46 protein-coding genes, 1 tRNA gene and 2 pseudogenes (1 of these 49 running past the window's edge) are annotated in these 57671 nt (G+C 73.9%); 25 read left to right on the top strand and 24 right to left on the bottom strand.

What is annotated here, in order from left to right; translation table 11 throughout:
• The 4 genes from ACIQG9_RS20890 to ACIQG9_RS20875 form a co-directional block, all read left to right on the top strand.
• Window positions 1-791: the 3' portion of a DUF3105 domain-containing protein gene (locus ACIQG9_RS20890; protein ID WP_400404764.1), read on the top strand. It extends 25 nt beyond the left edge of the window; the window shows 791 of its 816 coding nt (coding positions 26-816); its start codon lies beyond the left edge, outside the window; the stop codon is at window positions 789-791.
• Between the two features lie 10 nt (window positions 792-801).
• Window positions 802-1470 carry a DUF305 domain-containing protein gene (locus tag ACIQG9_RS20885; RefSeq protein ID WP_400404762.1) on the top strand — a complete coding sequence of 223 codons (669 nt, stop codon included), beginning with the start codon at window positions 802-804 and terminating at the stop codon, window positions 1468-1470.
• A gap of 221 nt (window positions 1471-1691) precedes the next feature.
• Window positions 1692-2387, top strand: a complete 696-nt coding sequence (locus ACIQG9_RS20880; protein WP_400404759.1) for a winged helix-turn-helix domain-containing protein — start codon at window positions 1692-1694, stop codon at window positions 2385-2387.
• Between the two features lie 163 nt (window positions 2388-2550).
• Window positions 2551-2622: transfer RNA gene (locus ACIQG9_RS20875), tRNA-Arg, on the top strand.
• Between the two features lie 309 nt (window positions 2623-2931).
• On the opposite strand, the gene ACIQG9_RS20870 is transcribed toward ACIQG9_RS20875, so the two are convergent.
• Window positions 2932-3948, bottom strand: a complete 1017-nt coding sequence (locus tag ACIQG9_RS20870) for an alpha/beta hydrolase family esterase (protein WP_400404756.1) — start codon at window positions 3946-3948, stop codon at window positions 2932-2934.
• A gap of 133 nt (window positions 3949-4081) precedes the next feature.
• Between ACIQG9_RS20870 and ACIQG9_RS20865 the strand changes: the two genes are divergently transcribed.
• From ACIQG9_RS20865 to ACIQG9_RS20840, 6 genes are all read left to right on the top strand, one after another.
• On the top strand, window positions 4082-4735 hold the full coding sequence (locus ACIQG9_RS20865; RefSeq protein WP_400404753.1) for a TetR/AcrR family transcriptional regulator: 654 nt from the start codon (window positions 4082-4084) through the stop codon (window positions 4733-4735).
• A gap of 3 nt (window positions 4736-4738) precedes the next feature.
• The gene (locus tag ACIQG9_RS20860) at window positions 4739-5620 is read left to right on the top strand and encodes an alpha/beta hydrolase (protein WP_400404751.1); all 882 of its coding nucleotides are present in this window, start codon (window positions 4739-4741) and stop codon (window positions 5618-5620) included.
• Window positions 5621-5904: 284 nt separating this feature from the next.
• Window positions 5905-7452 carry a multiple monosaccharide ABC transporter ATP-binding protein gene (gene mmsA, locus ACIQG9_RS20855; RefSeq protein WP_400404749.1) on the top strand — a complete coding sequence of 516 codons (1548 nt, stop codon included), beginning with the start codon at window positions 5905-5907 and terminating at the stop codon, window positions 7450-7452.
• On the top strand, window positions 7449-8747 hold the full coding sequence (mmsB, locus tag ACIQG9_RS20850; protein ID WP_400404747.1) for a multiple monosaccharide ABC transporter permease: 1299 nt from the start codon (window positions 7449-7451) through the stop codon (window positions 8745-8747). Before mmsA ends, mmsB begins: the two co-directional genes overlap by 4 nt.
• Before the next feature lie 52 nt (window positions 8748-8799).
• Complete coding sequence (locus ACIQG9_RS20845) at window positions 8800-9903, top strand: substrate-binding domain-containing protein (protein ID WP_400404744.1); 1104 nt, start codon at window positions 8800-8802, stop codon at window positions 9901-9903.
• Between the two features lie 110 nt (window positions 9904-10013).
• A complete protein-coding gene (locus tag ACIQG9_RS20840) occupies window positions 10014-11282 on the top strand; it encodes an ROK family protein (RefSeq protein ID WP_400404742.1) in 1269 nt (422 codons plus the stop codon).
• 11 nt (window positions 11283-11293) lie between these two features.
• Here the strand turns inward: ACIQG9_RS20840 and ligD are convergent, their stop codons facing one another.
• Entirely contained in the window at window positions 11294-12253 is a 960-nt protein-coding gene (gene ligD / locus ACIQG9_RS20835; protein WP_400404739.1) for a non-homologous end-joining DNA ligase, read from the bottom strand.
• A 180-nt stretch (window positions 12254-12433) separates the two neighbouring features.
• Between ligD and ACIQG9_RS20830 the strand changes: the two genes are divergently transcribed.
• On the top strand, window positions 12434-13021 hold the full coding sequence (locus tag ACIQG9_RS20830) for a TetR/AcrR family transcriptional regulator (protein WP_400404736.1): 588 nt from the start codon (window positions 12434-12436) through the stop codon (window positions 13019-13021).
• Between the two features lie 13 nt (window positions 13022-13034).
• Entirely contained in the window at window positions 13035-15200 is a 2166-nt protein-coding gene (locus ACIQG9_RS20825; protein ID WP_400404733.1) for an MMPL family transporter, read from the top strand.
• Between the two features lie 94 nt (window positions 15201-15294).
• Here ACIQG9_RS20825 and ACIQG9_RS20820 read toward each other — a convergent pair whose 3' ends face one another.
• Complete coding sequence (locus ACIQG9_RS20820) at window positions 15295-16551, bottom strand: erythromycin esterase family protein (RefSeq protein ID WP_400404731.1); 1257 nt, start codon at window positions 16549-16551, stop codon at window positions 15295-15297.
• A gap of 104 nt (window positions 16552-16655) precedes the next feature.
• Here ACIQG9_RS20820 and ACIQG9_RS20815 point away from each other — a divergent pair, with 104 nt between their 5' ends.
• Window positions 16656-16847 carry a DUF2795 domain-containing protein gene (locus ACIQG9_RS20815; RefSeq protein WP_400404729.1) on the top strand — a complete coding sequence of 64 codons (192 nt, stop codon included), beginning with the start codon at window positions 16656-16658 and terminating at the stop codon, window positions 16845-16847.
• A 297-nt stretch (window positions 16848-17144) separates the two neighbouring features.
• Here the strand turns inward: ACIQG9_RS20815 and erm are convergent.
• Both erm and ACIQG9_RS20805 read right to left on the bottom strand, forming a co-directional pair.
• Window positions 17145-17936: pseudogene (gene erm / locus ACIQG9_RS20810) on the bottom strand (ErmE/ErmH/ErmO/ErmR family 23S rRNA (adenine(2058)-N(6))-methyltransferase); the annotation flags it as partial.
• Window positions 17937-18864: 928 nt separating this feature from the next.
• Window positions 18865-19764, bottom strand: coding sequence for a Gfo/Idh/MocA family protein (locus tag ACIQG9_RS20805; protein WP_400404727.1), 900 nt, complete (start codon window positions 19762-19764; stop codon window positions 18865-18867).
• Window positions 19765-19977: 213 nt separating this feature from the next.
• Between ACIQG9_RS20805 and ACIQG9_RS20800 the strand changes: the two genes are divergently transcribed.
• Complete coding sequence (locus ACIQG9_RS20800) at window positions 19978-20373, top strand: hypothetical protein (RefSeq protein WP_400404724.1); 396 nt, start codon at window positions 19978-19980, stop codon at window positions 20371-20373.
• Window positions 20366-20851 (top strand): annotated as a pseudogene (locus ACIQG9_RS20795) (hypothetical protein). Before ACIQG9_RS20800 ends, ACIQG9_RS20795 begins: the two are co-directional and overlap by 8 nt.
• On the opposite strand, the gene fabG reads toward ACIQG9_RS20795, so the two are convergent.
• Together fabG and ACIQG9_RS20785 are read right to left on the bottom strand one after the other, a co-directional pair.
• A complete protein-coding gene (fabG, locus tag ACIQG9_RS20790) occupies window positions 20824-21582 on the bottom strand; it encodes a 3-oxoacyl-ACP reductase FabG (protein WP_400404721.1) in 759 nt (252 codons plus the stop codon). The pseudogene ACIQG9_RS20795 and the gene fabG sit on opposite strands and share 28 nt — an antisense overlap.
• Window positions 21583-21677: 95 nt before the next feature.
• Complete coding sequence (locus tag ACIQG9_RS20785; protein WP_400404718.1) at window positions 21678-23330, bottom strand: alpha-amylase family protein; 1653 nt, start codon at window positions 23328-23330, stop codon at window positions 21678-21680.
• Window positions 23331-23453: 123 nt separating this feature from the next.
• Here ACIQG9_RS20785 and ACIQG9_RS20780 point away from each other — a divergent pair, with 123 nt between their 5' ends.
• Entirely contained in the window at window positions 23454-24068 is a 615-nt protein-coding gene (locus ACIQG9_RS20780; RefSeq protein WP_400404715.1) for a DUF1349 domain-containing protein, read from the top strand.
• A gap of 86 nt (window positions 24069-24154) precedes the next feature.
• Complete coding sequence (locus tag ACIQG9_RS20775) at window positions 24155-24826, top strand: DedA family protein (RefSeq protein ID WP_400404713.1); 672 nt, start codon at window positions 24155-24157, stop codon at window positions 24824-24826.
• Window positions 24827-24839: 13 nt separating this feature from the next.
• Here ACIQG9_RS20775 and ACIQG9_RS20770 read toward each other — a convergent pair whose 3' ends face one another.
• From ACIQG9_RS20770 to lysX, 8 genes are all read right to left on the bottom strand, one after another.
• Entirely contained in the window at window positions 24840-26399 is a 1560-nt protein-coding gene (locus ACIQG9_RS20770; protein ID WP_400404711.1) for a cellulose binding domain-containing protein, read from the bottom strand.
• A 167-nt stretch (window positions 26400-26566) separates the two neighbouring features.
• Window positions 26567-27976: a chitinase gene (locus ACIQG9_RS20765; RefSeq protein WP_400404708.1), complete on the bottom strand. Its 1410-nt coding sequence runs from the start codon at window positions 27974-27976 to the stop codon at window positions 26567-26569.
• 152 nt (window positions 27977-28128) lie between these two features.
• Window positions 28129-29547: a carbohydrate-binding protein gene (locus ACIQG9_RS20760; protein ID WP_400404705.1), complete on the bottom strand. Its 1419-nt coding sequence runs from the start codon at window positions 29545-29547 to the stop codon at window positions 28129-28131.
• A 78-nt stretch (window positions 29548-29625) separates the two neighbouring features.
• Window positions 29626-30360 (bottom strand): YidC/Oxa1 family membrane protein insertase, encoded by a 735-nt coding sequence (locus ACIQG9_RS20755; protein WP_400404703.1) that lies wholly within the window; start codon window positions 30358-30360, stop codon window positions 29626-29628.
• Between the two features lie 82 nt (window positions 30361-30442).
• Window positions 30443-30757, bottom strand: a complete 315-nt coding sequence (locus ACIQG9_RS20750; RefSeq protein WP_400404701.1) for a DUF6412 domain-containing protein — start codon at window positions 30755-30757, stop codon at window positions 30443-30445.
• 10 nt (window positions 30758-30767) lie between these two features.
• Window positions 30768-31628, bottom strand: a complete 861-nt coding sequence (locus ACIQG9_RS20745; protein ID WP_400404699.1) for an alpha/beta fold hydrolase — start codon at window positions 31626-31628, stop codon at window positions 30768-30770.
• Entirely contained in the window at window positions 31625-32287 is a 663-nt protein-coding gene (locus ACIQG9_RS20740; RefSeq protein ID WP_400404697.1) for a DUF998 domain-containing protein, read from the bottom strand. The genes ACIQG9_RS20745 and ACIQG9_RS20740 overlap by 4 nt, the downstream gene beginning before the upstream one ends.
• Window positions 32284-35649, bottom strand: a complete 3366-nt coding sequence (lysX, locus tag ACIQG9_RS20735; protein ID WP_400404694.1) for a bifunctional lysylphosphatidylglycerol synthetase/lysine--tRNA ligase LysX — start codon at window positions 35647-35649, stop codon at window positions 32284-32286. Before lysX ends, ACIQG9_RS20740 begins: the two co-directional genes overlap by 4 nt.
• Before the next feature lie 213 nt (window positions 35650-35862).
• Here lysX and ACIQG9_RS20730 point away from each other — a divergent pair, with 213 nt between their 5' ends.
• From ACIQG9_RS20730 to ACIQG9_RS20715, 4 genes are all read left to right on the top strand, one after another.
• Entirely contained in the window at window positions 35863-37002 is a 1140-nt protein-coding gene (locus tag ACIQG9_RS20730; RefSeq protein WP_400405180.1) for a glutamate--cysteine ligase, read from the top strand.
• Window positions 37003-37074: 72 nt separating this feature from the next.
• The gene (locus tag ACIQG9_RS20725) at window positions 37075-38445 is read left to right on the top strand and encodes an FAD-dependent oxidoreductase (protein WP_400404692.1); all 1371 of its coding nucleotides are present in this window, start codon (window positions 37075-37077) and stop codon (window positions 38443-38445) included.
• A 145-nt stretch (window positions 38446-38590) separates the two neighbouring features.
• A complete protein-coding gene (locus ACIQG9_RS20720) occupies window positions 38591-39544 on the top strand; it encodes a hypothetical protein (protein ID WP_400404690.1) in 954 nt (317 codons plus the stop codon).
• Window positions 39545-40134: 590 nt separating this feature from the next.
• Window positions 40135-41001 carry an aminoglycoside phosphotransferase family protein gene (locus ACIQG9_RS20715; protein ID WP_400404688.1) on the top strand — a complete coding sequence of 289 codons (867 nt, stop codon included), beginning with the start codon at window positions 40135-40137 and terminating at the stop codon, window positions 40999-41001.
• A gap of 192 nt (window positions 41002-41193) precedes the next feature.
• On the opposite strand, the gene ACIQG9_RS20710 is transcribed toward ACIQG9_RS20715, so the two are convergent.
• Window positions 41194-42003 (bottom strand): Fpg/Nei family DNA glycosylase, encoded by an 810-nt coding sequence (locus ACIQG9_RS20710; protein ID WP_400404686.1) that lies wholly within the window; start codon window positions 42001-42003, stop codon window positions 41194-41196.
• A 308-nt stretch (window positions 42004-42311) separates the two neighbouring features.
• On the opposite strand from ACIQG9_RS20710, the gene ACIQG9_RS20705 reads away from it, so the two are divergent.
• From ACIQG9_RS20705 to rocD, 3 genes are all read left to right on the top strand, one after another.
• Window positions 42312-43244 (top strand): thrombospondin, encoded by a 933-nt coding sequence (locus tag ACIQG9_RS20705; RefSeq protein ID WP_400404684.1) that lies wholly within the window; start codon window positions 42312-42314, stop codon window positions 43242-43244.
• A gap of 411 nt (window positions 43245-43655) precedes the next feature.
• A complete protein-coding gene (gene ddaH / locus ACIQG9_RS20700) occupies window positions 43656-44471 on the top strand; it encodes a dimethylargininase (RefSeq protein ID WP_400405177.1) in 816 nt (271 codons plus the stop codon).
• On the top strand, window positions 44468-45682 hold the full coding sequence (rocD, locus tag ACIQG9_RS20695; RefSeq protein ID WP_400404682.1) for an ornithine--oxo-acid transaminase: 1215 nt from the start codon (window positions 44468-44470) through the stop codon (window positions 45680-45682). Before ddaH ends, rocD begins: the two co-directional genes overlap by 4 nt.
• Window positions 45683-45746: 64 nt before the next feature.
• Here rocD and ACIQG9_RS20690 read toward each other — a convergent pair whose 3' ends face one another.
• The 6 genes from ACIQG9_RS20690 to ACIQG9_RS20665 all read right to left on the bottom strand — a co-directional run bounded on the left by ACIQG9_RS20690 (window position 45747) and on the right by ACIQG9_RS20665 (window position 53414).
• Window positions 45747-46898, bottom strand: a complete 1152-nt coding sequence (locus ACIQG9_RS20690) for an FHA domain-containing protein (RefSeq protein WP_400404679.1) — start codon at window positions 46896-46898, stop codon at window positions 45747-45749.
• The gene (locus ACIQG9_RS20685; RefSeq protein ID WP_400404677.1) at window positions 46895-47188 is read right to left on the bottom strand and encodes a 4a-hydroxytetrahydrobiopterin dehydratase; all 294 of its coding nucleotides are present in this window, start codon (window positions 47186-47188) and stop codon (window positions 46895-46897) included. Before ACIQG9_RS20685 ends, ACIQG9_RS20690 begins: the two co-directional genes overlap by 4 nt.
• 42 nt (window positions 47189-47230) lie before the next feature.
• Window positions 47231-50896, bottom strand: coding sequence for an SCO7613 C-terminal domain-containing membrane protein (locus ACIQG9_RS20680; RefSeq protein ID WP_400404675.1), 3666 nt, complete (start codon window positions 50894-50896; stop codon window positions 47231-47233).
• A 291-nt stretch (window positions 50897-51187) separates the two neighbouring features.
• Window positions 51188-51508, bottom strand: coding sequence for a divalent-cation tolerance protein CutA (gene cutA / locus ACIQG9_RS20675; RefSeq protein ID WP_400404673.1), 321 nt, complete (start codon window positions 51506-51508; stop codon window positions 51188-51190).
• A gap of 53 nt (window positions 51509-51561) precedes the next feature.
• Window positions 51562-52584, bottom strand: coding sequence for a 1-acyl-sn-glycerol-3-phosphate acyltransferase (locus ACIQG9_RS20670; RefSeq protein WP_400404671.1), 1023 nt, complete (start codon window positions 52582-52584; stop codon window positions 51562-51564).
• Window positions 52584-53414: a patatin-like phospholipase family protein gene (locus ACIQG9_RS20665; RefSeq protein WP_400404668.1), complete on the bottom strand. Its 831-nt coding sequence runs from the start codon at window positions 53412-53414 to the stop codon at window positions 52584-52586. The genes ACIQG9_RS20670 and ACIQG9_RS20665 overlap by 1 nt, the downstream gene beginning before the upstream one ends.
• A 193-nt stretch (window positions 53415-53607) precedes the next feature.
• On the opposite strand from ACIQG9_RS20665, the gene ACIQG9_RS20660 reads away from it, so the two are divergent.
• Window positions 53608-55353 carry a serine/threonine-protein kinase gene (locus ACIQG9_RS20660; protein WP_400404666.1) on the top strand — a complete coding sequence of 582 codons (1746 nt, stop codon included), beginning with the start codon at window positions 53608-53610 and terminating at the stop codon, window positions 55351-55353.
• Window positions 55354-55463: 110 nt separating this feature from the next.
• Here ACIQG9_RS20660 and ACIQG9_RS20655 read toward each other — a convergent pair whose 3' ends face one another.
• Together ACIQG9_RS20655 and ACIQG9_RS20650 are read right to left on the bottom strand one after the other, a co-directional pair.
• Entirely contained in the window at window positions 55464-56519 is a 1056-nt protein-coding gene (locus ACIQG9_RS20655) for a glycosyltransferase family 4 protein (protein WP_400405175.1), read from the bottom strand.
• 129 nt (window positions 56520-56648) lie between these two features.
• Complete coding sequence (locus ACIQG9_RS20650) at window positions 56649-57317, bottom strand: BON domain-containing protein (protein ID WP_400404663.1); 669 nt, start codon at window positions 57315-57317, stop codon at window positions 56649-56651.
• Window positions 57318-57671 lie beyond the last annotated feature (354 nt).

Here is a 57671-nt window from a genome sequence, read left to right as displayed (position 1 = left end):
CTGAGCGCCGTCCGACCGTGGTCAGCACCGGCAAGAAGCCGGCGGCGGGCCGGCCCGCGTCCGGCGCCAAGGCCGGGGCCGACAAGTCGGCGGGCAGCACGCCCCGCCAGACCTCGGGCGGCAAGGGCCCCCGCAAGCCGATCACGCCGGTGAAGGTGGGCCAGGGCCGGCCCTGGGGGCCGATCGCCCTCTTCGTCGCCGTGGGCGTGCTCGCCGCGTCGATCATCGGCTACGGCGCGTACGCGGCCTTCCAGGGCTCCAAGTCGTGGGAGAAGCGGGCCGCCGACATCGACGGCATCGTCAACTTCCGCGAGAAGGACAAGAAGCTCGTCCAGGGCGGCCAGCACCAGCAGGGCGCGATCAAGTACGACGTCCTCCCGCCGGTGGGTGGCCCGCACAACCCGGCCTGGCAGAACTGCATGGGCGACGTCTACGACGCCCCGATCGCCAACGAGCACGCGGTGCACAGCCTGGAGCACGGCACGGTCTGGGTCACCTACCGCACCGACCTGCCGGCCGACCAGGTCGCGAAGCTCAAGAGCAAGGTGCAGGGCGTGGAGAAGACCATGCTCAGCCCGTTCGACGGGCTGGACAAGGCGATCTCGCTCCAGGCCTGGGGCTACCAGCTCAAGGTCGACAACGCCGACGACAGCCGGATCGACGAGTTCATCAAGACGCTGCGGGTGAACGCCTCGGTCGAGGGCCCGACCGCCAACTGCGGCGAGGGCATCACGGCCACCGGCACCGCCCCGCGCGACAACGTCCCGCAGCAGCAGCAGCCGACCCAGTGAGGACGTGGCGATGACCGCCCCCGTGACCACCGACCTGCCGCCCGCCGAGCCGCCGGCCACCACCTCGGCTGACCGCCGGCCGGCGGGGCGGTACGGCGTGCTCGTGCTGGCCGCGGCCGTCGTGGTCGGGCTCCTCCTCGGGTACGCCGGCGGTCTGCTGACCCCGACGTTCACCCGTCCGGGGGACGGCTCGGCGGAGGCGGGCTTCGCCCGGGACATGACCACCCACCACGCCCAGGCGGTGGAGATGGGGCTGATCGCCTTCCGCCAGGGCACCGACCCCGAGGTGCGGCAGGTCGGCGGCGACATCGCCACCGGCCAGCAGGGCGAGATCGGCACCATGCAGACCTGGCTGCGGCTGTGGGGGCTGGACCCGACCGGCTCGCAGCCCCGGATGGCGTGGATGCCCGACGGCGCCGGCAAGGTCCAGGACGGCCTGATGCCGGGCATGGCGACGCCGGCGGAGATGGCGAAGCTGCGCACCGCCCAGGGCCGTGAGCTGGACGTGCTCTTCCTCCAGATGATGATCAAGCACCACCTGGGCGGGATCCACATGATCCAGGGGATCCTCGACGCCGGGCAGGACGACGACGTCCGCACGGTGGCGCAGACCATGAAGAACACCCAGCAGACGGACCTGACCAACCTCCAGAACGCCCTGAAGCGGCTGGGTGGCTGAGCGTCCCGTCGCCGCCCGAGAGGCCCGCGTCCCGCTCCGGCGGGCGCGGGCCTCCGTGGTTCGGCAGCCTCCGTGGATGCGCAGCATCGGCGGTCCGGCAGCACTCGCCGAGAATCGGCGCAGTTCACCGACTATGGGCCGTTCTGTCGGTTTCCGGGCGATGAGGACTTTTTCTACCCACATATCGTGACCAGTTGTGATTCGGGCTCGTTGCGCAGGACGTGGGGGTTGCACTCAGAGACGCGCGGCGGTCGGTCACTAGCTGGTGCCGGCGCCACACCATCGGCGGTGACGGAGCGGTGGCAGCCGCCCGTCGCGGACACCGGCAGGGCGAGTCGGGAGCGCTCAGCCGGGAACAGGAACTCGAACTCATCGACACGCTCCGTGGGGTCCACCCCGACGAGTTCGGGCTGGACGAGGAGCTCTGGACGCGGCAGAGCCTCACCGCGCTGATCGAGCGCCAGTTCGACCTGGCGATGGAGACCGGCACGGTCGGGGCGTACCTGCGGGCCTGGGGGCTGGGGCCACGGGAGCCGCGCGAGCGGGCCTGCGGGCTCTGCGTCGGCGCGGTCGAGCGCTGGGTACGCGGCGACTACCCGGCCATCACCCGGGCCGCCCAGGAACACGACGCGGAGGTCTACTGGATCGGCCGGGTGCGCCTGCGGGGCACCATGCCGGCCGCGGACGTGATCTCGGCGGTGTCGTCCCGGGGCCGGGTCCGGTTCATGGTGACCACACCGAGCGTGGACCCGCCGCTGCCCCGTGACTTCGTGCTGCGGCTCAGCGGGGCCGACGAACGCCCGGTGCACCTGATCGTGGACGGCTCCTGGCCCAAGAACGAGTGGCCCCGCCGGCTGCCCCGGCGCATCGTCCTGCACCCCCTCCCGAGCTGCGGTCGCACCCTGGTCGCCGCCTGACCCGTGCGGGCCACGGCGAGTTCGTGGTGGCCGGCGGCGGCCCCGCTCGCCGCCGACGCGTGCCGGGCGCGGGTGGGACGGGCGGGGCCGGCGACACGGACGGGTCGGCCGATGCCGATTCGGCGATCGCGGAAGGGGTTTGCTACTCTTCTCAGGTCGCTGAGCCCCCGTAGCTCAGGGGATAGAGCACCGCCCTCCGGAGGCGGGGGCGCAGGTTCGAATCCTGCCGGGGGCACACAGAGTCACAAGAGCGCGATTCCATCGTGAGTCACTGATCGTGGCAACAGTGTTCGCGCTCCATCCGAACTGACGAGAATCCCCCCGGGCATCCTGCCCGGGGGGATTCTCGCGTCTGCGCTGCGCCCTGGCGATCCGCCGCAGGCAGCACGGCGACCGCCACGACGGCCCACGCTCACCGGCCCTGCTGGACCGTGCCGGCCGCCGATCCCGGCGGGTGCGCCCACCCGGCCGCCGCCGAAGTCCTGCGTGGACGCCGGGTCGGCACCCGCCAGGACAGCATGATGCCCACGCTGGCCGCCACGAGTCAGGGTCTCGGGTGGGCCAGGAAGAAGTCCCAGCTCAAGCCACTCGCGTCCGGGCCGGAGGGGTCGCCGTAGAGGCTGCACGAGCAACCGCCGGGGTAGACGTGACCCGCGCCGTCGATCAGGTACTGCTCGATCAGGGCGGCGCCGCCCGTCGACGTGTACGTCGAGTGGGTGAAGGTCCGTCCGCCGGGCACCTGGCCACGCACGACGGTGTCCGGTACGGCGTCGACGTCGTTGTCGTCGAGGCCGTCGATGGCGAGGTCGTCGGTCTGCGCCCACTGGCCGACGATCCGGTCGGCGGTCGAGGGGCGTACCACCAGGTCGGCGGTGCCCTGGAAGACGATCACCGGTACCGGCCGCGCCCGGCCGCCCATCTCCCGGTACGCGTCGAGCCCGGCCCGGTCGGGCGAGCGTAGTTGCAGGACGTCGCACTCGTACTCGCAGCCGGCCACGCTGCCCACGGCGGCGTAGATGTCCGGGTAGGTCACCCCCATGATCACGGACAGCACCCCGCCCGCGGAGACACCGGTGGCGTAGATCCGGCGGGCGTCGACGGTGTAGCGCGAGCGGATCTGGGTGGTGATCCCCGCGATGATCGAGGGCTCGCCGTACCCGCGACGCTGGTTGGTCGTCAGTGGCCAGTTCCAGCACTGCGCCGGGTTGGCGAGGACGGACTGGTCGGGGAAGACGACGATGAATCCGCGTCGCTCGGCCAGCGCGCTCAGCCCGGTGAGGAGGTCGAACCCGACGTCGTTCTCGGTGCAGCCGTGCAGGGCGACCAGCAGCGGTATCGGCGTGCCGGCGCGGTACGACGACGGCAGGTAGCCGTGGTAGTCACGAATGCCGGCGAGGTTGGTGTAGGTGCCGGAGAAGTAGGTGCCGCCGGCCGCGTGCGCCGGTGCGGCACCGACCACGCCGGCGACCAGCAGGGCGACGGCGGCGATCACGGCGGTGACACCGCGCCGGAACCGGGACAGCCGGGTCGGAGCGGGACGGTCCGGGGACGGATCGGACATGCCCACCCTCCTCCTTTCATCGTGGCAGGACTGCCAATCGATTGATTGGCATCGAGTGATGCTGGTCACTATCCGCCCGATGCCCTAGGGTGTCAACCAATCGATCGCTTGGCTCCTTCGAGGAGGCGGACCCGTGACGCGCCTGAACTGGGAACCGCGCCGGCTCACCGCGGTCAGCGCCGACCTCCCGGACGGGGTCACGCCGGCCGGCACCCGGGGACGCGTCCTCCGGGCCGCGTTGAAGCTCTTCGCCGAGTACGGCTTCTTCGGCGCCTCGATCCGCGACATCGCCCGCGAGGTCGGGATCAACTCGGCGACCCTCTACGCGCACTACCCGTCCAAGGAGCACATGCTCGCCGAGTTGATCAAAATCGGCCACGAGGAGTTGCACCGCCGGATGCGGCAGGCGCTCGCCCACGCGGCTTCCGAACCGGCCGTGCAGCTCACCGCACTGGTCCGGGCACAGGTGATCGTCCACACCGACTACCCGTTGCTGGCGCTGGTCGCCAACCACGAACTGCACGCGCTCACCCCGGAGCGTGCCGCGCCCGCGCTGGCCCTGCGCGAGGAGTGCCGCGAGATGCTGCTGGGGGTGCTCGGCAGCGGGGTGGCGCAGGGGGTGTTCCACAGCGCCGACGTGACGCTCACCGGCATCGCGATCGGCAGCATGGGCATGCGCGTGGCGAACTGGTTCGGCCCGGACCAGCCGTACACCCGTGAACAGGTCACCGACGCCTTCGCGGGGTTCGCGCTGCGGCTCGTCGGCGTACCGGCCGAGGAAGGATGAGCGATGGACGTCGAGCCTGTCGGGCAGGTACGGATCGCGGTGCCGGGCGGCACGCTGGCGGCGCTGCGGTTCGGCACCGGCCCACGGATCGCCCTGGCCGCGCACGGCATCACCGCCTCCGGCATGTCGTTCCGCGCGGTCGCGGCGCAGTTGCCCACCGACTGGAGCCTCGTCGCGCTCGACCTGCGCGGCCGGGGCGGCAGCAACCAGCTACCCGGCCCGTACGGGATGGACCGGCACGCGGCCGACATCTGCGCCGCCGCCGAACAGGCCGGCGGCGGGCGACCGGTCGTCCTGATCGGACAGTCGATGGGCGCGTACGCGGCGCTGCGCGCGACGGCCACCCGACCGGAACTCTTCAGCCGCCTGGTCCTGGTCGACGGCGGGCTGCCCCTGCCGGTGCCGCCGGACGCCGATCCGGACCAGCTCCTGGCCACCACCCTCGGCCCGGCGATCGCGCGGTTGAGCGACACGTTCGCCTCCGAGCAGGCGTACCTCGACTTCTTCCGGGCGCATCCGGCCCTGGCCGGCGACTGGAACGAGCACATGGCGGCGTACGTCCGGTACGACGCGACCGGGCCGCAGGGCGCGGTGCGGTCCCGGACCGACGCCGTCGCCGTCGCCGAGGACGGGCGCGACCTGCTGGTCAACGCCGCGTCCTTCGGGCCCGACCTGATCGGGCTCACCGTGCCGTCGGTGCTGCTCTACGCGCCACGCGGCATGTTCGGTCAGGAGCCCGGCATGCTCCCCGAGCCGCTCGTCCAGCACTGGCGGGCCCAGGCGCCGGCACTGCGTACCGAGCTGGTCGGCGGCACGAACCACTACACGATCCTGCTCACCGACGGTCCGGCGGCGGCGATCGCGAAGTGGATCACCGCCGGCTGAGGCGGCACCGGTCGACCCTTGGACCCCGCACGCTCCCTCGACGGCGCGGCGGGGTCGCTCCCATCGGGCGGCTCGCCCTTCCCGCCTGACCCGGGACGTCGCGGCGGGTCGGGGGGCAGCTCAGGCCCCGACCGTCGCCTTTATTGCCGGATTGTTACATCTTGCGTCCGCCGCTGGCCTTGCAGGTCGCCGTTTCGCGGAATAGGTTGCCGACGACAACAAAAACAGGTGAAGGTCGGATCCCTTCCGGAGGCATCGATGACAGCGACGAGGTGGTGCGAACCATGAGCGACGTGCCCATCCTCTTGGAGATGCGCTCCATCACCAAGGAGTTCCCCGGAGTCAAGGCCCTCTCCGACGTCAACCTGGTGGTGCGCGCCGGCGAGATCCACGCGATCTGCGGCGAGAACGGCGCCGGCAAGTCCACGCTGATGAAGGTCCTCAGCGGGGTCTACCCGCACGGCAGCTACACCGGCCAGATCCGCTACCAGGGCGCGGAGACCCGCTTCTCCGACATCCGGGCCAGCGAGCACGCGGGCATCGTGATCATCCACCAGGAGCTCGCGCTCATCCCCGACATGTCGATCACCGAGAACATCTTCCTCGGCAACGAGCCCCGCCGGCGGGGCGCGATCGACTGGAAGGCCGCGAACCGGATGGCGCTGGACCTGATGGCCCGGGTCGGCCTGACCGAGGACCCGGACACCCTGATCAAGGACATCGGGGTGGGCAAGCAGCAGCTCGTGGAGATCGCCAAGGCGTTCGCCAAGGACGTGAAGCTGCTCATCCTGGACGAGCCGACCGCGGCGCTGAACGAGGCCGACTCCCGGCACCTGCTGGACCTGCTGCGCGGCTTCCGCTCGCGCGGCATCACCTCGATCATGATCTCGCACAAGCTCAACGAGATCGAGGCCATCGCCGACCAGATCACCATCCTGCGCGACGGCCGGACGGTCGAGACCCTGAACGTCCGGGCCGATGGCGTCGACGAGGATCGGATCGTGCGCGGCATGGTCGGGCGCGAGCTGAGCAGCCGGTTCCCGGACCACACCCCGAAGATCGGCGAGGTCTTCTTCGAGGTCCGCGACTGGAACGTCCGGCACCCGATCTCCGCCGAGCGCCAGGTCTGCAAGAACGAGAGCTTCGTCGTACGGCGCGGCGAAATCGTCGGCTTCGCCGGACTGATGGGTGCCGGCCGCACCGAGCTGGCGATGAGCGTCTTCGGCCGCTCCTACGGGGTGTACGAGTCGGGCACGATCGTCAAGGACGGCAAGCCGATCGTGCTGAGGTCGGTGGCCGACGCGATCGCCCACGGGCTCGCGTACGTCAGCGAGGACCGCAAGGCGATCGGCCTCAACCTGCTCGACGACATCAAGGCGTCGACGGTGTCCGCCAAGCTGTCCAAGATCTCGCACCACGGCGTGCTCAGCGAGGTCGAGGAGTACCAGGCCGCCGAGTCGTACCGCCGGGAGCTGCGGACCAAGGCTCCCACGGTCGACGAGAGCGTCTCCAAGCTCTCCGGCGGCAACCAGCAGAAGGTCGTCCTGGCGAAGTGGATGTTCACCGACCCGGACCTGCTGATCCTCGACGAGCCGACCCGGGGCATCGACGTGGGCGCCAAGTACGAGATCTACGGCATCATCCAGCGGCTCGCCGACCAGGGGAAGGGCATCGTCGTCATCTCCTCGGAGCTGCCCGAGCTGATCGGGCTCTGCGACCGCATCTACACGGTGTTCGAAGGCGCCATCACGGGCGAGATCGCCCGGGCCGACGCGGACCCGGAGACCCTCATGAAGCAGATGACCTCGACGAAGAAGATGCAGACACGATGAGCCGTATCAAGGACCTGCAGAAGAACCTCTTCGGAGGTACCACCTCCAACGCCCGTCAGTTCGGGATGATCTTCACGCTGGTAGCGATCGTCGTCCTGTTCCAGATCCTGACCGACGGCCTGACCCTGCGATCGGACAACCTGATCGCGCTGTTCCAGCAGAACTCGTACATCCTGATCCTGGCCATCGGCATGCTGATGGTGATCGTCGCCGGGCACATCGACCTGTCGGTCGGCTCGGTCGCCGCGATCGCCGGCATCCTGGTGGCCAAGGCGATGGCCGACTGGTCGCTGCCCTGGCCCGCCGCCATCGTGTTCGGCCTGGCGATCGGCGCGCTGATCGGCGCCTGGCAGGGCTTCTGGGTCGCCTACATCGGGGTGCCCGCGTTCATCGTCACCCTGGCGGGCATGCTGCTCTTCCGGGGCGGCAACCAGTTCATCGGCAACGCGAACACCATCTCGGTGCCCGAGGGCTTCCGGGTGATCGGCGCCGGGTTCCTGCCCGAGGTCGGGCCGAACACCGGCTACAACAACCTGACCCTGCTGCTCGGCCTGGCGGCGTGCGTGGCCGTGGTGTGGCGGGAACTCTCCGCGCGCCGGACCCGCCGCGAGATGGACGCCGACGCCGCCCCGCTGTGGATCTCGATCCTGCGGATGGCGGTCATGGTCGGCGTGATCGTCTTCGCCTCGCTGCGCTTCGCCAGCGGTCGCGTCGGCACCAGCTTCCCGGTGTCCGGCATCATCCTGGTGGTGCTGGTGCTGGTGTACTCGTTCTACACCCGCAACACCGCCGGCGGCCGGCACATCTACGCGGTGGGCGGCAACTCCCGGGCCGCCGAGCTGTCCGGCGTGAAGCTCAAGCGGATCAACTTCTTCGTCATGATGAACATGTCCGTCCTGGCCGCCCTGGCCGGCATGATCTTCGTGGCCCGGTCGGCGGCCTCCGGGCCGCAGGACGGTAACGGCTGGGAACTGGACGCGATCGCCGCGGTCTTCATCGGTGGCGCGGCCGTCTCCGGCGGCATCGGGACCATCAGCGGATCGATCGTCGGTGGTCTGGTCATGGCCGTGCTCAACAACGGCCTGCAACTGCTGGGCGTCGGCACCGACCGCGTCCAGATCATCAAGGGCCTGGTCCTGCTGCTGGCCGTCGCGCTCGACGTCTACAACAAGAGCCAGGGCCGGTTCTCCGTCATCGGCAGCCTCACCAGATCGTTCCGCCGTGACGGATCCGGCACGCCCACCGCATCACCCGAGACGGACCGGGAGCCCGCCCGCACCAAGGTGCCCGGCTGACGCCCATCGTCCGCTCGTCCCGTATCACCTCCCCAGAAGGGCAACACACCCCATGCGCAACATCCTCGGCAAGTCGGTGGCCATCAGCGCCATCGCAGCGCTGGCTCTCACCGGGTGCGGCTCCGGCCGCGACGAGGGCACCAGCGGCGGCTCGGACGGCAACGCCAAGGGCTTCGCGGCGAACTCCCTGATCGGCGTGGCCCTGCCGGCCAAGACCTCGGAGAACTGGGTGCTCGCCGGTGACCTGTTCACCAACGGCCTGAAGGAGGCCGGCTTCCAGAGCGACGTGCAGTACGCGGGCGCGTCGACCACGGTCGCCGACCAGCAGGCGCAGATCACCGCCATGGTCACCAAGGGCGCCAAGGTCATCGTCATCGGCGCGACCGACGCCGCGCAGCTCTCGACCCAGGTCGCCGCCGCGCACGCCGCCGGTGTGAAGGTCATCGCGTACGACCGGCTCATCACCAACACCCCGGACCTCGACTACTACGTCGCGTTCGACAACTTCAAGGTCGGCCAGCTCCAGGGCCAGGCCCTGCTGGACGGCATGAAGGCCAAGAAGCCGAACGGCCCGTACACCATCGAGCTGTTCTCCGGCTCGCCGGACGACAACAACGCCGGTGTCTTCTTCAACGGCGCGATGGACGTCCTCAAGCCGGAGATCGACAAGGGCAACGTCGTGGTCGGCTCGAAGCAGACCGACGTCAAGCAGACCGCCATCCAGGGCTGGAAGGCCGAGGGTGCGCAGGCCCGGATGGACCAGCTCCTGACCTCGACCTACGGCAACAAGGAGCTGGACGGCGTCCTCTCCCCGAACGACACGCTCGGCCGCGCGATCATCACCTCGATCAAGAGCGCCAACAAGCCGATCCCGGTCGTCACCGGCCAGGACTCCGAGGTCGAGTCGGTCAAGTCGATCATGGCCGGCGAGCAGTACATGACCATCAACAAGGACACCCGGAACCTGGTCAAGCAGACCATCGCCATGGTCAAGTCCCTGCAGGCCGGTGGGACCCCCGAGGTGAACGACACCAAGTCCTACAACAACGGCAGCAAGGTCGTGGAGACCTACCTGCTCCCGCCGGTGGCCGTCACCAAGGCCAACGCGGCCGAGGCGTACGCGAACGACCCGAAGCTCGCGCCGCTCACCAAGTAAGCAGCAGCGGACAGTCGTCGACAACCGAAGGGTCCCGGAATGAGCATTCCGGGACCCTTCGTCGTCGCGGTGACCGACTGCCGTGGCACCGGACCGGAAGGAGGCCCGGCGTGGCGACACCTGCCTGGTCCGGCCTCGCCCGGTCCCGGAACCCGGAATTCCCCGGGCCGACGGCGGCCGTGGCGGGCCCGGAGGAGATCCGCCGGCAGAACCTCGGTGCCGTGCTGCGCTACGTCCACGTGCACGGTCCGACCTCCCGGGCCGAACTGACCAGCCGGCTCGGCCTGAACCGCAGCACCATCGGCGCGCTCGCGGCGGACCTCGCCGCCGGCGGCCTGGTCACCGAGGAGGCACCCGTCGGCGTCCGCCGGGCCGGACGCCCCTCGCCCGTGGTCACCCCCCGCTCGGACCGGGTCTACGCGCTCGCGCTGACCGTCGAGGCGGACCGGCTGCGGGCCGCCCGGATCGGTCTCGGTGGACGCATCCTCGACGTGCGCGAGGCGAGCCGGCCGGCCGGCATGTCCGCCCTCGACGCCGTCGGCCCGCTGGCCGGCCTGGTCCGCGACATGGCACGCCGCGAGGTCGCCGACGGGCTCTTCGTGGGCGGTGCCGTGGCGGCGACCGACACCACCCGTGACCGCGACGGCCGGATCCGCATCGGCGGCGCCGACGCGACGATCGGCACCGTCCTCGGGGCCGAGGTGGCGGCCGGAGCGGGCTTCGTCACCGGGGACCTGGCCGACTTCACCGGCCTCGCCGAACACGTACGGGGCGCCGCCACGGGCGTGGACGACCTCATCTACCTGCACGGGGACCTCGGCGTCAGCGCCGGCATCATCATCGGCGGACGACTCGTCGTCGGCCACCGGGGGCACAGCGGCAAGGTCGGCCACATGGTGGTCAACCCCGGCGGGCTGCCCTGCGGCTGCGGCTCCCGGGGCTGCTGGGAGACCGAGGTCGGCGAGGCCGCGTTGCTGCGGCACGCCGGCCGCGAACCCGGCGGACGCGGCCTCGTCCTCGACGTCCTGCGGGCGGCGGCCGACGGCGAGCCGACGGCCCGGAATGCCGTCCGGCAGGTCGCCGACTGGCTGGGGTTCGGGGTGGCGAACCTGGTCAACGTGGTCAACCCCGGCACCGTCGTGTTCGGCGGCTCGCTGCGGGAGATCTACGCCGCCGAGCCGGACCCGGTCCGCCGCCGGCTGGACAGCATCGCGCTGCCGGCGTCCCGGGAGCACGTGCGGTTGCGGGCGGCGACCCTCGGCTGCGACGGCCCCCTGATCGGGGCCGCCGAACTCGCCTTCGACACGCTGTTGGCGGATCCGTTGCACGTCCCGGCCACCGGCCAGCCGGAACCCGGACCGGCCGGCACCGCCACCTGACCGGGGGCGGCTCAGCCGGCCTCCCGGCGGGCCCTCGCCCGGCGTTTCCCCTCGTGCATGGCCTGCACCCGGGCCACCGGGATGGTCCGCCCCTCGGCCACCAGGTCGGCGGGCAGCGGTTGCGGCCCGGGCATCGCCCCGGCCCACGGGTCCCGGTCGGCGACCAGCGCCGGGACGGTCCGCACGGTGAAGTCGGCGGGGGTGACCGCGTCGAGGTCGTCCCAGGCCACCGGGAAGGAGACGGGCAGCCCGGGGCGGAGCCGGGGGCTGTACGCGGCGACCACCGTCGCGCCGCCGGCCCGGGTCGGGTCGACGAAGACCCGCCCGCCCCGGTCCTCGCGGATGAACGCGGTGGTGGCCAGCTCCGGGTCGAGGCGCTCGGCGTGTACGGCGAGTGCCCGGGTGGCCGCGGCCACCTCCTCGGCGGTGGTCTCCGGGTGCACCGGGACGAAGATGTGCAGCCCCTTCGCGCCACTGGTCTTCACCGCGCCGGCCAGCCCGACGTCGGCCAGCGCCCGGCGGACCAGCCCGGCGGTCCGGACCACCGGCCCGAAGGCGTCCCCCTCGGGCGGGTCGAGGTCGAGCACGAGGTGGGTGGGGTGCGCCGGGCGGGTCGCCGTGACCAGCGTGGGGTGGTACTCGACCGCCCGCTGGTTGGCGAACCAGAGCAGGGTGCGCCGGTCGTCGCAGAGCGCGTACGACACCTCGCGGTGGGACGCCTCCGCCCAGATCGCGGTGCGGCGTACCCAGTCCGGGGTGTACTTCGGCAGGTTCTTCTGCATGAACGGGTCCTGCCCCCGGAGCAGCCGGACCACCGACAGCGGCCGGTCGCGCAGGCCGGGCAGGATCCGGTCTCCGACGGCGTCCAGGTAGTCGACCAGGTCGCGCTTGGTGACGTCACCGCCGGCGAGCAGCGGTTGGTCCAGGTTGGTCAGTCCGACCCCGGCCCGGGTCTCCTCCGCCCCGCTCATCCGCCCACCTTCCCGGCCAGGACGGCCGGACGCAACCCGACGCGGCGGTCAACCGTGATCGGTTTTCCGCCGGGGCCTGGACGCGGCCACCCGCCTCCGCCGACCGGTGTGGCGAACGCCACCAGAGTGGTCTGACCGATCGGTCAGAGTCTGACCGATCGGTCAGGCATGCTGGAACGCATGACCCGCCCGACCCCCCGTACGCACGGCGAGATCCTCGCCGCGGCGGCCCGGCGGTTCGCGGTGACCGGCTACAAGGGCACCTCGTTGCAGGACATCGCCCGCGAGGTGGGCTGCTCGAAGGCGGCGGTGCTCTACCACTTCGCCGGCAAGGAGGCGCTGCTCGCCGAGCTGATGGCGGGGCCGATCGCCGTGCTGCGCGAGTTGGACGGGCGGATCTCGGCGCTGACCGGGGCCGAGGCGCAGCGCGTCGCGGCGGAGGGCTTCGTCGACCTCGCGGTGCGGTTCCGCGAGGAGATCGCCCTGCTCCGCGGCGAGTTCCCGGAGCTGCTGGCCCAGCCGGCGTTCGCCCACGTGCAGCGCATCTCGGAACGGCTGATCGAGGCGCTGACCGGCCCCGACGGTCGGCAGGACGCCCGGGTCGCCGCGCTGGTGCTGCTCGCCGGGATCGCGGAGGGTTGCGGCGCGTTCGCCGACATCCCCGACGACGAACTACGACCCGCCCTGCTGTCGGTCGCCCGGCGTGCGCTCGTACCCGCCACATCGCCGCCACCACGGCCGCCCCTCGACCCACCCCACCACGATTGAGGACAAGGATCTGATGGCGACCCTGCTGTACCGGCTCGGCCGGGCATCGTTGCGCCGCCGGCGACTCGTCGTCGCCGTCTGGCTCGTCGTACTCGTCGGCCTCGGCTTCGCCGCGGCCACCCTGAGAGGCCCGACCGCCAGCAACTTCACCATGCCCGGCACCGAATCGCAGCAGGCGCTGGACCTGCTCGCCGAGCGGTTCCCGGCGGCCAGCGGCGCCACCGGCACCATCGCGGTGAAGGCGCCCGCGGACGGCCAACTCATGACGCCCGAGGGCCAGGCGGTGGTCAAGGGGGTCGTCCAGGAGGCCGCGACGCTGCCCGGAGTGGTCGGCGCGGTCGACCCGTACCAGTCCCAGGCGATCACCCCCAACGGCCGGTACGCCCTGGTCCAGGTGCAGTTCGCCACCGGCGCGGACGGGGTCACCGACGCCCAGCGCGAGGCGTACGAGAAGGTCGGCGCGCAGGCCGAGGCGCAGGGCTGGCAGGTCGCGTCGGGCGGTGAGGTGCTCAACTCCGAACCCGAGGTCGGCTCCACCGAGGCGCTGGGCGTCCTGGTCGCCGCGATCGTCCTGATCGTCACCTTCGGCTCGCTGGTGGCGGCCGGGATGACCATGCTGAACGCGCTGATCGGCGTCGGGGTCGGCATGGCCGGCCTGTTCGCGCTCAGCGGCGCGGTCGAGCTGACCAGTACCGCCCCGATCCTGGCCCTGATGCTCGGCCTGGCGGTCGGCATCGACTACTCGCTGTTCATCACCTCCCGACACCGGCAGAACCTGCTCGACGGGCTCTCCCCCGAGGAGGCGGTCGGCCGCGCCGTCGGCACCGCCGGCTCCGCCGTGCTCTTCGCCGGCGCGACCGTGGTCATCGCGCTGGCCGGGCTCGCCGTCGTCGGCATCCCGTTCCTCACCGTGATGGGTCTGGCCGCCGCCGGCACGGTCACCGTGGCGGTGCTGGTCGCGATCACCCTCGCCCCGGCGCTGCTCGGCTTCGCCGGCCGCAGGGCCCTCCCCCGCAAGCTGCGCAGCACCGAGGCCGCGCCGGCCGCCGAGGACCGCTCCGGTTTCGGCTTCCGGTGGGCGCACTGGGTGACGAAGCTGCGGATCCCGGTGATCCTGGTCGGCCTGCTCGGCCTCGGGCTGCTCGCGCTGCCCGCCCAGGACATGCGACTGGCCCTGCCGGACGCCGGCACCGCCCCGGCGGGCACCCCGGCCCGGGCCAGCGCCGACCTGATCCGGGAGGGCTTCGGCCCCGGCTTCACCGGCCGGCTCGCCGTGGTGGTCACCTCCGACTCCCCGCAGCACACCTCTGCCGCCGTACCGCAGGTCACCGCGCTGATCCAGCGCACCGACAACGTGCTGGCCGTGGCCCCGCCGCAACTCGACCCGTCCGGGCGGACGGCGCTGCTCGGGGTGATCCCGAAGACCGGCCCGACCGACGCCGCCACCGAGACGCTGGTCCACGACATCCGCGACCAGGTGGGCTCGATCGGCAACGCCGAGGTGCTGCTGACCGGGGCGACCGCGATCGGCATCGACGTGTCCGAGAAGCTCTCCGACGCGATGCCGGTCTACCTGCTGCTCGTCGTCGGACTGTCGATCCTGCTGCTGATGCTGGTGTTCCGGTCGATCCTGGTGCCGGTGAAGGCGGCGCTGGGCTTCCTGCTCACGGTGGCCGCCACCTTCGGCATCACCGTGGCGGTGTTCCAGCAGGGCCACCTCGCCGACCTGGTCGGCCTGGACACCCCGGCGCCACTGATCAGCTTCCTGCCGATCCTGCTGATCGGCATCCTGTTCGGCCTGGCCATGGACTACGAGGTGTTCCTGGTCTCCCGGATGCGGGAGGACTTCGTGCACGGCGACACGGCCCAGCAGGCCACCATCAACGGGATGGGGCACGGCGCCCGGGTGGTCACCGCCGCCGCGCTGATCATGATCTCGGTGTTCGGCGGCTTCGTCTTCCTCGACGACCCGGTGATCAAGTCGATGGGCTTCGCGCTCGCGGTCGGCGTCGCCATCGACGCCTTCGTCGTCCGGATGACCATCGTGCCGGCGGTGATGTCCCTGCTCAACACCAGGGCCTGGTGGCTACCCCGCTGGCTCGACCGGGCCCTGCCCAATGTCGACATCGAGGGCGAGGGGCTGCGCGCCCACCTCGACAAGCAGCCGGTCAACGCCTGACCCCTGGCGATCCTGTCGTTGTGGTGCCTGCGAAGGCTGCGAGAGCGGCCCGACCGGGCACCACAACTACATGATCCACAACGGACCGGCCCGGTCACACCCCGGCGGGGTAGGTCTCCAGTTCACCGAAGGTGGTCAGGGCGGGCAGCGGGTGCAGGGCGGTGGTGTCGTCGCACCAGATGAAGGCGTCGTAGCGGTCGGCCAGTCGGGTCGGCACGTAGTTGCCCCAACTCTCGTAGGTGGGGTCGTAGACCACGCCGATGGCCCGGTGGTCGGTGGTGTCGGTGACCCACTCCGGCTGGTCCGGGCCACCGAAGACGAGCACCGCCCGCTCCGGCATCAGCTCGTGCATCCGCTGCTCCACCGAGCCCTCCCGGGCCGGCGGCACCACCATCGCCTCGGCCGGCGAACCCCAGCGGGGCGCGGCGATCACCGTCCCCCGGTAGCCACCCAGGCCGACCAGCGCCACCGCGTCCCGGCCCAGCCGTTCCCGGGCCAACTGGCCGATGTTGACCATCCCGTCGACGGCCATGTCGGTGGCCCGGGCGTCCCCGACGTGCGTGTTGTGCGCCCAGACGATCCCCCGCGATCCTGGGCCGTACCGGTCCAGCAGCCGGTCCAGGGTGTCCGCCATGTGGATGTCACGGACGTTCCACGAGTCCGGGCCGCCGTGCACCATCGCCCGGTAGTAGCGCTCCGCGCCGGCCACCACCTCCGCGTTCTGCCAGGCCGCGAAGGCGTCCGGGCCGTCCGTCGACACGTGTGCCCGGGTACGCGCCAGCAGGCGCACCACCTCCTCCTCGCAGCGCGCGGAGACGAACCGGCTGGCCGCGCCGTACTCCTCGACCCGCTTGCCGTACGGCTCGAAGCACCGGTACGCGTCCTGCGCCGCCTCCAGCGAGTTCGGGTCCTCCTCGCCGAGGTAGTCGAAGATGGCCTGCATGGACTCCCACAGGCTATAGACGTCCAGCCCGTGGAAGCCGGCCCGGTCCCCCTCCGGACGGTCCAGGTTCCACGCCCGCAGCCACCGGCAGAACCGGTCCACCTCGGCGTTCGCCCACATCCAGGTGGGCCACCGTTCGAAACGTCCCAAAGCGGTACGCGGGTCAACCGCGCCGCCGGGTGCGCCGACGACCGAGCGGTGCACCCGGTCGCAGTCGGGCCAGTCCCCCTCCACCGCCACGAAGTCGAAGCCCTGTTCGGCGATGAGCCGCCGGGTGAGCTGCTCCCGCAGCCGGTAGTAGTCGTAGCTGCCGTGCGTCGCCTCGCCGATCATGACCACCCGGGCGTCCCGGACGCGCTCCAGCAGCGGGTCGAAGTCGCTCGGCGCGCCGAGCCGCTGAACCAGCATGCGCGGGGCTACCCGGCGGGTCGGCGGGCCAAACCGGCACACCGCCGCCAGGGACGGAGCGCGGACGGCGGTGTGGCGACGGGCGGAACGGGTAGCCGCACGGCATGAGCGTCACCGGGATGCAGTTGCAGGAGTACCTGGCCGGGCTCGACTACCCGGTCTCCCGCGAGGACCTGGTCCGCTGGGGGCAGGAGAACGGTGCGAGCACCGACCTGCTGCAGATGCTGCGGGCCCTGCCGGCCGAACAGTTCGACGACCCGGCCGAGCTGAACGAGGCCCTGGCCACCCTCGCCTGACCGGGGACCCCGACAGCTGGCGGGCACCCGCAGGCGGTGCCCGCCCGGACCCGTAGGTGGCCGGGCAGGCGGTGCCCGCCCGGGTCGGACGCGTCGAAGGTGGACCCCTCCCGCTGGACCAGCCACTCTCGGGGTGGCCCGCCACCGGCCGGCGAGGTGGTGTCACCGGCGATGTCGCCGTGGGTCGTCCGGTCTCGCCTTCCGTCCGCTCCACCGGGTCGTCCGGTAGCCGTTCGGTGCCGCGCCCGCCCCGGGCCGGTGCCGGTCCGCACCCGGGTCCCGGCCCGTCGGCACGGTGGCGTGCAGCAGCCGGAAGAGCACCAGCCACTGCTCCGGCCAGACCAGCCCGACCGGGGTGGCCGGGTCGAGCCGGGCCGCCCGCAGCGCGCCGTCGACCCGCCGGCCGGGATGCGCCGCGCGCAGCGACGCCGCGAGCGACCCGCCGGCCCCGCCGAAGCCCAGCTCCACCATCCTCCGGTACGCGGGTAGCGCCGCCGGGGCCACCAGCGGCTCCGGCCGACGCTCGATCCGCAGGATGCCCCCGTCGACGGCGGGCACCGGACGGAAGGCGGTCCGGGCCACCCGGCCGGCGAGCCGCCAGTGATGCTCCGGCCAGGTCAGCACGGTCAGCCGACTCCAGCGGCCGTGGCCGCCGGTCCGCTTGCGGGCGTACTCCCACTGGGTGAGCAGGGTCGCCGTGTGCAGCGCCGGGGCGGCGAGGCACCAGCGGACCACCGCTGCGGTCAGCGACCAGGGAATGTTGCCGACCACCGCGAACGGCTCGGCCGGCGGCGGCGCGGTCAGGAAGTCGGCCTGCCGGAGGGTGACGTGCGGCAGCGGCGCGCAGACCGCCGCCAACTCCGGGACGACAGCGGGGTCGACCTCGTACGCGACCAGTCGCCCGCACCGGCCGGCGAGCGGTCGGGTCAGCTGGCCGCGCCCGGCGCCCACCTCCAGCAACAGGTCGTCGGGGCCGGGTCGGGCCGCCCGGATCAGCCGCGCGACGGCGGCCGGGTCGGCGAGGAAGTTCTGGGACAGTACGCGACGGGACCGGTCGCGTGCGGTGGTGCGGTCTCGGCGGGGCGCCACGAAGATCGTCCTGTCTGTCGCCGACCGGCGACGGTACGGACAGGCAGCGCACAGCGGGGCCTGTCCGAGCGAATCGGGACTCGGACGACCCTGGAAAATCGGCGTGGGACGCAGCGCGACAACACCGCAGGTACGGCGATCAGCCGGACCGGTGCCAGCCGGACGACGGTCAGGCTGGGTTCGGTGAACAGTCGGGTCCGGTCAACAGCCAGGCACGACCGTCAGGCCGGTCAGGCCAGACACGGCGGTCAGACCGGTCAGGCCGGACACGGACAGTCAGGCCAGACGCGGCGAGTGGACCGAATGCGGCGATCAGACCGAGCGGCCATCGGACCGATAGCGGCGGTCAGGTCAGGCGCGGTGGGCGTCCCGGCCGGCCAGGGCCGGACGCCGGACTCGCGGACGGGCAACCAGGAGGAGGCCCCGCGCGGCCGGCGTGACGGCCACATTGATCAGGGCGTGCGTGAACATGCCGGCCAGGCTAACGCACACCTGGCATTCCGCGACCGCATTTTCGGCTCCGGGCCCGCCCGCGCACGCCCGGCGGACCGACCCCAGACCCCGACTCCGACCCAGCCCAGCCCGGACCCGGCCCGACCCAGCCCCGGACCCAGCCCCGGACCCAGCCCGGGCCGAACCCGGGCCGAACCCGGACCCAGCCCGGGCCGAACCCGGACCGAACCCGGACCCAGCCCGGCCCCGCACTCCAATTCGGCCTCCAGCCCGGCCTCCAGCCCCGGCCTTCGACCCTCGACCCTCGACCCAGCGCCCGCCGGCTCGGCCGCTCACTCCCCGTAGCCCCGCGCGGCCGGCGATGGTGTGACTCCACACAGGTCGGATGGCGAGACCCGCATGGTCCGAGGGGCACAGGGCAGTCGGGCCTGGACGCCAGGCGGAGACTGGACGCCAGGCAGAGACTGGCGCGCTGTCAGAGGTCGACGGTGCGGGCCTCGGTACGGGCGGTGTCGGCGGCGGTCAGGACGGCGACGACCTCGCGACCGAAGCGGACGTCGCACCGGTGGTCCCGGGTGCCCGCGTTGACCTCCGCCAGCAACTGGTCGATGGCGGTGCCGTAGGCGGTGAGCGCGCTGCCGTCGCCCGGCGGAACGGCCTCGGTGCCGTTCTCGCCGAAGAAGACGAAGTCCCGGGTGACCGCCGTCGGTGGGGCGTCCAGGGTGAGCGAGAGCCCGCTGGTCGCGCCCCCGTCGTGGGTGAGCAGCAGGTGGACCAGGCCACCGGGGCCGTCCATCGCGGCGACCCGGGTGACCCGGCCGAGCACCGGCAGGACGATCGAGAGCGCGTGGGGGCCGATGTCCCACAGCGCGCCCTGTTCCCGCCGCCAGCGCGAGTCGCCGTACGGGTTGCCGGGCTGGTAGATCGAGGCGAACTGGGTGGCCCGCGCGTGCTGCCAGCCCCCGGCTGCGGCGGTGGCGGCGAGGAAGCCGTTGACGTTGGGCTGGAACCGCTGGGTGAAGAAGACCACCGAGGCCACGCCGGCGGCCTGCGCGGCGGCGACCACCCGGTCGGCCTCGGCGAGGCTGAGCGCCAGCGGCTTGTCCAGCAGCAGGTGCCGGCCGGCGGTGGCGGCCCGGACGGCGATGTCGGCCTGCACGTCCGGCGGGAGGGCCACGGCGACCGCGTCGCAGGCGTCGAGCAGCGCGTCGACGTCGTCGAACGCCGGTACGCCGTGCCGGGCGGCCAGCGCGCCGGCCTTCTCCCGGTTACGCCCCCAGACGCCGACCAACTCGGCGCGTGGGTGCGCGTCGAGCCCGGCGCCATGCGTCTCCGCCGCCCAGTGACCGGTGCCGAACAGGCCGAACCGCAGCACGAGTACCCCCGGTGTCGTCGTCGGCCACGGGATCCGTGACCGTGATCCACGGTAGTCGCCCGTCCCGGCCGACGCAGGCGACGCGACCGAGACCGGCACGGCCGACACCGACGAGGCGGCCGACACCGGCCGACCCGGCCCCCGGGACGACCGCGAGTACTACGCCGGTTAGTAGGCTGTGCCGGTGACCGAGACACCGACCGGATGCCCGCGATGACCAGCGCCGCCTCGGCCGGCTCGCCGGTGGACGGGATCCTCGCGACGGCAACGATCGTGCTGTCGCTCGTACTCGCGCTCTGGAGCCTGGTGGCGGCGCTGCGGCACCGGCCGCCGGACCGGCTCCAGTTCGTCGGCCTGGCCGTGCTGGAACTGGCGCTGCTCGCGCTGGCCGTGGCGGCGCTGGTCGCCCTCGGCGGCGGCGAACGGCCCGGCGAGGCCGGCGCGTTCTTCGGCTACCTGGTGACGCTGGTCTGCCTGCCCCCGCTGGCCTGGGTGCTGGCGAGGATGGAACCGACCCGCTGGGGGTCCGCGATCGTCTGTGCGATCTGCCTGGTCACCCCGGTGGTCGTGGTCCGACTCCAGCAGACCTGGGAGGTCGTCGGTGGCTGACACCCGGGCGCCCCAGCGGGCCACCAACGCCGGGCCGGGGCGGCTGCTGATCGCCGTCTACATCCTGTTCGCCGTCGCCGCGACCTCCCGGGCCGGGCTCCAGATCGCCACGAGATTCGACGAGGCGCCGGTGGCGTACCTGCTCTCCGCGCTCGCCGCGCTGATCTACATCGTGGCGGCGGTCGGGCTGGCCCGGGCCGGCCACGCCGGCCGGCGGATCGCGCTGGCCTGCTGTTCGGTGGAGCTGGTCGGGGTGGTCGGCGTCGGGGTGCTCAGCCTGGTCGACGCCGAACTGTTCCCCGACGCGACGGTCTGGTCCGGCTTCGGCAGCGGGTACGGCTACATCCCGCTGGTGCTGCCGGTGCTCGGCCTGATCTGGCTCTGGCGCACCCGCGCCGACACCCCCGCCTGACGCGTCCCGCCCGGTGGACCGGGCGGGACGCGGGGCGATCAGTCCTTCGGCCCGCCGGCAACGTAGATGACCTGGCCGGAGACGAAGGACGCCCCCTCGCTGACCAGGAACGAGATGGTGTGCGCGACGTCCTCCGGCCGGCCCGGGCGGCGAACCGGAATCTCGGCCGCGGCGTGCTTCTGGAGGTCGTCGAAGTCGACCTTCATCCGGGCGGCGGTGGCGGCCGTCATGTCGGTGACGATGAAGCCGGGGGCGACCGCGTTGACCGTCACGCCGAACGGGCCCAGTTCGATGGCGAGGGTCTTGGTGAAGCCCTGGAGACCGGCCTTGGCCGCCGCGTAGTTGGCCTGGCCCCGGTTGCCCAGCGCGGAGGTACTGGAGAGGTTGACGATCCGGCCGTACTTCCGCTCCACCATGTGCTTCTGGGCGGCCTGGCTGAACAGGAACGCGCCGCGCAGGTGCACGCCCATCACCGTGTCCCAGTCGGCGTCGGACATCTTGAACAGCAGGTTGTCCCGGAGCACACCGGCGTTGTTGACCAGCACGGTCGGCCCGCCCAACTCGGCGGCGACCCGCTCGACCGCCGCCTCCACCCGGGTCCGGTCGGCGACGTCCGCGCCCACTCCGAGGGCCCGGCCGCCGGCGGCGACGATCGCGTCCACCGTCCCCTTGGTCGCCGACTCCTCGATGTCGACCACGGCGACGGCCATGCCGTCGGCGGCCAGCCGGCGGGCGGTGGCCGCGCCGATGCCGCGCGCGGCTCCGGTCACGATGGCGACGCGGGGCTCCTCCGACATGATTACCTCCCGGTAACTTGTGGCTCGATCGGAGGAGCTTAACCCAACGGTACGCCCACCCACCGGGCCTCGACCGGCCCGAACCCCGCCGTCCGTCAGCCGGCGACGCCCCGGCGAAGCCGGATCCAGCGGTAGCCGTGGCCGGCCAGCTTCAGACTGTCCAGCTTGCCGACCTCGCCGTAGCCCCGGTCGGTCAGGACGTCTATCGGCAGTTCCGCCTCGGGGGCCAGGGTGCCCAGGTCGACCTCGACGTCGTCGGTGCCGAGGTGGTGCAGGAAGACCATGGTGCCGGTGGGGCCGTCGGCGCGGTGCGCGAGCACCCCGGCCGGCACCGGGACGTCGATGTGGCTGGTCGTGCCGGAGCCGATCTCCGGTGCCTCGCGCAGCGTCCGGATCATCCGCTCGAACCAGGCCAGCAGCGACCTCGGGTCGCTGCGCTGGTCGGTCACGTTGACCTGCTGGTAGCCGAAGTCACCCTTGTCGATCACCGGGCGGACCAGCTTCTCCGGGTCGGCGGTGGAGAAGCCCGCGTTCTCCTGGTACGACCACTGCATCGGGGTACGGATCGCGCTCCGCCCCGGCAGCGCCAGGTCCTCGCCCATGCCGATCTCCTCGCCGTAGCGCAGCACCGGCGTGCCGCGCAGCGAGAACTGCAGGGAGTACGCCAGCTCGATGTGTCGGCGGTCGTTGCCGAGCATGGGGGCGAGTCGACGCCGGATGCCCCGGCCGTAGAGCTGCATGTCCTCGTCCGGACCGAACCTGGCGAGGACGTCGTTGCGCTGGTCGGCGGTGAGCCGGGACAGGTCGATCTCGTCGTGGTTACGCAGGAAGGTCGCCCACTGGCCGCCGGTGGGCAGCTTCGGGGTGTCGCGCAGCGCGTCGATGATCGCCTCCGGGTCCTCCCGGGTGAGGGCGAGCATCAACCGACCGTTGAGCATGAAGTCGAAGAGCATGTGGATCCGGTTGCCCGAGCCGCTGCCGTCACCGAAGTAGACCGGCAACTGGTCCGGCTCGACGTTCGCCTCGGCCAGCAGGACCGCGTCGCCGCGCCGCCACTGCACGTGCTGACGCAGGTCGGTGAGGAACTCGAAGTCCTTCGGCGAGTCGGGGTTGCCCGGCTCGGTCCGCTCGATGATGAACGGCACCGCGTCCATCCGGAAGCCGGCGACACCGAGCTGGAGCCAGAACGAGGTGATCTTCTTGATCTCCTCGCGGACCTTCGGGTTGTCGATGTTCAGGTCCGGCTGGAACCGGTAGAACCGGTGGTAGTACCAGGCCCTGGCGGTCCGGTCGTAGCTCCACGTCTCGTGCTGCTCGCCCGGGAAGACCATGCCCTGGTGCCGGTCGTCCGGCTCGTGCTCGGACCAGACGTACCAGTCCCGGTACGGCGAGTCGGGCGAGGACCGGGCGGACTGGAACCACGGGTGCTGGTCGGAGGTGTGGTTGACCACCAGGTCGATGATCACCCGGATGCCCCGGTTCTGCGCCTGGTGCAGCAGCTCGGCGAAGTCGCCGAGGGTGCCGAGCCGGGGGTCGACGTTGTAGAAGTCGGTGGCGTCGTACCCGTCGTCCTGGTTGGGCGACGGATGGATCGGGTTGAGCCAGAGGCAGGTCACCCCCAGCCGGGCCAGGTAGTCGAGCCGGCCGATGAGGCCCTGGAAGTCACCGACCCCGTCGCCGTCGGAGTCCGCGTACGTGTCGACGTCGAGGCAGTAGACCACGGCCTCCGAGTACCACCTGTCACCCATGCCGGCCTTATGTCTCCGATCGGCCGTCCCGGCAAACGCGGACGGCCGTCCCGGCGAACGCGGACGGCCGTCCGCCCACCGCGCCGCCGGCCCGGCGGGCCGGTGACCGGGTACGGTGCCGGGATGGCTGATCATGCGACGGACGGGTCCCGCGCGGTGGGCTGGGACGAGGGCAAGTGGCTGCACCCACCGGTACGGGCGGAGCTGGCCGACGACGGCGGCCTGCTGGTGGAGCCGGGCGCGGAGAGCGACCTCTGGCGGCACACCGGCTACGGCTTCGTGCACGACGACGGGTCGGCGCTGCTCGCGCCGCTGCCCGGCGGCAGCGCGGTCGAGGTCAGTTTCGTGCTGGACTACACGGCCCAGTTCGACCAGGCCGGGGTGCTGGTCCGGGTGGACGAACGGAACTGGGTCAAGACCGGGGTGGAGATCAGCGACGGGCTGCCGCAGGTCGGCGCGGTGGTGACCCGGGAGGTCTCCGACTGGTCGGTGGCGCCGGTGCCGGAGTGGAGCGGCCGGGAGGTGACCGTGCGGATCAGCCGGGACGGCGACGCGCTCACCGTCCGGGCCCGGGCCGACGGCGGGCCGTGGCGGCTGGTCCGCCTCGCCCCGCTCGCCCCGGACGCGGCGGCGCTGGCCGGGCCGTTCTGCTGCTCACCGACCCGGGGCGGGTTGACCGTCCGGTTCACCGGCTGGCGGCAGGGGCCGGCCGACCGGGAGCTGCACCCGGCGGACTGAGGCTGGTGGGCCGGCTCACCGTCAGGTGTGGGCCCCGGTCGGGTGGGTACCACTGTCCGATCCCGCCGGCCCCTGGAAGGACGCCCATGGCTCTCGCCCAGAACGTCGACCCGAACCAGTTCAGCGGGCTGACCGGGTGGGTGGCCGACGTCATCGACTCCCTCGGTGCGGTCGGCGTCGCCTTCCTGGTGGCGCTGGAGAGCATCATCCCGCCGATCCCCAGCGAGATCGTGCTGGCGATGGCGGGCTACCTCGCCGCCACGGGCCGGTTCAACCTGGTGCTGATCGTCCTCGCCGCGACGGTCGGCTCGCTGGTCGGCGCGCTGGTGCTCTACTGGCTCGGCACGGCACTCGGTGAGGACCGGCTCAAGCGCTGGCTGGACCACCTCCCCCTGGTCGACCGGGACGACCTGGAGAAGGCCGACCGCTGGTTCGAGCGGCACGGCCGGTGGGCGGTGCTGATCGGCCGGCTGGTGCCGGTGGTCCGCAGCCTGGTCTCCGTGCCGGCCGGGGCGAACCGGCTGCCGATGGGCGAGTTCGTCCTGCTCACCACGCTGGGCAGCGGGGTGTGGAACGCGCTGATCGTCGGCCTCGGCTACACGCTGGGTTCCCGCTGGCAGGACGTGGAGCGGTACAGCGACTGGTTCAACTACGCGATCTTCGCGATCTTCGCCGTCATGGTCGTGGTCTGGGCGACGAAGAAGGTCCGCCGGCGGCGGGCGCGGCGCGACCGGCAGTCGGTGACTGCCGGCCGCTGACCGCGTACGCCGCTCAGTACTGCGCGGTGATCGAGGTGAACTCCCAGGTGTTCTGGGCGATGCCGGAGCAGTTGGCGACCACTCCCCCGCCCGCACACGGACGGTCCCGGTTGACCGACCAGAAGGTGAACCGGGACAGGCCACGGCTCTTCGCCCAGTCCCGGATCTGGGTCCAGGTGGCCGGTGAGGTCAGCTCCTGCTGGTCGGAGAGGCCGTTCATGCCGCTGATGCCCATGTGCGCGTACGCGGTGGCGTCGGACCAGCCGAAGGCGTTCTTCAGGGTGGTCTTCAGCCCCTCGGAGGCGTTGACCGTGTTCTGGTACATGTTCGCCCCGCCGCCGAAGTCGAACGGCATGATCGTGAAGGTGTCGATGTTCGCGCCGAGCGCGGCGGCCTGGTTGACCAGCCGGGTGCCGTAGTACGACGGCCCGGTGGTCGAGGTGCCGAACGTGACGATCGTCTTGATCCCCGGGTTGTTCTGCTTGACGATCTTCAGCGCGCCGAGGATGCGGTCCTGCACCGCCTCGTTCTCGAACTCGTCGCTGTTCTCGATGTCGATGTCGATCGCCTTCAGCCCGTACGCGTTGATGACCTGCTGGTACGCCCCGGCCAGGGCGGTGGCCGAGGAGCAGTTAGGGCCGAGCTTGTTGCCGCTCCACCCGCCGAAGGACGGGATGACGTCACCGCCGGCCGCCCGGATCGCGGCGATGGTGCTGGCGTGCGCGCCGCCGGTGAGCGGGCCGCTGCCGTCCCACGCCGGGGTGCAGCCGCCGCCGGAGAGGACGAACGCGATGGTGAACCACCTGACCCCGGTCGCCCCCATCACCGTCGACGGCGCGGGCGGGTCGCCCCAGCCCGGGTAGAGGTACGGCGCGGCGGCCATCGCGGTGTTGCCGCCGGTGCACCCGGTGGTGGTGGCGGAGACCGGCGCCGACTTCGCCGACTCCCCCGTCGAGTTGTACGCCGTCACGGTGTAGCTGTGCCCGGAGCAGGCGGCCAGCCCGGAGACGGTGGCCGAGGTGCCAGTGACGGTGGCCTTCACGGCCGTGCCCTCGTACACCCGGTAGCCGGAGACGGTGCCGGAGACGGCGTTCCAGGCAAGCGCGACCGAGGTGGCGGTGGTGCCGGTGACCCGCAGCCCGCCCGGGGTGGCCGGGCCGGACGGGTTGCCACCCCCGCCGGTGCAGCCGCCGCCGTTGACCGTGCAGTTGGTCGGGTCGCCGGTGCCGCTGACGACGAAGCCGAACGAGGTGCTGGCCCCCGGGGCGAGGGTGCCGTTCCAGGACTGGTTGAGGGCGGTGACGTGCTGGCCGGAACTGGTCAGCCGGGCGTCCCAGAAGGAGCCGACGGAGTTGCCGGCGGGCAGGTCGAACTGGACGTTCCACGAGCTGATGCTGGTCGAGGTGTCGTTGGTGACGGTGAACTTCGCCTCGTACCCGCTGCTCCAGCTTGAGGTGCGGACGAAGGCGGCGGTGGCGGCGGACGCGGCCGGTACGGCCACGACGGTGCCCGCGACGAGGGCGGCGGCGAGCGCGACGGCGAACGTCGCCGCGCGTGGGGAGCGGAGTTTCACGGCTGGCCTCCAGGGACCGGTGGTGGGGGTGCGCCCGGGTGGGCGGGGTGGAGCGGCCCAGGTGGGTGGGCCCGGTGGTGGCGGGTGGGGCCCGGGGTGCGGGCCGTCGCGGGTTGCCGGCGGGGTGAGCCGGCGGCCGGCGGGGCGGCGGTGGGCCGCCCGGCGCGTCAGGGCAGGGTGGCCAGGTGCGGCTTGACGGTGCGGGCGAAGCCGTTGCCGTTGCTGACATCCCAGTTGACCGACCAGGTCATCGCGCCCCGGATGGCCGGGTAGCTGCGCGGTGGCCGGAAGCTGCCGCAGTTGGTGCCGGTGGCCAGGCAGTCCAGCGCGGCGTTGACCACGCTCGGGGCGACGATGCCGCCGCCGGCCGCGCCGGGGCCGGCAGGCAGGCCGAGACCGACCTGGTCGGGGCGGAGCCCGTTCTCCAGTTGGATGCAGGCCAGCGCCACGATGAAGTTCACCGTGCCCTGGCTGTACGCGGCGTTCTGGTCGCAGCCGAGCATCGCCCCGGAGTTGTAGAACTGGGTGTTGACGACGGTGAGGATGTCCCGGATGTCGAGGGCGAGCTTGAAGTAGCCGGAGCCGGGCGACTGCATGTCGATGGTCTGCGGAGCCATCGTGATGATCAGGCCGGCGCCGACCTTCGCCCGCAGGGCGCGTAGCGCCTGGGCCATGTACGTCGGGTTGAGCCCGTTCTCCAGGTCGATGTCGACGCCGTCGAAGCCGTACCGCTGGATCAGGGCGTACGTGCTGTCGGCGAAGGCGGTGGCCGAGGCGGCGTCGTTGACGGCCACCCGGCCGGTCTCGCCGCCGACGGAGAGGATCACCCGCTGGCCCCGGCCGCGCAGGGTCCGCACGTCGGCGGTGAACTCGGCGTCGGGGTAGCCGCCGAGGGAGGCGGCCAGGCCGGGGTCGACCCCGAAGGTGACCGCGCCGGGGGTGCTGGTGGCCTCGGCGAAGGCGACCGCGACCAGGTCGTACTGGGTCGGCACGTCGCGCAGCCGCAGTTCGACGGCCGGGTTGTCGAAGTTGTGCCAGTAGCCGGTGAGCAGGTGCTTCGGCAGGTTGCCGGTGGGCGGGCCGGTGGTCGGCGGGGGCGTGGTGGGTGGGCGTGTCGTCGGCGGGGGTGTCGTCGGCGGGGCGGTGGTCGGTCGGGGCGTGGTGGGGGTCGGGGTGGCGCCGCCGCCGCAGGGCGCACCGTTGAGCAGGCAGTTGGTCGGTACGCCGGGGCCGCCGGCCAGGAAGCCGAAGCTGACCGAGCCGCCCGGCGCGACGGTGCCGTTCCAGGTCCGGTTGGTGAACGTGTACCGCTGGCCGGAGCTGGTGAGCAGCGCGTCCCAGTAGGTGCCGACGGTGGTTCCGGCGGGCAGGTCGAAGGCGAGACTCCAGCCGGCGAGGGTGGTCGGCCCGCCGTTGGTGATCGTGTACTTCCCCTCCCACCCGGTGCCCCAGTCGGACGTCTTCACGAAGCTGGCGCTGACCCCGGCGGCGTACGCGGGCAGCGTCACCCCGACCGCGCCGAGGGCCACCGCGAGGCCGGTGACCAGCGAGAGGAGCAGTGTTCGGGAACGCGTCATGCGGCCCTCCAGGCGGAATCAATCCATGGGCGTCTACGTCAGGGCCTATTATTAAGAGTGTTAACTGTTTCTGTCCAGAGCCCGCCGCGAAGTCGACCGACGCAGGGCGAGGGGTCCACGCCGGGCGGCGCGGACCCCTCGGACGACCCGGCTCAGCGCCGGAAGGTGAACCAGTTGACGTTGACGAAGTCGGCACCCTGGCCGCTGCTGAAGGTGAGGTACACGGCGTGCCGTCCGGTCACCGCCGTGACGTTGCCGGGCACCGAGCGCCAGCTCTGCCACCCGCCCGTGTTGCCGACGGCGAAGCTGCCGATCGGGGTGCCGGTCGGGCTGTCCAGCCGCACCTCGACCAGGCCGCTCACCCCGCCCGCCGCCCCGGAGGCCACCCGGGCCACGAAGTCGCGCGGCGCGGCGGCACCGAAGTCCACGTTGTCGTACCGGGCCCAGTCGCCGTTGCGCAGCGCGGCGATGTTCTGCCCGCCCTCGGCGCACGCCTCGACGAGCACGCCGTTCTGCGCCGAGAACGCCTCGGCCTGGATCGTCCCGTACGCGTCGATGCCACCGGACGGCGGCGGCGTGGTGGTCGGCGGCGGGGTGGACGAACCCCCCTTGCGGTAGACCGCCACGTAGTCGACCAGCATCGGCCGGCCGGACACGGTCGAGGCGGTCGGCGTGGTGTAGCCGGCCACCCCGTTCGGGAACGAGCCGCCCATCGCCACGTTGAGCAGCAGGAAGTAGCCGCCGTGGCCGGTCATCTGGGTCCAGTACGGCTCACCGACCTGGGCCTGGCTGACGGTGTGGAACAGTTGCCCGTCGACGTACCAGCGCAGTTGTTGCGGGCTGACCGAGGTGTCCCACTCGGTGCGGTAGGTGTGGAACGTGGACTGGCAGCTCCCGCCGGGGCAGGCGCGGGTGTTGCTCAGCCCGTTGAACTCGTTGCACGGGCCGCCCGGCGCGACGCCGCAGTGCAGGGTGCCCCAGACCTGGTTGAGGCCGTTGACGTTCTCCATCACGTCGATCTCGCCGACGCCCGGCCAGTTCTGGTAGTTGCCCCGGTAGGGCGCGCCGAGCGACCAGAACGCCGGCCAGTACCCGGCCGCCTCGGCCCCGGTGACGTTGGGCATCTGGATCCGCCCCTCGATCGCCAGCACCCCTCCGGCCGAGGGCTTGAAGTCGGTGCGGACGGTCTCGATCCGGGCCGAGGTCCACCGGCCGGCGGAGTCCCGCAGCGGGGTGATCCGCAGGTTGCCGGCACCGTCCTGGGCCAGGTTCGCGGTGCTGTTGGTGTACGTCTGGATCTCCCCGGTGCCCCAGTTGGCCGGGCCGCCGGGGTAGCTGGTGCCGGTGTCGACGATCCAGTTGGCCGAGGAGGGCAGGGTGCCGGCCGCACCGGTGAAGTCGTCGCTCCACGCCAGGCTCCAACCGGTGGCCGGGGGCGGGACGGCGGCCTGGGCGGTGACCGAGACGCCGGCCAGCGCGGCGGTGACGGCCAGGACGGTGGCCAGGGCGAGCCGACGGCGTGAGCGGCGCGCGGTGGCGGGGACGGCCGGAGCCGCCGGAACAGGATTCATCGGGATGCCTCTCTGCGCGGGGACGGGAGCAAGAGAGCGCTCTCTGAGCGGTTTTCTACGCTCCCGCCCCGACACTTGTCAACGTCCGTCGATGGCTTGCGCCGGTGCGAGCTGCGGTCGACGCAGCACCGCCTGCTCCCCGGCCGTCCACGCGGTGGTGGTCACCAGGTACAACACCGCCGCCAACGGCACGATCAGCGCCACCAGCACCGTCCCGTACGGCAGCAGCGGCACCAGCCGGGCCAGCACCGCCGGGCCCTCCCCCGGGCTGCCCGCCAGCGCCGCCGCCCGCTTCGCCCGCCGGGACAGCAGCCGGGCCAGCCCGAGCAGCACCAGCAGCAGCACCCCGAAGACCAGCAGCACCGACGGCGACACCCCGTCCCCCAGGTGCCAGCCCAGCGGCACCCCGGCCAGCTTCTCGTCGAGCAGCCCGGCAGCACCGTCACCGGTGGCGAAGAGGCGGTACATGACCAGGAAGAACGGGGCCTGGAGCAGGGTCGGCAGGCAGCCCGCCACCGGCGACGCCCCGGCCTGGCGGTAGAGCGCGAACAGCTCCGCCTGGAGCTTCGCCGGGTCGCCGGCGTACCGCTGCTGGAGCTGGCGGACCTCCGGGGCGAGCGCCGCGCGACGCCGCTCCCCGCGGACCTGGGCGACGGTGAGCGGCGAGATCAGCAGCCGGACGGCGACGGTGAACAGGACGATCGCGGCGGCGGTGGCGACCCCGCCGGTCAACGGGGTGAGCAGGTCGGCGAGCCAGCCGACGGCGGCTCCCGCGACGGTGGCGGCGTCGTGCACGGGTGAGAAGGCGAGCATGGGTGAACCCCTCGGTCCGATTCCGGATGTCCCCCGACGGGGACGGATGACGACGGAATCGGCCGGGCGGCGGCGCGCGGGATCAGCCCGCGACCGGACGCCACCCGACCGGGAGGGGACGCCCCGGCGCGCGGGGGCGGGGCCGGCCCGCCGCGTCCGGATCGACCTGGCGGGGCACCCGGCGACGCCGGGCCCGCTCCCGCAACCCGACCGCGCGGCGCCCGCCGTGCGGCGGGCCGGCCGCCGCGCGGGGACGGGCCGCCAGCAGGGCGGCGAGCAGCAGCGCGGCCAGCACCGCCGCGCCGGCCAGCAACTCGGCCGGCCGGTCCGCGAACAGCGTCAACTCGGTGAGCGCGTACGCCCACAGACCCGTCACCGCCACCAGCAGACCCGGCACGGGCACCAGCCTAGAGCCCGCTGTCACGGTCCAGCACCGCGACCGTGGCGGCCACCACCTCCGGATGGTCCCGGTGCAGCAGGTGCCGGGCGTCCCGGAACACCTCCTGCCGGCCCGCCGGGAAGCCCTCGGCCAGCCGGGCGTGCCCGCGCCGCCACGCCGCCCGGGCGACGGGCCGGTCCACGTCGCCGAGCGCGGTCAGCACCCGCACCGGCAGCACCGGCGGGGCCGTGGCCGCCCGCACCGCCACCAGCTCCGCCGCCATCGCCGGATACGTCGACCACTCCACCAGCACCCGGGCCAGCACCGCCCCGGAGCCGTACCACGCCGCCAGGGCCGGATCCGGCGGGCGGACGCTCATCCGGCGCACCGCCCGCGTCCAGGCCCACGGGCCGAGCCGACCGGCCAGCCCGGACCGGTCGAGGAACCCGGCCAGCACCGGCCCGGCGGACACCACCGGTCGGCCCGCCCACCTCGACAGCCGGCCCCACGCCACCGACTCCACCACGCTCGGGTCCACCAGCACCAGGCCGGCGAGCCGCCCCGGACGCAGCCGGGCGTACGCCTCGGCGGGCAGCGCCGCCGCCGAGTGCGCCACCAGCACCGGCCGACCCAGCACCGCCACCGACGCGCCGATCCGGGCCACCTCCCCGGCCAGCGTGGGCACCCGCCCGACGTCCGGCCGCCCTTCCCGCCCCAGCCGGGCCACCCGGAACCCGGCGGCGGCCAGCAACGGGGCCAGCGGGTCCCAGGTCGCCGCCCGGTCGCCCATCCCGGCGCAGAGCAGCACCGACGGCCCCCCGCCGGGCGGGCCCAGCGGCCCGGAGCCGGGTGACCCGGCCGCCACCGGCCGGCGATCCGGGCCGGTCACCGGGCCGCCGCCCCGGGCCGAGGGCCCCAGTGGGCGACCGCGCCGGCGAGCAGCAGCCAGCCGGAGAGGCCGACGAGCTGGACCCGCTGCCACAGCCCCAGCCCGAACCCGGGGTCCACCGAGGCGACCAGCGTCCCGACGGTCCCCACCGCCAGCACCACCGCCACCGCCAGCCCCGGCCGACGGCGGGCGGCACCGCGCAGCACCGTGAGGATCGCCACCATCGACAACAGCCCGCCGGTCACCGCCACCGCCGAGGTGACGGTGTGCGCCTGGTGCCGCCAGGAGAGGTCGCCCAGCTCCTCCAGCCGGGCGCAGCGGGCGTCCACCGACGGGGCGCAGTCCATCGAGGTGTACCCGCCGTCCAGCGCGGTCGCCACCCCGAACAGCACCGCCCCCCACCAGGCCGGCCAGGGCATGTCCCGGGCCACCCGGGCCAGCACCAGCCCGGCGACCGCCGCGCACAGCCCGGTCGCCACGTCCCCGAGCTGGAAGAACAGGTGGTACGGCTGGTCCCGGGCAGCCAACTCACTGAGATAGCCGCCGACCAGCCCCAGCCTCGGGTTGAGCACCGGACCGAACAGCCAGGACGCGTAGAGCACCGCCGCCAGCGCCAGCGCCACCGCCGGCACCGCCCGGGCCGACCGGGACCGGTTCACGACGAGGACTCGCGGACCATCGGGAACGGCAGCGTCTCCCGGATCGACCGGCCGGTCAGCAGCATCACCAACCGGTCCACGCCCAGCCCCAGCCCGCCGGTCGGCGGCATGGCGTACTCCAGCGCGGTGAGGAAGTCCTCGTCCAACTCCATCGCCTCCGGGTCACCGCCGGCCGCCTTCAACGACTGGGCGGTCAGCCGCCGCCGCTGCTCGGTCGGGTCGACCAGCTCCGAGTACGCGGTGCCCAGCTCCATCCCGAACGCCACCAGGTCCCACCGCTCGGCCAGCCGGGGGTCCTGCCGGTGCTGCCGGGTCAGCGGCGACACCTCGATCGGAAAGTCCAGGTAGAAGGTGGGTACCTCGGTCGCCGCCTCGACCAGCCGCTCGTACATTTCCAGCAGCACCTCGCCGCGCTCCCAACGCGGGTCGTACGACACCCCGGCGGCGTCGCAGAACGTGCGCAGCGTGGCCACCCCGGTGTCGGCGGTGACCTCCTCGCCCAGCGCGGCGGAGACCGCCTCGTGCACCGTACGCACCGGCCACTCGCCGCCGATGTCCACCAGCTCACCGCTGCCCGGGTGGCGGGCCAGCGGGGTGCCGTGCACCGCCACCGCCGCCGCCACGATCAGCTCCCGGGCCAGCTCCCGCATGTCGTGGTAGTCGGCGTACGCCTGGTACGCCTCCAGCACGGTGAACTCCGGGTTGTGGCTGAAGTCGACCCCCTCGTTGCGGAACACCCGGCCCAGCTCGTACACCCGCTCGACACCGCCCACGGCGAGCCGCTTCAGGTACAGCTCGGGGGCGATCCGCAGGGTCAACCGCAGGTCGTAGGCGTTGCTGTGGGTGACGAACGGGCGGGCGTTGGCGCCACCGTGCACCCGTTGCAGAATCGGCGTCTCCACCTCCAGGAAGTCCCGGGCCACCAGGGTCCGCCGCAGGCTGTCCAGGGTGGCGCCGCGGGCCCGCAGCAGGTCCCGCGCCTCGGTGCTGGTCGCCAGGTCCAGGTAGCGCTGGCGGACCTTCGCCTCCGGGTCGGCCAGCCCGTGGTGCTTGTCCGGCAGCGGACGCAGGCACTTGGCGGTGAGCCGCCAGTCGGCCACCCGCACCGACACCTCACCCCGCCGGGTCGCGTACACCTCGCCGGTCGCGCCGACGTGGTCGCCGATGTCGACGGTGGCCCGCCACCGGTCCAGCTCCCGCTCCAGCACCAGTTGCAGGTCGCCGCTGCCGTCCCGGACGGTGACGAAGCAGACCCGGCCGTGGTCGCGGACCAGGAGCACCCGCCCGGCCACCGACACCGTCTCCCCGGTGCCGGTGTCCGGCGCCAGCCCGGCGTGCCGGTCCCGCACCGTCGCGGCGCTGTCGGTACGCGGCCAGCCCACCGGGTACGGGTCGACGCCCTGGGCGCGGAGCCGGTCCAGCTTCGCCCGGCGCACCCGGACCTGTTCGGGCGGCTGCTCGCGGGCCGGTTCGGGGCTGACCGCGTGCACCGCGCCCGCGTCCGGCGGGACGAAACCCACCCTGCCGCCGGTCGGTGGCACCCCGGACAGCGGGGACGGCCGGCCACCGGGCAGGGCCAGGAAGCCCTCGGCGACGGCACCGGCCAGACCCACCCGGGCCAGCTCCCGCCGCTCCCCGAAGCAGAGGTAGCGGGGCGTCCAGTGCGGCTGGTACTTGGCGTTGGACAGGTACAGCGACTCCAACTGCCACCAGCGGGAGAAGAACAGCAGGGTACGCCGCCAGAGCCGGATCACCGGGCCGGCGCCGATCCGGGCGCCCTGCTCGAAGACCGACCGGAACACGGCGAAGTTCAGCGACACCCGCTCGACACCCAGCCGGGGGGCCGCGCCGAGCAGCGCGACGACCATGAACTCCGTGACGCCGTTGTCGGCGGTGCGGTCCCGGCGCATCAGGTCCAGGGACAGCCCGTCGGTGCCCCACGGGCTCAGCGACACCAGCGCGCGCACCCGGTCCGCCCCGTCCCGCGCCTCGACCAGCACGCAGTCGCCGTCGGCCGGATCGCCGAGCCGGCCCAGCGCCATCGAGAAGCCCCGCTCGTGCTCGGTGTCCCGCCAGCGGGTCGCCAGGCCGGCCAGTTCGGCCAGCTCGGCCGGGGGGATCTCGGCGTGCCGGCGGACCCGGGCGGTGTAGCCGACCCGCTCGACCCGGTGCACCGCCTGCCGGACCGGCCGCATGTCCCGCCCGTCCAGGTCGAACTCCCGGGCGACCAGGATCGCCTCGTCCCCCAGTTGCAGCACCTTCAGCCCGTGCCGGTGGTACGCCCGCGCCCCGGCCTCGCTGGCGCCCATCACCGCCGGGGTCCAGGCGTACTCGCGGGTCTGTTCCAGCCAGGCGGTGATCGCCGGCCCCCAGGCCTCCGGGTCGCCGACCGGGTCGCCGCTGGCCAGGCTCACCCCGTTGACCACCCGATAGGTGAGCGCCGCCTTGCCGCTGGGGGAGAAGATCGCGGCCTTGTCCCGTCGGGTGGCGAAGTAGCCGAGCGAGTCCCGCTCCCCGTACCGGGCCAGCAGTTCGCGGATCCGCTGCTCCTCGTCCGGGTGCAGCACGGCGGCGGCCCGCTGCGAGCGGAGCAGGGTGAACAGGCCGGCGAGGAAGGCGATCGCGCCCATCCCGCCGAGCAGCAGGTTGACCCAGCCGGGGGCCTGCCCGTGCCGGGTCACGTCCAGGCTGATCGCCCCGCCGAACACCTTCTCGATGGCGTACCCGAGCCGGTCCAGCCAGCTACGCAGGCTGCCCGGCACGGCGGTGAGCAGCAGGTAGCCGACCCCGACGGCCGCTGCGGCCAGACCGAAGAAGAACCCGAGGGCACGCCGGGTGCTGCCGCTGCGGACCCGGGCGTAGAACTCCCGCCGGGCCGCCAGCAGCAGGGCCAACGCGACGGCCGAGAAGCCGATGCCCACCCAGACGCCGACCGTCTCGATCAGGTTGAAGATCCGCCGCCCGGCGTCGTCGGTGAGCCGATCGGCCCCGATGGTCAGCAGCAGCAGGGCGGCCAGCACGCCGACCACCAGGCTGACGGCGAAGTAGCTGACCAGCACCCAGTACGCCAGCCGCTTGCGGCGCAGCAGCGCCGAGGCGAGCGTGCCGATGAACACCGCGTACGCCAGGTTGGCCGGGGCCGGCACCAGCAGCGTGTCGATGGTGGTGCGGACCGGCTGGAACTCCGCGCTGGCCGCGCTGCTCACCGCCGCCAGCGCGCAGATCGCGGCGATGAACCAGAGCATCGTCGCGAAGATCCGGGGCACCTGCCGCCGCCAGTCCGGGCGGGGCGTGGCGGCCGGGCCGCCGGGGCGGGCGGGTGCCGCCGCCGGTACGGCACGGGACGCGGTCGTCGGGGTCACCTGACCTCCCTCGCTCGCCCCCGCCGGTCGGCCCGGTCGGCGGGCCGTCGGCGGCGGGGTGCACCCGTGGCACCCGTCGGCGGACGGGCCAATGGTAAGCATCCGTCGGTACCGCACGCCGTGTCGCGTTTCCCCCGCCGGACACCCTGGGTAATGGGCGGTCAGCACCGCGGCGAACCCGCCGCGACCGGTACGGGACGGACGGTGGTGGCGATGGCCAGCGGGGTGGCGGCCCGGGAAGTGGCCCCGGCACGGGCCGGTGTCGACCGGCTCACGGTCGGGGTGGAGGAGGAGTTCCTCCTGGTCGACCCGCACACCGGCGCCGCGGTGCCAGCCGTCGAGCTGGTCATGGCGCAGGTGCCGGCCGAGCTGCGCGGCCAGGTGGAGCGGGAGTTCCAGACCAGCCAGATCGAGATCGGCAGCCCACCCGGGCTGGAGCTGAGTTCGATCCGGCACTCGCTGTCGGTGCTGCGCGCCGCGCTGGCCGACGCCGCCGAGCGGGCCGGCGTACGGCTGCTCGCCGTCGGCACCGGCCCGGTGGCCGGCCCGGTGCCGCCGGTGGTCGACAAGCCCCGCTTCGACCGGATGATCGAGCGGTTCCGGCTGCTGGTGCCCGGCCCCGGCAACAACGGCATGCACGTGCACGTGGGCGTCCCCGACCCGGACACCGGGGTACGGGTGCTCAACCACGTCCGGCCGTGGCTGCCGGTGCTGCACGCGGTGACCGCGAACTCCCCGTTCGCCGGGGGCGTCGACACCGGCTACGCGAGCTGGCGGTCGGTCGAGTGGGAGCGCTGGCCGTCGGTGGCCCCCACCCCGTTCCTGGAGTCGCACGAGCACTACGGGCGGCTGATCCGGCAGTTGATCGCCAGCGGGGTGATGCTCGACGAGGGGATGCTCTACTGGTACGCCCGGCTGTCGGCGAAGTACCCGACGGTGGAGATCAGGATCGGGGACGTCTGCCCGTCGGTCGACGACGCGGTGCTGGTGGCCGCCCTGGTCCGGGCGCTGGTCGCCACCGCGATGCACGACGTGGCGGCGGGCCGCCCCCCGGTGAACACCGACCACCACCTGCTGGTCGCGGCGCACTGGCGGGCCGCCCACGACGGGCTGGAGGGCGCGGGCGTCGACCTGGCCACCGGTGAGCTGCGCCCGGCGTGGGAGCTGCTGGACCGGCTGGTCGACCGGGTCCGCCCGGCGCTGGTCGCGCACGGCGACCTGACCGAGGTCACCGACCTGCTCGGCGGGTTGCGCCGGCACGGCAGCGGGGCGGCCCGGCAGCGGTCCGTCTTCACCCGGACGGGTCGGCTGGAGGACGTGGTCGCGGACGTCGCGCGGCAGACCCGTGGCTGACCCGCGCGGCAGACCCGTGGCTGACCCGCGCGGCAGACCCGTGGCTGACCTGCGCGTGAAAGACTGGGCACCGTGGCACAACGGCTGATCGTCGTCGGTGGGGACGCCGCCGGAATGGCGGCCGCCTCCCAGGCCCGTCGCCGCCGGGGGGCCGACGACTTGGAGATCGTGGCGTTCGAGCGGGGGCACTTCACCTCGTACTCGGCGTGCGGCATCCCGTACTGGATCAGCGGGATGGTGCCGGAACGGGACGCGCTGATCGCCCGGGACCCGGCCACCTTCCGTGCCGACTTCGCCATCGACGTACGGCTGCGTACCGAGGTCACCGGCATCGACCTGGACCGGCGGGAGGTCACCGCCCGCCGGCTCGACGACGGCGGCGAGGTCCGCGAACGGTTCGACACCCTGGTGTACGCCACCGGCGCGCTGCCGACCGTGCCCGACTGGGCGGCCGGCGACGTCGAGGGCATCTTCGGCATCCAGACCCTGGACGACGGCGCGGCGCTGCGCGCCTGGCTGGAGGGCACCCCGGCGCCCCGCCGGGCGGTGGTGGTCGGCGGCGGCTACGTCGGGGTGGAACTGGCCGAGGCGCTGATCGAGCGGGGTCTCACGGTCACCCTGGTCGAGCAGGCCGAGCAGCCGATGTCCACCGTGGACCCGGACATGGCCGGCCTGGTCGTCACGGCGATGCGGGGGCTCGGCATCGAGATCCGTACCGGGACGGCGGTGACCGGGGTGCGGCAGCGCGAGGGCCGGGTGTCCGCGGTGGTCACCACGGCCGGCCCGGTGCCGGCCGACGTCGTGGTCCTGGGCCTGGGGGTACGCCCCAACACCGGGCTCGCCCGGGCCGCCGGCCTGCCGCTCGGCCCGACCGGCGGGATCCGGGTGGACCGGCGGATGCGGGTGCCCGGGGTGCCGGACGTCTGGGCGGCCGGCGACTGCGTGGAGACGCTGCACCGGGTCACCGGAATGCCGGTGCACATCCCGCTCGGCACTCACGCCAACAAGCAGGGCCGGGTCGCCGGGATCAACATCGGCGGCGGGTACGCCACCTTCCCCGGCGTGATCGGCACCGCCGTGACGAAGGTCTGCGACCTGGAGGTGGGCCGTACCGGCCTGCGGGAGCAGGACGCCACAGCAGCCGGCTTCGAGTTCGTCTCGGTGATCGCCGAGTCGACGAACCGGGCCGGCTACTACCCGGGGGCCCGGCCGATGACGGTCAAGCTGATCGCCGAGCGTCCCACCGGGCGGCTGCTCGGCGCGCAGATCGTCGGCTGGTCCGAGGCGGCCAAGCGGATCGACGCGCTGGCCGTGGCGCTGTGGAACGAGATGACGGTGGACGAGATGACCGCCCTCGACCTCGGCTACGCCCCGCCGTACGCCCCGGTCTGGGATCCGGTGCTGATCGCCGCCCGCAAGGCCGTCGACGCCCTCGCCCGCTGACCATCGCCACCAGCATCCCGCCCACGGCGCCCTACCGCCCGCTGGCCCGGCGCGCGATGCCTCGCCGCCCGCTGGCCCGACTTTGGGTGCGGTTGTTGTCGTCGGGACGACAACAACCGCACCCAAAGTCGGGTGGGATGGGGCGATGCGGATGCCGGGCGACGACGCGTCGGGGTTGGACTGGCTGCTGTTCACCCAGTCGGGAGTGATCACCTGGGGTCAGGCCACCGCCGAGTTGAGCCCGGCGGCGGTCCGGCACCGGCTGGCGACCGAGCGGTGGCACCGGGTCTGCCGCGGCGTACTGCGTGTCGGCGACCAGCATGCGCCGTTCAGCACCGAGCAGCGGTGGTGGGTGGCGGTGCTGGCGTCCGGTGCGGGCTCGGTGCTCGCCGGGCTGGCCGCCGCCCGGGCCGGCGGGCTACGCGGCCAGTTCAGGTACGAAACGGTCGACGTCCTGGTGCCGCACGAGCGTCGCGCCGCCGACCTGCTGCGCCGGCTCCCGCCGGGGCTGCCCGCCGTCCGAGTGCGCCGGACCCACCGGCTGCCCGCCGAGGACCGGCAGCGGGGCCACCCGGACCGCACCGGCATGGCCCGCTCGGTGCTGGACGCGGCCCAGTGGGTCGGCACCGACGAGCAGGCGCAACAGGTGTTGGCGGCGGCCTGCCAGCAGCGCCGGGTGACCCCCGACGAGATCGGCGCGGTGCTGGACCGGATGCCCCGGGTCCGACGCCGGCCACTGATCCGGCAGACGCTGCGGGACATCGCGGGTGGGGCCGAGGCGCTCTCGGAGATCGACCTGATCCGGCTCTGTCGCCGGCACGGCCTGCCACCGCCCCAGGGGCAGGAACGGCGGCGGGACGCCAACGGGCGGGTACGCTACCTGGACGCCTACTGGCGACAGTGGGGTCTGCACGTCGAGGTGGACGGCGCGCACCACATGGACGTCCGGCACTGGGCGGCAGACCTGCGCCGGCAGAACGGGGTCTGGATCTCCGGGGACCGGATCCTGCGGTTCACCGCCTTCGACGTACGGCACCGGCCCGACGAGGTGGCGGCGCAACTACGCGCGGCCCTCACCGCCGCCGGCTGGCACCCGTGACCGTCCCCGACACCCGTCGACCGCGTGCCACAGCGGACGGCCGGAGCATCTCCGGTTCCGGGGGCACCGGAGAAACTCAGGAACATCAACACCGCTGGTCGCCAGCGTCACCGCGAAACACCGCCGAACTTCCCCGCGTGCCCGATGCGATCTTCGCCATCCTCTCCTCGCCCGTGTCCACGACACCTTCGACACCCGTCGCCGACGGCACCGACCCCACCCGCACGCCGCGACAACCCGACAAGGGCCGCGCCGGAGCCCACTTCGGGTGCGTTTCTTGTCACTGGGACGACAAGAAACGCACCCGAATACACCGCACCCGACCACCGGCGAGGTGGGGAGAGCAGTAGCCCGGACAGCGGCGGTAGCCGCGCGGGAATCGGCATCCGCCGATCGTCGGCGTGAAATCGGCATCCGCCGGGCCGTCGGCGCGGGAAAGCGGGGTTCCACCAGCCGTCGGCGTGGGGAATCGGCATCCGCCCGGCCGACCGCGCAGGCATCGGCGTCCCCCGGCCGTCCGCGGGGAATCGGCGTCCGTCGGCGCGGGAATCGGTTTCCGCCGGTCGGGGGGTGGCGACCAGGATGGGCGGGTGGAGATTCCGGCAGGGTTGTCCTGGGTACGGCGGGTGCCGACCGGCCCGGCATGGCTGGCGGCGCTGCCCCGGTGGCGCGACGAGTGCGCCCAGCGCTGGTCGCTGCGGCTCGGCCAGCCCTTCCCGTACGCGTTCGCCTCGCTGGCGATGCCCGCGGTACTGCCCGACGGCACGGCGGCGGTGCTGAAACTCCAGTACCCGGACCCGGACAGCCGGCACGAGGCCGATGCCCTGGCGCGCTGGGACGGCGACGCGGCGGTCCGGCTGCTCGCCCACGACCCGCAGCGGCGGGCGCTGCTGGTGGAGCGCTGCCGGCCCGGCACACCCCTGCACGAACTGCCGTCCGACGCCGCGGTGGACGTGGTCGCCGGGCTGCTGCCCCGGCTGTGGCGTCCGGCCGGCGCTCCGTTCACTCCGCTCGCCGAGGAGGCCGCCGGCTGGATGAGGCACCTGCCGGAGAAGTGGGAACGGGCCGGCCGGCCGTACGAACGGCGGCTGGTCGACGCGGCGCTCGACCTGCTCGGCGGGCTGGTCGGCAGCCAGGGTGAGCAGGTGCTGGTCAATCAGGACCTGCACGCCGGCAACGTGTTGCGGGCCACCCGCGAGCCGTGGCTGGTGATCGACCCGAAACCGCTGGCCGGCGAGCGCGAGTTCGCCGTCGTGCCGATCGTGCGCGGCCCCGAACTGGGGCACTCGCCCGAGGCGCTACGGCGGCGGCTGGACCGGGTGACCGGCGCGCTGGACCTGGACCGGGAACGGGTACGCGGCTGGACCATCGGTCACTCGCTGGCCTGGAGCCTGGCCGGCGAGACCGTCTTCACAAACCAGGTCGAGGTGGTCCGTTGGCTCGTCGACGGCACCTGAGGTGTCGCCGGCCACATATTCGCTGGTGGTGACGGCGGTTGCGCACCTCAAATCTCCTCCATCCCGACCTGCCTGCTGCCCGAGGTGAACCGCAGCCCGGTCCGCAGCGCACCGCACCCGCACCCGCAGCCGCAGCCGCAGCCGCAGCCGCAGCCGCAGCCTGCACGATTGCCGAGCGCGGCGGACGGTCGGTCAGCCGGGTTGGCAGGTGGGACACCAGTAGAGGTTGCGGCCGACCAACTCGCCCCGGCTGACCGGGGCGCCGCAGACGTGGCAGGGTGCGCCGGGGCGGCGGTAGACGTACACCTCGCCGCCGTGCCGGTCGACGCGGGCGGCGCGGCCCATCGCCTCGGGCAGGTGGGCGTCGCGGACGGTGTCGATCCGGCCGCGCGCCACCGCCAAGGTCATCAGCTCCGCCAGGTCGGCCCACAGGGCGGTCCAGCCGGCCGGGGTGAGCCGCCGGCCGGGCAGCGTCGGCGGCAGGCCGGCCCGGAACAGGGCCTCGGTGACGAAGATCAGGCCGGTGCCGGCCACCACGGACTGGTCCAGCAGCAGCGCGGCGAGCGGGGTGGGGCTGCGCCGGATCCGGGCGTACCCGCGGTCGGGGTCGGCGTCGGCGCGCAGTGGATCCGGGCCGAGCCGGCCGCGCAGCGCCGCCACCTCGGGCGGGGTGAGCAGTTCGCAGGCGGTGGGTCCGCGCAGGTCGAGCCAGTGCCGGTCGCTGGCCAGCCGGAGCCGGACCTGCCCCACCGGTACGGGCGGCTCGCCGTCGCCGTCGGTGAACTTCCCGTACAGGCCGAGGTGGACGTGCAGGGTCAGCTCGTCGGCGTGGTGGTGCAGGAGGTGCTTGCCGTACGCCTCGGTGCCGTCGAGGACGGTGCCGGAGAGCCGGGCAGCGCCCTCGGCGAAGCGGCCCTGCGGGCTGACGGCGGTGACCTTGTCGCCGACGAACAACTCCGCGTGCCGGGCCGCCAGGCGGTGGATGGTGTGTCCCTCTGGCACGGGCACCAAGGGTAGTCAGGCCACCGGACCCCGCCACGACCGACACCGCCCGCGGCGGGCACCACCGCGCACCGCCGCGCAGCGCCGGGCACCGCCGGGCACGGCCGAGCAGCGGGGCACCGCCGGGCGGCGGGCACCACCGCGCACCGCCGGGCACTGCCGCCCGCCGGGCGCGCTGTCGATCGGTATGGAGCCAGCCCCGGCGGCCGGAGTGTGGTGGATCGATGCACGGGGTACATCCGGGTCGTTCCCGCGTGGCTGCCACCGGCCCTTCCGAGGGCTCCACGCATCGACAAGGAGGTGTAGTGGTGAACATTCCTTCGCTCTCGCGTCGCCGGACGGCGCAGGACAGCAGCCGCCAGACAGTGCAGGACAGCAGTCGCCGAACGGTGCAGGACAGCAACGGTGACGGCGTGGTCGACGCCCGCGACGAACAGCCGGTGGTGACCGACCGGGACGCCGACCGGACGACGTACCGCAGCGGGGCGTCGGCCACCGACGGCGAGCGCGAGGCCGACGTGGAGCGCCGGGCCGCGGAGCGCGGCGCGCTGGCCCGGGCGGCGACCGCCCGCAGCGCCGTCGACGGGACGCGGAGCGCGGCGGCCGGCCGGCCGGCGACCGTCGACGACGGGCCGCGCACGCCCACCGACCCGGTCCGGGTCTCCGACGCCGGGCCCGTCCGCACCGCACCGCGCCCGGTGGACACGGACCGGCCCGCCGGCCGCAGCCGGACGCTGCCCGCCGAGCCGGCCGACCCGGACCGGACCACGCCCGCCGCGCCGGCCGGCCGGGACCGGACCACCACCACCCGCCCGGTCGACCCCGAGCGGACCACGACCACCCGGCCGGGCGACCGGGACCGCGTCGGGGCCGACGCCGACGAGGTCCGGCCGGAGCCGCCGGTGGTGGCCGGGCCGAAGCCGCGGGCCAGCCTGCTGGCCACCCTCGGCCTGATCGTCTCCGTCGCGGGCGCGCTCTTCGTGCTCACCGGCACGCTGGCCGGTTACGGCATCGCGCTGGGCGCGCTCGGCGCGGTCTGCTCCGTGCTCGGCCTGATGGCGACCCGGCGTCGGCACGTGGCCGGCACCACGGACGCGCTGATCGGCATGCTGGTCGGTCTGGCCGCCGTGGTGCTGGGTGTGGTGGCGTTCACCGGCCAGTTCGACTGGCCGACCACCGACGGTGACTGGGTGGCCCGGTGCCGCGAGTGGCTCGACTCACAGTTTGCGAATTGGTTCTGACGGGCACATTTCTCCCCGCCGGCGGTGCGCCGGCGACGCCCGACCAGCCTGGTGGTTCACCAGCCGGGTACGCATCCTCTCGGGGGCGGCGGTTCGCCGCCCCCGAAGCGCGTCCGGGGCCGTCACCTCCACGGGTGGCGGCCCCGGCGTCGTTCGGCGCCGCGTCACGTCGCGGTCCCGGACGGAACGCCGCTGACCTCGGCGCCGGCGGTCCCTACGGCTGACGCCCGACACGGCGAGCGCGAACGCAACGGATCGTCGTGCCGGAACCCTGACACGCAACGTTCCGCTGCGGTACGCAAGTCTCGGCGGTGGATGTCGTGCACCCGCGCCGCATACCGTTGACCAACGGCGCCAGCCCGTGGGCCACGGAGGCCGGGCGCGCCCGACCCCCAGGAGCAGGACATGACGATGGACGCCACCAGCCAGCGCTTCCTGATGTGCCGGCCGACGTACTTCGCCGTCGACTACGCCATCAACCCGTGGATGGACCCGACCGCGCCGGTCGACGCCGACCTGGCGATCCGGCAGTGGGAGCGGCTGCGCCAGACCTACCTCGACCTGGGCCACACCGTCGAGCTGATCGACCCGGTCGCCGGCCTGCCGGACATGGTCTTCGCCGCCAACGGCGGCACGGTGATCGACGGCCGGGCGATGGCGGTGCAGTTCCGCGACCCGCAGCGCGCCGACGAGGCCCCCGCCTACCGCGCCTGGTTCGAGGCCGCCGGCTTCGAGCTGTACGACCCGAAGCACGTCAACGAGGGCGAGGGCGACGTCCTGCTGGTCGGCGACCACCTGCTCGCCGGCACCGGGTTCCGCACCGCGCACGCCTCGCACGCCCAGTTGCAGGAGGTCTTCGGCTACCCCGTGATCACCATGCAGCTCGTCGACCCGCGCTTCTACCACCTGGACACCGCGCTGACGGTGCTCGACGAGCGGACCGTGGCGTACCTGCCGGAGGCGTTCTCGCCCGGCAGCCGGGCGGTGCTGCGCCGGCTCTTCCCGGACGCGATCCACGCCACCATGGCCGACGCCGAGGTGCTGGGCCTGAACGCGGTCAGCGACGGCCGGCACGTGGTGCTGCCAACGCAGGCCACCGACCTGGCCGCGAAGCTGCGCGACCGGGGCTACCAGACCATCGGGATCGACCTGTCCGAGCTGCGCAAGGCCGGCGGCGGACCGAAGTGCTGCACGTTGCGACTTCGTCAGGGAAAGGCAAGCAAGTGATCGAGGACATGCTGCGGACGCCGACCGCGGTCCGGGACGCGGAGCGGTACACCGCGCACAACTACCACCCGCTGCCGGTGGTGATCTCCTCCGCCGAGGGCGCCTGGCTCACCGACGTGGACGGCCGCCGCTACCTGGACTGCCTCGCCGGCTACTCGGCGCTGAACTTCGGTCACCGGCACCCGACGCTGATCCGGGCCGCGCACGAACAGCTCGACAGGCTGACCCTCACCAGCCGGGCGTTCATCCACGACCAGTTCGCCGACTTCTGCCGGGAGTTGGCCGCGCTCTGCGGCAAGGACCTGGTCCTGCCGATGAACACCGGCGCGGAGGCGGTGGAGACCGGCATCAAGGTCGCCCGCAAGTGGGGCTACCAGGTCAAGGGTGTCACCCCGGGCCGGGCGAACATCGTGGTCGCCGAGGGCAACTTCCACGGCCGGACGACCACCATCGTCAGCTTCTCCACCGACTCCGACGCCCGGGCCGACTTCGGGCCGTACACGCCGGGCTTCACCGTCGTCCCCTACGGCGACCTCGACGCGCTGGCCGCCGCGATCGACGAGAACACCGTCGCGGTGCTGCTGGAGCCGATCCAGGGCGAGCAGGGCGTGGTGCTGCCGCCGGCGGGCTACCTGCCGGGCGTGCGCCGGGTCTGCACCGAGCGCAACGTGCTCTTCATCGCCGACGAGATCCAGTCCGGCCTGGGCCGGACCGGCCGCACCTTCGCCTGCGAGCACGAGAACGTGGTGCCGGACATGTACCTGCTGGGCAAGGCGCTCGGCGGCGGCATCGTGCCGGTGTCGGCGGTCGCCGCGAACGCCGACGTGCTCGGCGTGCTGAAGCCGGGCCAGCACGGCTCGACCTTCGGCGGCAACCCGCTGGCCTGCGCGGTCGCCACCGAGGTGGTCCGGCTGCTGGCCACCGGCGAGTTCCAGCGCCGCTCGGCCGAGTTGGGCGAACGGCTGCGGGCCGGCCTGGCGGGGCTGCTCGGCGAGGGGCTGGTCGCCGTCCGGGTCCGCGGCCTCTGGGCCGGCGTCGACATCGATCCGGCGCTGATGAGCGGCCGGCAGGCGTGCGAGCGACTGATGGAGCGGGGGGTGCTGGCCAAGGACACCCACGGCTCGACCATCCGGCTCGCCCCGCCGCTGGTGATCACCGAAGCGGAGATCGACCACGCGGTGGCCCAGCTCGCCGCCGTACTGGCCGGCTGACCCCGTACGACGACGGCGGGCGTCGGGACCACGGTCCCGACGCCCGCCGTCGTCGCGGCCCGGGTCAGTTCCGGGGCAGCCGCATCGCCATGGTGGGGGCCTCGGCCATCACCGAGGTCGGGGTGAACGCGGCACCGGTCGGCAGTTCGCCCGCCCGACCCACCTGCACCCCCGGGTACAGCTCGACCATGTCGGCACCGCCGAGCACCCGGGACTGGTTCGGGGCCAGCGGGATCCGCTCCGACTCGGTCATCGAGCCGTTCGGCCGGATGCCGGAGCCGTTGGTGCTGACGTCGGTGGCGATCACCTCGCCGACCCGCAGCTCGAACCGGACGTGACCCCGGCTGATCCACCGCCGTGCCTCGTCGTTGAGCCACTGGCCGAGCATGATGCCGCCGGACTGTTCGGGGGCCCGACCGACCACCACCGGCTGGTCCTCGGTGAGTACGAACCGACGCCGGATCAGGCCGCCGATCCGGACCGCCAGCACCTCGCTGCGCGGACGCGGCCCGGCGTCGGAGAGCCGCGCGCCGTGCCGGGGGCAGGTGGGTACGCCGTGGCGCAGGGCGGGCGGCGGCTGACCGGCCGGGGCGCGCTCCACCCGGGCCAGGTCGGCGAAGGCACCACCGCCACCGCCGGAGCCGAAGAGCGCGCAGCCCGGTTCCGGGCACCGCCACTGTCGGGCCAGGAGCTGCCCGCCGACCGAGGAACGATCGCCCTCGACGGGGGTGTGGCCGCCACCGACGTGCGCGACGAAGGCCGGGCCACCGGCGCCGGGCACCGGGGCGAGCACCCGTCCCGGCTGCTCCACCAGCCACGGGAACCGGCCGCGCAGGCCGTCGAACCGGACCCGGGTGAGCACCGGCAGCCCGAGCAGGTCGGCCACCTCCAGCATCCGGTCGCCCGGGTTGTCGAGCACCTCGACCAAGCCGTCGTCGGCCCAGCGCCGGACCACCATCCGCTCGTTGGAGGTGAGGTCGGCGTCGGAGAGCATGGCCCGGTGCACCACCGCGTAGACCGGGACGCTGTCCTCCTCCAGCTCGCGGGAGAGGGCGTCGATCACCATGCCGAGCCGCAGCAGGCTGGCCGGGCGGCCACCGTCGAGGTCCTGGTAGCGGATCACCTCGGCCAGGTCGAGCACGGCCCGGGCCAGGGACGGGTCGGTGCAGACCCGCCCCTCGATGGCGTCCAGCACCTTGCTGATCTCGAATCTCATCGCGCGCTCCGGAGGATGTCGTCGATCCGCCGGGCCAACGCGACGTCACGGTGGGTGACTCCACCGGCGGAGTGGGTGACGCAACGGAAGGTGAGGGTCCGCCACCGGATGTCGATGTCGGGGTGGTGGTCGAGCTCCTCGGCCACCACCGCGACCCGGTCGACCACCGTGACGGCGTCCGGGAAGCTGCCCAGCTCGACGGTGCGGCTGATCCCGGTCGGGTCGCCCGACCAGTCCATCAGCCCGTCCAGCTCCTCTCGCACCGCCTCGGCGGTGAGCAGGTCTGCCATGGCACGACCCTACCGGTGCGCCGGTGGACGGCCGAGCGGCGCTCAGCCCATCCGGCCCACCGCCGCCCGGAGCCGGGCCATGTCGCGGCGGCGCCGCTCGTAGCTGGCGGCCAGTCCGATCAGCGCCAGCCCGCCGATCGCCAGGTAGATCCAGCGGGGCAGCACGTCCCAGCCCCGGACCAGCTCGTGCAGGGCGAGCAGGGTGAGCGTCCCGCCGCCGAGCAGCACCGGCGCCTGCCAGCGCCGGCTCGCGCCGGCCAGCACCACGCCCAGCGCGGTGGCCCCCAGCAGCAGCCGCCGCCACGGCTGTGGCTCCGGGGCCACCAGCACCGACACCAGGCTGGGCAGCAGCCCGGCGGCGAGGCCCGGCCCGAGGGCCAGCCAACTGTTCAACCCGGCTCGGGTACGCAGGGCCAGCAGGCCGGCCACCAGCGCCAGCCCGGCCGCCGGCAGGGTGTACGCCTCCAGCAGCACCACCTGGCCGCTGACCAGCAGCAGCCAGGCGCCGAGCAGTTCGCTGCCCCCGGCGACCGCCGCGAAGGGCCACCGCCGCTCGGCGGGCTCCCCCGGGTACAGCACGCGCAGCGCGGCGGCGGCGCCCCAGAGCACGCAGACCGCGGCGGCGTGCCGGGCGGCCCCGAGGGTGAGCAGCAGCGCCAGCAGGGCCACCGCCTGCGCGGTGGCCTCCAGCGCCCGGACGGTGAGCGGGCCGAGCCGGGCCAGCAGCGGCGCGCCGAGGAGCACCGGCACCGCCACCCCGAGCACCGCGAAGCCGGCCGTCCGGGTCGGCAGTCCGGCCGCCAGCGACGCGGTGAGCGCGAAGCAGGTGGCCGCCGCGACCGTGCTCAGGCAGCCCAGCAGCCGTACCCCGACCCGCCGGCCGGCCGCGCCCACCACCGCCGCCGCGATCACGATCAGCGCCAGCCCGGCCAGCGTGCCGGCCCGGGTGGCGAGCAACCCGGCCAGTCCGGCGGCGGTCCACAACAGCCCCACCGGCGTCGCGACCGGCACCAGCGCCGCACCATGGCGCACCAGCGTCACTCCGGCCGCCTCGGCACCGCGCGGATCGGCGAGCGCGGCGGCGAGCCCGGCGGCGAGGCCGGTGAGCAGGACCACCGCCGGCACCACCGGCCAGGGCACGGCCGCACCCACCAGCAGGACCGGCAGCGCGGCGGCCCCGAACGGCAGCGCGGCGACGGCCGGGGCGGACCGGCCGGGACGGCGGCGGTGGGCGGTCAGCGCGGCGGCGAGGCCGAGGGCCAGCAGCGCCGCACCGACCGCCGGTGCGCCGGGCAGCCGGTCCACCGCCGGGGCACCCGACCACGGGCGTACCGGCCCGCCGTAGGGGGCGGCCAGCGCGGCGACGGTCACCGGGAGGGCGGCGAGCAGGGCCAACCCGGCCAGCCCGGCACCGACCACCCGGCCGATCGGTACGCCCTTGGGACGCCGGTCGGCCAGGACCAGCGGGACGACGGCCAGCGCGGCGTAGAGCGCCACCGGCTCCCCGCCCGGGACGACGGTGGGCGTGACGAGGGCGGCGAGGGCGGCGGCGAGCGCGGTCGAGGCGTACCCGTCGAGGTCGGGCCGGCGGCGACGGAGCGCGAGGAGCGGGAGGAGCAGCAGCGCGGCGGCGGCCAACCCGGCCCGGAGCTGCCACCACGGCGGCGTCCCGGCGGCGAACAGCGCGACCACCGTGCCGGCCGGCACGGTGAGCAGCGCGACCACCAGGGCGACCCCGCCGACCCGGCCCGCGAGGGCGGTGGCCGCGCGAGGCAGCGCCACCACCAGCCCGACGACCAGCACCACGCCGAGCGCCACCAACAGCGCCACCGGGGCGGCCAGCGCCACCAGCAGCCCGTGCCCGAGCAACGCGGCGGCACCCGACGCGCCGACCAGGACGGTCGCGGTGCGGCGGCCCCGCAGCACCGCGACCGGCAGCAGCGCCGCGCCGACGGCCAGGTCGACGGCGAGGGCGGCCAGCCACGGGGTGGCCGTGACCGCCGGCAACGCGGCGGCGACGACCACCAGCCCCAGCAGTACGGTCACCGGGCGGGCGGCCTTCGGCAGCAGCAGCGCGACGGCGCCCACGGTGAGGACGACGGCGATCGGAAGCTGCCAGCCCCAGGAGAGGTCCGGACCGGCCTCGGCGCCCCGCCATGGGGGCAGCGACCGGGCCACCGCGAGCACCGCGAGCGCCCCGGTGGCGAAGAGGCCCACCAGGGCCGCCCCGCCCGCGACCAGCAGCGCGCCGACCCGCGGGCCGGTCCGGTGCCGCTGCGGGAGCAGCCGGACCGCGCCGGACAGACCGGCCGCCACCAGGCCGGTGGCGAACAGCAGGAAACCGGCCCGCAGCTCGGCCACCGGGCGGAGCAGCGCGACCGCCAGCAGCGGCACCAGCACCCCGGCGGTGACCTGGCGGAACGCCCGGCCACCGGCGGCCAGCGACGCGCCGTACAGGACCAGCCCGACCAGGAGCAGCGGTAGCCCGGCGAGCAGCGGCCACCCGCCGGCCCGTCCCACGGCCAGCGGCACCAGCGCGCAGCCGGCGGCGACCGCCACCGCGCCGGCGAAGCCCAGCCAGGCGAGTACCCGACCGGCCGCGACCGGGGCGGAGTCGCGCGGCCCGGCGACCGGCCCCCCACCGGCCGCCGGGTCCCCGATCCGCGCCCCCGGCCCGGTGCCCGGCCCCCCGCCGGGCACCGCCGCCGGGGTCCCGGACCGGCGGCGCAGCACGACCACCACCACGAGGTCGAGCAGCGCCACCCCGAGGAACACCAGCGTCCAGCCGGTGGCCCCGGGCCGGGCCGCCGCCACGGCCAGCGGCAGCACCGGCTGGACCGTGAGCAGCGCCGCGAACCACGGCACGGTGAGCCGGCTGAGCAGGGCGTACCCGGCGGCGACCGCCGCGCTGGCCCCCCCGACCAGCGCGGCGTACCGGGTGCCCGGCCAGTCGGCCGTGCCGAGCAGATTCACCGACCAGGCGGCGTAGCCGTCGAGGACCACCAGCAGCAGCCCCACCGCGGCGAACGTCTCGGCGGTCCCGCGCAGCCCACGCCACCTCGCCACCAACGGGACGGCCAGGGCGAGCACGGTGAACGCGGCCAGGATCAACGCCCGGCCCGCCACCCCGACCGCGGCCCAGGCGACCGCCGTGAAGACCACCGCCGCGGTGCCGAGCAGCAGTCCACCCAGGACGAAGAGCAACCACTGGACCGTCCGGGTCGAGGTCTCGGGCCGGCCGGGCGCACCGACCGCCGCCCCCGGCGGCACCGACCCGGCCAGCGGCACGGCCCCAGCCGGCGACACAGACCCAGCCGGCGGCACGGCCCCAGCCGGCGACACCCACCCGGTGAGCGGCGCGGAACCGGTGAGCGGCGCGGAACCGGTGAGCGGCGCCGGGTCGGCCGGCGGGCGGACGGCGGGGACCACGCCGATCGGCACCGCACCGACCGGGACCGGCCGGGGGAACTCGCCGCGAACCCGGGCCGCTAGTTCCGCCCGTCGGCGTTGCGCCGCGAGCAGCCGCGAGGCGATCCCCTGGTACGTGACCCGGGCCCGGTCGACCTCCCGGCCGAGCGAGACGATCTCCCGGTCCAGGCGGACCACCTCGGCGGCGGGTGGGTACGGTGCCAACCCGCAGCCGTGGCATCCCCGGGTCAGATCGGCAGGTGTGCCGCAGCGGGGGCAGGGATAGCCGGTGTTCTCCACCCGGCCATCCTCTCGGTCGACCGGGCCGCCGAACAGAGTGCCCGTACCTAGGTGCCGAGGCGACAGGCCGAGGTGGTCGAGATGGCCCGGACACCGGTATACCACTCAGGCATAAATATGCCCGAGCGGTATACCGGTCCCGACAATAGTTCGACCCGGACGAGGTCGACCCGGACGAGACCGACCGACCCGGACGAGACCGACCAACATCAGGTCTACCCGGACGAGGTCAACTCGGTGCGGGGATCCGCCGTGGGCAGGGGCGACCGGCAGGCGGTAGGGATCACCGCACTAGATGCGGGTGTTCTCGTGCACCCAGGCGGCGTACGCCGGGTCGCCGCTCTCCACCCGGGTCACCAGGATCTCCGGCACCTCGTAGGGGTGGTTGGCGCGGATCTGACCGACCAGCGCGGCGGCCCGGTCGGGCGCGGTCTTGAACTGCACCGACCATTCGGTGCTGGTCTCCACCCCGGCACGCCACCAGTAGGTGCTGTCGACGTGGCCGCCGACCTGGGCGCAGGCGGCGAGCCGCCCGGCCACCGCCGCAGCCGCCAGCACGTCCGCGACGGACCGCGAGTCCACCACCGTCGTCACCACGCAGATCTGGTCCACCAACGCACCCTACGTGGGGATCGGGTCGGGCCGGCCCACCGGCGACCGCGCGTCTAGCCGGTGCTGACGCCGTCGCGGTTGGCGGCGATCCAACCGTCGATCCGTTGCCACCAGTCGAAGAGCCAGTCGATGCGCTCCTGGCGTCCGGCCGGGATGTCCCCGGGGGGCACCGACCAGAACCGCATGATGATCCGCTTGTCCATCGGCAACTCGCGCCAGACGTCGGCGACGGTGACCATCCGGTCCAGCCCGGTGTGCGCCACGAAGATCACTCCGGCGTCCGGGGCGGCGTCCAGGGCGGCCAGCAGCCCGCCGGGCTGCGGGGCGAGTACGTGCTGCATCCGTTCGGCGCGTAGCGCCATCCGTTCCAGGCCGAGCGCGCGCAGCCGGGCGATGGCCCGCAGTCGCCGGCCGGGGGTGAAGTTGCCACCCTCCGGGAAGAGCACGAAGGCGTCGTCGTCGTCCAGGTCGGTGGCGAGGTGGCCGATCTGCCGGACCGCCGAGTCACGACCGTCCGGGCCGGGCGCGATGAACCGGTTGGGCAGCCGGTTGAGCAGCACGTCAATCGCCGGATCCCACTGGAGGGACTCCTTGAGCACGATCCGTGGCTCCCGCTTGAACCAGTTGACCAGGGCGTGGATCAGGATGAACGAGTCACCGGGGCCGGCGTGCCGGCAGAGCACCAGCTCCGGCCGGCCGGGCAGGGCGGTGTCGGGGTCGGTGCCGACCACGTCGATGCTCAGCCGCAGCGTCCAGCGGGCCTGCCAGAAGAGCATCCGGAGGAACCAGCCGGCGAGCACGTAGTGCGCCCGCTGGAAGGCCGGTGCCCGCTTCCACCGGCCGAAGCCGGCGGCCAGCCAGAGCACGAAGAGGGCGAGCAGCGCGGCGGCGTCCCAGACCAGGTAGACGCAGCCGATCCAGAGCAGCCGCAGTGGACGCAGCCGGCCCGGCACGAACGGTGAGACGGCCAGCGCGAGCAGCGCCCAGACCGGCACGGTGGTCACCACCGTCACCGCCAGCAGCACCACCCCGGGTGCCAGCAGCAGGCGACGCACCCACCACGGTGGCAGCGGCATCAGCGGTCCAGCGTCGCCAGGTAGCGCCGGGAGGCGGTGTAGGCGCGGCTGATCCGCCGCCCCACCGCCGCCATGTCCCGGTACGCCCACGGGCTGTCGTCGCGCGGTTCCAGCCCGCCGGTGGGCAGCACGTGCACCTCCACCCCGTCGGGCAGCGCGGCCATCTCCCGGGCGAACCGGTGCCGACGGGCGATCTCGAACGCGACCTGCGCGATCTCCCAGGGCCGCCGGGGCGGCGTCAGCTCCCGTTCGATCCGGCCCACCTGGAGTACGAAGATCCGCTTCGCGCCGACCGCGACCCCCTCGCCGATCGGGATCGAGTTGACGATCCCGCCGTCGATGTAGTGCTGGCCGTCGATCTGGGCCGGTGGCAGCAGCCCGGGTACGGAGGCGGAGGCGAGCACCGCCGGCACCAGCGGGCCCTGGTGGAACCAGTGTTCGGCGGCGCGCTCGATGTTGGCCGCGCAGCACCGGAACGGCACCTTCAGGTCGGCGAAGGTGGTCTCCGCGCCCAGTTCGCCCTCCAGCAGCTTGCGCAACGGCCGGGGCGAGTGCAGGTGGGTACGGGCGGCGAACCGGCGTAGCTGACGGGCCACCGAGTCGCCGTACACCTCGCTCGCCTCGGGCGAGGCCCAGAGCCGGACCAGCCGGTCGGTGACCGCCTCGGACGGGTCGGCGGCGACCAGCGCGCCGTTGACCGCGCCGATCGAGGTGCCGAGCACGACGTCGGGGCGGATCCGGGCCCGGAAAAGGGCGCGGAGCATGCCCACCTCGACCGCGCCGAGCACTCCCCCGCCGCCGAGCACGAACGCCACCGGACCGCCACTCATGTCGTTCATCCTGGCACGCCGCCGCCCGGGTCCCCGGCCGAGCCGCTGGTCACCGCCGTCGGCTGGCCGGCCGGTGGCGGCGGGCGAGCCGGCCGGCGCGGAGGGTCACCGGGAAAGGGGACGGCCGTTGACAGGGCGGACACATTCCCGCAACCTGACACCACCCCGACCCCCCAGGCAGGTGCGAACACTGATGGCAGCGCTGCACGCCGGCCGGTTGCTGGCCCGCAGGTACCGGCTCCTCGACCAGATCGGGGCCGGCGGCATGTCGGTCATCTGGCGCGCCCGCGACGAGGTGCTCGACCGGGTCGTGGCGGTCAAGGTGCTGGCCCCGTCGCTGGCCGCGGACGCCCGGTTCCGGGACATGGTCCGCGAGGAGGCACGCTCCGCCGCCCAACTGGTCCACCCGCACGTGACCTCGGTGCACGACTACGGCGAGGCGCTCGCCCCGGACGGCGAGATCACCTCGTTCGTGGTGATGGAGTTGCTCGACGGCGAGGAGTTGGAACACCGGCTGACCGAGGGACCGCTGCCCTGGCCGGACGCGGTCGAGGTGAGCGCCCAGGTGGCCGAGGCGCTGGCGGCGGCGCACCGGCTCGGCATCGTGCACCGGGACATCACCCCGGCGAACGTGATGATGACCAGGGTCGGCGCGAAGGTGCTCGACTTCGGTATCGCCACCCAGGTCGGCGCCCCGGACGAGGACGAGGACGGCGGCACCTTCGGCACCCCGGCGTACGTGGCTCCGGAGCGGCTGGACGGTGCGCCGGCCCAGCCGTCGACCGACGTCTACTCCCTCGGGGTACTGCTCTACGAGACGTTGACCGGCCACCCGCCGTATCCGGCGGACACCTGGGAGCAGCTCGACGCGGCACTCGCCGACGGCGAGCCGCCGTCGCTGGACGGCGTGCCGGGGCTGCCCCCGGTGGTGGTCCGCACCTGCCTCCGGTGCCTGGCCCGGGACCCTCGGGACCGTCCCACCGCGCACCAGGTCGCCGCGGCGCTGCGGGACCAGTTGCTGCCGGGCGACCCGCAGGCGGCCACCATGCTCTCCCCGACGGTGACCCTGCCCGCCCTGGCCGGTCCGGGTGCCCCCGACCTGCCCTCGGGCAACCCCGGGTCGCCGGCCCGGACCGGCGCTGTCGGGGTCGCGCCGGCCGGTGGAGTCGCGACCGCTGGTGGAGTCGCGACCGCTGGTGGAGTCGCGACGGCCGGCGGGACCGGGCCGACCGGCGCGCCGCACGCCGCCGCAGCGCCCGGGACCACAACGGCAGCCACCACCGCACCCGGCGCTGCGGCGGCGGGCGACGCACCACCGGGCCGCGCGGCGCCAGGCACCGGAGCAGCGGTCACCGGAACGGCAGGCACCGGAACGGCGGGCAGCGGTACGGCAGGCGCGGCGGCGGAGCCGCCGTCCCGACGGCGTCCGCTGCTGGTGGTGGGTGCGTTGGTCGTGATCACCACGGCGGCGGCCCTGCTCGCTCCGCACCTGATGCCGGGGACCGACGCCCCGCCGACCGCCCGGACCACCGAGGCCCCGGTGACCGACCCGTCCCCACCGCCCACCCAGCCCCCGGCCGACAGGTCGCCGCGCCCGGCCACCGCGACGGCGAGCAGCACGCCTCCGCCGCCCCGCCCGCAGCCGACCCCCGACGGCGGGCAGGGCGGCGGCGGGCTGACCGAGGCGGCGGAACGGCTACGCGGGCTGATCGACGACGGGGTCCGCACCGGCGAGATCCGTGAGGACGTCGGCGTGGACCTGCGCAACGTGCTCGCCAACCTGACCCGGGCCGCCGCCGACGGCCGGACCGACGTGCCCGAGCAGGTGGCCGCGCTGCGCGAGAAGGTCGGCCGACGGGTCGGCGAGGGCGGCATCAGCCCGGCGTACGGTCGCCAGCTCGAAGCCGCAGTCCGGGAGCTGGCCGCGACCAGCGTCTGACGGCCGTCGGCGGGCGGCGCGGCACCCGGGCGGAGCCGGTGCGGGCGGGGGCGGCGGTGGGGGCGCGGATGGCGTGGGGTGGCCCGCCGCCCGCCGACGGCACCTGGCGGTCACCGCACGCTGAGCGGAAGCGGCTCCCGGGCGACGGTGACCGCACCGAGCGCGAAGCTGCGGTAGACCGCCTCGTAGCCCAGCGCCATCCGCTCGGTGGAGAAGTGCTCGTCCACGTGCGCGACGCAGGCTGCCGGGTCGAGCCGGACCACCTCGCGCAGCGCCGCCGGCAACTCCTCGGGGCGGTCCCGGACCAGCCCGGTCACCCCGTCGAGCACCAGCTCCGGCACCGAACCTCGGCGCAGCGCCACCACCGGCGTACCGGTCGCCATGGCCTCCACCATCACCATCCCGAACGGCTCCTCCCACTGGATCGGCATGATCAGGCAGCGGGCGTCGACCAGTAGCCGCAGGATGGCCTCCCGGTCGGCGTTCATGACCACGTTGACGTCCTCGTCCAGCATCGGCTGGACCGCCTCGGCGAAGTAGCGACGCTCGGCGGGCTCGTTGCACTTGCCGGCCAGGGTCAGCGGCAGCCCGGCCGCCCGGCAGGCCCGGATCGCCAGGTCCGGGCCCTTGTCCGGGCTGAACCGGGCGAGCCAGAGCACCGGGCCGTGGCCGGGTTCCCGCTTGCGCGGCACGTCCCGGCTGTCCAGCGCGTTGTACACGGTCCCCACCCAGGGCAGGCCGGGGTTGGCCCGGCGCTGGGCGTGCGAGATCGCCACCAGGCCGACGCCGTGGTCGGTGTCGCTGAGCACGTCGCCGTACTCGCCGACCGGGTTGCCGTGCACCGTGGCCACGGTGGGCACCGCCCGCCGGCCGGCGACCAGCGGCCCGATCGTGGTGTGGTCGTGGATCACGTCGAAGTCGGCGGCGGAGATCACGTGCTTCACCCGGGCCAGGTGGGCCAGCTCGGGCAGCGACTCGCCGAGCCGGTCGTACTGCAACTCGCCGACCGTGGAAAAGAAGTCGCCGGCGGTCCCGTGCTGCCGTCCGGCACCGAACAGGGTCACCGCGTGACCGTGCCCGACCAGCCTGTCCACCAGCCCGTGCACCACCTGTTCCAGCCCCCCGTAGCCCGGCGGCGGCACCGACAGCCACGGCGGGACCAGCATCGCGATCCGCAGTGGCCGCTCGGGCGGCGGGCGTTCCGACGGACGGTGGGTCACGGCCACGAATCCTCCCCCGTTGGCCCCGCTTAACGGGATCGGTGGCGGTTTCCCCCTGCGGTGCCGGTCAAACGGTCAGCCGGTGACGACCAGCCGGTCGTCCACCGTGCGCACCCCGGGGGTGGACCAGGCGACCCGTTCCGCCTCGTCCCGGTCCCACCAGGAGCGCACCTTCCCGCCGAGCACCACGGTGTCCCCGGCCACCTCGACGGTGATCTCCTCGGTGCCGGTCCGGCGGCGCAGCGCCCGGCGCAGGTCGTCGGCGGTCCGGGTGCCGCTCGGCACGGCCGGTGGCGCCACCTCGACCAGGTTGGTGACCCCGCGTACGCCCCGCAGCCGGCGCAGTTCCTGCTCGGCGGTACGCCGCTGGTAGCCGTACTCGACCTCGCCGCGCAGCATCAGCCAACCGTCGGCCACGGTGACGTCCAGCCGTTCGGCGGGCACGAAACTGTCCCACTCCAGCGCCCGTACGGCGGCGACGCCCAACTCCGCGTCGTCCCGCCCGTCCAGGCCGGGCAGGCGCACCTCCAGGTCGTCGGCGACGGCCCGGACCCCGCGTACCCGATGGGCGCAGCGCTGCGCGGCCCACCTACGGGCGTAGCTGTCCACCCGGCCGGTCAGCGTGACCACGCCGGCGGCGACGGCCACGCCGATCTCGTTCGGCTGCGCCTGGGGGTCCCAGCCCAGCTCGTCGAGGACGTCGCGCTGGATCTCCGGGTCGGTACGCACCGCTGCCGTCGTCATCGCGTCCCCTCCCGTGCGGTCGGCTCCTGGCGACGATGCCGGCGACCGGGGTGACCCGCCCTCACCCGATCCGGGTGAGAACGCCGGGACGAAAGCGGGCGGGGGGGGGGGGGGGCCCCCCCCCCGGGGGGCCCCCCCCCCCCCCCCCCCGGGGGCGGGGGGGTTTGTTTTTTTATGAAAGGGGGAGGGGCGCGTTTGGGGGGCCCGGGGGCCGCCGAGCGGGTGGGCGGCGGGGGGGGGGGGGGCGCGGGCGGGGGGGGGGGGGGGGGGGGGGGGGGGTGGGGGGTGGATCAGGCCAGGTCCAGCGAGCGGGCGGCGGCGAGGGCGTCGTTGGCGATGGTGAGCGGGGCGGGG

Origin of the sequence: Micromonospora sp. NPDC092111, from assembly GCF_044755745.1 — a bacterium.
Lineage (GTDB): Bacteria > Actinomycetota > Actinomycetes > Mycobacteriales > Micromonosporaceae > Micromonospora.
This window is presented reverse-complemented; position numbering and strand designations above follow the sequence as displayed.

Coding starts and splice junctions, on each gene's coding strand:
- ACIQG9_RS20885 (WP_400404762.1), top strand. CDS start 802: ATGACCGCCCCCGTGACCACCGACCTGCCGCCCGCCGAGCCGCCGGCC.
- ACIQG9_RS20870 (WP_400404756.1), bottom strand. CDS start 3,948: ATGTCCGATCCGTCCCCGGACCGTCCCGCTCCGACCCGGCTGTCCCGG.
- ACIQG9_RS20860 (WP_400404751.1), top strand. CDS start 4,739: ATGGACGTCGAGCCTGTCGGGCAGGTACGGATCGCGGTGCCGGGCGGC.
- mmsA (WP_400404749.1), top strand. CDS start 5,905: ATGAGCGACGTGCCCATCCTCTTGGAGATGCGCTCCATCACCAAGGAG.
- mmsB (WP_400404747.1), top strand. CDS start 7,449: ATGAGCCGTATCAAGGACCTGCAGAAGAACCTCTTCGGAGGTACCACC.
- ACIQG9_RS20845 (WP_400404744.1), top strand. CDS start 8,800: ATGCGCAACATCCTCGGCAAGTCGGTGGCCATCAGCGCCATCGCAGCG.
- ligD (WP_400404739.1), bottom strand. CDS start 12,253: ATGAGCGGGGCGGAGGAGACCCGGGCCGGGGTCGGACTGACCAACCTG.
- ACIQG9_RS20830 (WP_400404736.1), top strand. CDS start 12,434: ATGACCCGCCCGACCCCCCGTACGCACGGCGAGATCCTCGCCGCGGCG.
- ACIQG9_RS20825 (WP_400404733.1), top strand. CDS start 13,035: ATGGCGACCCTGCTGTACCGGCTCGGCCGGGCATCGTTGCGCCGCCGG.
- ACIQG9_RS20820 (WP_400404731.1), bottom strand. CDS start 16,551: ATGCTGGTTCAGCGGCTCGGCGCGCCGAGCGACTTCGACCCGCTGCTG.
- ACIQG9_RS20815 (WP_400404729.1), top strand. CDS start 16,656: ATGAGCGTCACCGGGATGCAGTTGCAGGAGTACCTGGCCGGGCTCGAC.
- ACIQG9_RS20800 (WP_400404724.1), top strand. CDS start 19,978: ATGACCAGCGCCGCCTCGGCCGGCTCGCCGGTGGACGGGATCCTCGCG.
- fabG (WP_400404721.1), bottom strand. CDS start 21,582: ATGTCGGAGGAGCCCCGCGTCGCCATCGTGACCGGAGCCGCGCGCGGC.
- ACIQG9_RS20785 (WP_400404718.1), bottom strand. CDS start 23,330: ATGGGTGACAGGTGGTACTCGGAGGCCGTGGTCTACTGCCTCGACGTC.
- ACIQG9_RS20780 (WP_400404715.1), top strand. CDS start 23,454: ATGGCTGATCATGCGACGGACGGGTCCCGCGCGGTGGGCTGGGACGAG.
- ACIQG9_RS20775 (WP_400404713.1), top strand. CDS start 24,155: ATGGCTCTCGCCCAGAACGTCGACCCGAACCAGTTCAGCGGGCTGACC.
- ACIQG9_RS20765 (WP_400404708.1), bottom strand. CDS start 27,976: ATGACGCGTTCCCGAACACTGCTCCTCTCGCTGGTCACCGGCCTCGCG.
- ACIQG9_RS20760 (WP_400404705.1), bottom strand. CDS start 29,547: ATGAATCCTGTTCCGGCGGCTCCGGCCGTCCCCGCCACCGCGCGCCGC.
- ACIQG9_RS20755 (WP_400404703.1), bottom strand. CDS start 30,360: ATGCTCGCCTTCTCACCCGTGCACGACGCCGCCACCGTCGCGGGAGCC.
- ACIQG9_RS20730 (WP_400405180.1), top strand. CDS start 35,863: ATGGCCAGCGGGGTGGCGGCCCGGGAAGTGGCCCCGGCACGGGCCGGT.
- ACIQG9_RS20720 (WP_400404690.1), top strand. CDS start 38,591: ATGCGGATGCCGGGCGACGACGCGTCGGGGTTGGACTGGCTGCTGTTC.
- ddaH (WP_400405177.1), top strand. CDS start 43,656: ATGGACGCCACCAGCCAGCGCTTCCTGATGTGCCGGCCGACGTACTTC.
- ACIQG9_RS20690 (WP_400404679.1), bottom strand. CDS start 46,898: ATGAGATTCGAGATCAGCAAGGTGCTGGACGCCATCGAGGGGCGGGTC.
- ACIQG9_RS20685 (WP_400404677.1), bottom strand. CDS start 47,188: ATGGCAGACCTGCTCACCGCCGAGGCGGTGCGAGAGGAGCTGGACGGG.
- ACIQG9_RS20670 (WP_400404671.1), bottom strand. CDS start 52,584: ATGCCGCTGCCACCGTGGTGGGTGCGTCGCCTGCTGCTGGCACCCGGG.
- ACIQG9_RS20665 (WP_400404668.1), bottom strand. CDS start 53,414: ATGAGTGGCGGTCCGGTGGCGTTCGTGCTCGGCGGCGGGGGAGTGCTC.
- ACIQG9_RS20660 (WP_400404666.1), top strand. CDS start 53,608: ATGGCAGCGCTGCACGCCGGCCGGTTGCTGGCCCGCAGGTACCGGCTC.
- ACIQG9_RS20655 (WP_400405175.1), bottom strand. CDS start 56,519: ATGCTGGTCCCGCCGTGGCTGTCGGTGCCGCCGCCGGGCTACGGGGGG.
- ACIQG9_RS20650 (WP_400404663.1), bottom strand. CDS start 57,317: ATGACGACGGCAGCGGTGCGTACCGACCCGGAGATCCAGCGCGACGTC.